A 57,086-nucleotide genomic window follows, 5' to 3' on the forward strand; every position below is an offset into this window, starting at 1 on the left:
CCTAAAATTTAAGAACGGAAGCTTTAAGGATAATGGTATTCGATATTTGTTCTTGATCGGGAGTTTGGTGTTATTGTTGACCCTACGTTTTTTGGCAATACCCTTGATTATCTTTATCTATATTTTGATGTCTCTCATCGATGGAGGAGGAAAAACAACATAAGGACGTATTTGATGGTTCCACAGAAGCTGTGGTGTATCCATCCAAAGTGGGGCTAGAGCTATTGATGCCTGTTCTATTGATTTTTGGTATCGGGATAGTTGGTTCTTTTGGGGAGAGTAGTCTGATCGGTGTGATAATTCAGTTTGCCATTATGCTGGTCTTTGTACTTCTTTTTTTCTCCATTTCCTATACAGTTTCGGATGAAATATTAACGGTGACCTCTTTATTTGTGGTCAAAAAGAATATACCGATCAAGGACATAACACGAATAGTGGAATCGAACAATCCGATCAGTGCCCCTGCGGCATCTTTGAGCCGGTTGGAAGTATACTACGGTAAATACAGCAGGACGGTAATCTCACCTAAGGATAAAATGCGATTTATTGAGCATTTAACGCGCCTTTCTCCAACCATTCAAGTGGAGCTTAAAAAGAGAAATAAAAAATAAGCTTAAAAGTCGAGCTTCTTTTTTCGAAGTTCAAAGTTTTGCCCCAGATACACTTTCCGGACCATTTCGTCAACGGCAAGTTCCTCGGGAACTCCGGCCTTTAGAATGCCGCCTTCGAACATTAAGTACGAGCGTTCGGTAATGGCCAAAGTTTCCTGCACATTATGGTCGGTGATCAGGATGCCAATGTTCTTGTTTTTTAATTGGGCCACGATGCGCTGAATATCTTCTACCGCAACGGGGTCAACCCCTGCAAAGGGCTCGTCCAATAAAATAAATTTAGGGTCTGTGGCCAGTGCGCGGGCTATCTCGGTACGGCGACGTTCGCCCCCGGACAGCAAATCCCCACGGTTTTTACGTATATGCCCCAGACCAAATTCATCGATCAGGGACTCCATCTTCATGTGTTGTTCTTTTTTGCTCAATTTGGTAAGCTGCAACACACTCAATATATTTTTTTCTATGCTGAGTTTTCGGAAGACCGATGCTTCTTGGGCTAAATAGCCAATTCCATGCTGTGCCCTTTTGTACATGGGGAAGCTAGTGATATCCGTACTGTCCAGGTAGATGTTTCCGCCATTCGGTTTAATAAGTCCCACGATCATGTAGAACGATGTGGTCTTACCTGCCCCATTGGGCCCCAATAGTCCAACAATTTCACCCTGATTGACCTCGAGCGATATGCCCTTGACAACTTTTCGGCCTCGATAGGCCTTCATAATATTTTCTGCGCGTAGCTTCATAGGAATTTGCCAAAACTAAACATATTCTTTTTTTAGTGAATGGTCTTTTGGATTTTTTTAAGCTTCGCTCTCCTCCAAATCTTCCCAAAACTCATACGCTCGTCGTAAATGCGGAATCACTATGGTTCCGCCTACCAAAGTGGCTATGCCCAACGTTTCCATAACTTCTTCTTTATTGGCCCCTGCATTTTTGGAGCTTTCGAGGTGATATTTCACGCAATCGTCACATCGCAGCACGGCCGAGGCGACCAGACCCAATAATTCTTTGGTCTTTACATCCAGTGCGCCTTCCATATAGGCGTTGGTGTCCAGGTTGAAGATACGCTTTATGAGCTTGTTGTTCTCTGCGAGCAGCTTATCGTTCATCTTGGCGCGATATGCATTGAACTCTTCTACTTTATTATTTGCCATTTTTTGTAGCTTTTACTTTTCTAGCTTCGCTTTTTACTACCATTTTTGATATAAATATGCTTACCTGGTACAAAATCAATACAGGAATACATACAATGATTTGGCTGGTTACATCGGGAGGGGTAATGATCGCCGATAAAATCAGAATGATCACCAAAGCTATTTTTCTATACTTTTTGAGGATTTCGGGGGTTACCAGTCCAACTTTGGTCAAGAAAAATATTACAATGGGCAACTCAAACATGATCCCGCAAGCGATCACGGAGGCCCTGACCGTTCCAATGTAAGAAGCCAGGTCGATTTCGTTCAATACTTCCTTACTGACCTGGTACGACCCCAAAAAGTTGATGGAAAGCGGGGCAACAATGTAGTATCCGAACAATACACCAAGGAAAAACAATCCCGAAGCCGTTATAATGAACCCTTTTGAATGTTTTCTTTCGTTTTCGTAGAGTCCGGGGCTGATAAATTTCCACAACTCCCATAAAATATATGGAAATCCGAGAATTACGCCCGCCCAGATAGAGGTCCAGATATGTGCGGAGAATTGACCGGCCATCAACCTACTTTGAATGGTAAACGGGATTTCGTCGCCACAAAATTCCGAATCTACCCCGAACAACTTTCCTATATTACAGAAAAATTGATAGGTTGGGAAGTCCATGTTCTTTGGGCCGAACAAGATAGTATCAAAAATAAAGCCTCTAAAAACAAAGGCGACACACGCTATTATGACCACGGCCAATGTGGATCGGACCAAGTGCCAGCGCAATTCTTCCAAATGGTCCAAAAAGGACATTTCGTCTGGGTTTTTTCTCTCTTTTTTAGCCATTATAGGATTCCCTCGTTTATAAGGTTATGGATATGGACTACGCCGGCATACGAATCACCGTCAAAGGCCAATAGTTGCGATATGCTCTGTTCTTGTAACATTTTAAGGGCCTTAACGGCCAAAGTATCCACATCTATTGTTTTGGGATTGGAGGTCATGATGTCCCTTGCGGTAAGTCCGCTTATATTGTCGTATTTGCTCAACATCCTCCTAACATCGCCATCGGTAACGATTCCTACCACTATGTCCTTGTCCATAACGGCGGTAACACCCAACATTTTTTCGGAGATTTCGACGATTACATCCTTTACTTTGGTATTTACGTCCACTTGCGGTTTTTGATTGTTGAGCACAATATCGGCCACCCGTAAATATAATTTTTTGCCCAAAGCCCCACCAGGATGGTACTTGGCAAAATCGGTGCTGCTGAATCCTTTAAGCTCCAATAAACAAATGGCCAGTGCGTCACCGACCGCCATTTGGGCCGAAGTACTGGTTGTGGGTGCTAAATTATTGGGGCATGCCTCTTTCTCCACGTAGGTGTTGAGCACAAAATCTGCTTGTTTGGCTAAAACGGAATCCATGTTTCCTGTAATTCCTATCAATTTGTGGTTGCCCGCCTTAATTAGGGGCAATAAGGCTTTAATTTCTGGTGTGTTCCCGCTCTGAGAAAGGCATATGACCACATCATTTTGTTGAATAGTGCCCAAATCCCCGTGTATGGCATCGGCGGCATGCATAAAAATTGCAGGTGTGCCAGTAGAATTTAAGGTTGCTACAATTTTTGATGCAATTATGGCGCTTTTACCAATGCCGGAAACTACGACTCTTCCATCGGATTCAAGTATATGCTGAACCGCTTGTTCAAAATGGTCGTCCAACAGACCTATTAAATTTGCAATGGCCTTGCTCTCTATTTCAAGGGTCCGCTTTGCTATGGATAAAATTGACTTTTTGTCGTTCAAAGTAATTAACGGATTAACTGATTGTATTCCTAAAAGAATGTGTTATATTTAAGTTTACAAAACTAATCAAACTATCTTATACAGACTATTTCGAAAATGATTTTGGATTTACCTGTATTGGAATTGTTTAATAAAAGCTTCAACTACCTTTTAGGTTGTTTGTAATAAATTGAAAAATGCGGAAATGAGCCTAACGAACACTGATTTGCATTCCTCGCTCAAAAAATATTTTGGTTTCTCAAAGTTTAAAGGATTACAAGAAGGTGTGATCCAAAACATTCTAAGTGACAACGATACTTTTGTGATTATGCCCACGGGAGGAGGCAAATCCCTCTGTTACCAATTACCGGCATTAATGAAAGAGGGGACCGCCATTGTGGTTTCCCCATTGATCGCCCTTATGAAAAACCAGGTCGATGCCATTCGCGGAATATCCGAACAACATGGAATAGCCCATGTGTTAAATTCTTCCCTGACCAAGACCGAGGTAAAACAAGTAAAGGAGGACATAGTAAATGGGGTTACCAAATTGCTCTATGTGGCTCCGGAATCACTGACCAAGGAGGAAAATGTGGAGTTTTTAAGAAAGGTCAAACTTTCTTTTGTGGCGGTGGATGAGGCTCATTGTATATCGGAGTGGGGCCACGACTTTAGGCCCGAATACCGAAATTTAAGAGGAATTATAAATCGATTGGGAGATAATATTCCCATAATCGGCCTAACCGCTACGGCAACACCAAAGGTGCAAGAGGATATTATTAAAAATTTGGGTATGACGGATGCCAGGGTATTCAAAGCATCGTTCAATAGGCCCAATCTATTTTACGAAGTACGTCCCAAAACCAAGAATGTGGATGCCGATATTATCCGTTTTGTTAAACAAAATCAGGGTAAATCTGGTATAATTTATTGTTTGAGCAGAAAACGTGTAGAAGAATTGGCACAAGTGCTTCAGGTAAATGGGGTAAGTGCGGTGCCCTACCATGCAGGCTTCGATGCCAAGACGCGTTCCAAGTATCAAGATATGTTCTTAATGGAGGAAGTGGATGTGGTTGTTGCTACGATTGCTTTTGGAATGGGAATCGACAAGCCGGATGTCCGATTTGTGATCCATCACGATATTCCAAAAAGTATAGAAAGTTATTATCAGGAAACTGGTCGTGCAGGTAGGGATGGGGGCGAAGGGCACTGTTTGGCCTATTACGCCTATAAAGATGTGGAAAAACTGGAAAAATTCATGTCCGGTAAACCTGTGGCGGAACAAGAGATCGGTAATGCCCTGCTTCAAGAAATTGTGGCTTATGCCGAAACCTCCATGTCCCGTAGAAAGTTTATACTACACTATTTCGGTGAGGATTTTGACGAAGTGAACGGTGAAGGCGCCGACATGGACGATAACTCCCGAAACCCAAAACCTAAAGAAGAGGCCAAAGCGGAAGTAACCAAATTGTTGCACGTGGTAAAGGAAACCAAGGAGAAATTCAAGACCAAAGAAATTGTCCGTATCCTGGTGGGCAAAACCAATGCGATGATCTCCTCCCATAAAACCGATGAGAAAGACTTTTTTGGAATAGGAAAAGAACAGGACAAAACATTTTGGATGGCTTTAACGCGCCAAGTTTTGGTGGCAGGTCTCTTAAAAAAGGAAATCGAGCAATACGGAATCCTGCATTTAACAGAAAACGGCAAAAAGTTTTTGGACAATCCAGAATCTTTTATGATGACCAAGGATCATGTGTATTCCAAGGATGATACAGGAAATATAGTCGTTCCTGAAAAATCCAATGGAGCCGTTGCAGACGAAAACTTGTTGAAATTGCTCAAAGATCTAAGGAAAAGGGAAGCTCAAAAAAGAGAAGTTCCTCCATTTGTGGTCTTTCAAGACCCCTCACTGGAAGATATGTCCCTTAAGTACCCAGTGACCATGCAGGAAATAATAAATATTCAGGGTGTTGGCGAGGGCAAGGCAAAAAAATATGGTAAACCGTTCGTAGACCTTATTTCCAAATATGTGGATGAGAACGAAATTACCAGGCCGGACGATCTTGTAGTGAAAAGCACGGGTGCCAATTCGGGTTTAAAACTGTACGTAATTCAGAGTGTGGATAGAAAATTGCCCTTGGATGATATTGCATCGGCAAAAGGGCTGGAGCTTCCCGAACTTATCAAAGAAATGGAGCAGATCGTGTTCAGTGGTACCAAGTTGAACATTGGTTACTGGATAGATGAAATTCTGGATGAAGACCAACAAGAAGAAATCCATGATTACTTTCTTGATGCGGATACCGATTCCATTTCGGCTGCCGTAGATGAGTTTGATGGTGATTACGAGGACGAGGAGCTGCGTTTGTACCGTCTAAAATTTATAAGTGAAGTGGCGAATTAAAATTCGCCACTAAATTCTCCTGTTGTGATCATGGCCACAATAAATCCAAAGTAAAGAATTGTGAGCACCAAATAGATCAAGGCGATCACCAACCCTATGTATGACAGTATTTTTCCTGTTTTTACATTACTGAAGTCGGTATAACTTTCTGGATTTTGGTGGTAAAGATTACTTGCGGATTTAGCTTTTGAAAGGCCAATAATACTAAATATGGCTCCCAGTGGGCCACAGCAGAACAAAGTGCCGACAATGGAGAGTATCCCCATTGTCAACACTGTACTTGCCCCGGGTAAGGGTTGTTGGTTCATATGTTGATTTTATTGATATTGTTCAAGAATTTCTTGCATTCTTTGCGGGTCCTGTAGGGCATCCCATCCAAAAGCAGATATGGCCCAAAGGGACATTAAGAGATAAAGCACATTTAGTACAATACCGATAATGGAGAGTATTCTACCGGTTTTAACGGATTGTACACCATCGTACATTTCTGGGTTTTCGGCATAAAGTTTCAATGCTTTGTTGGCCAATATTAAACCAATAACACCAAAAATTAGACCGATTACCCCGTAGCAGCAACAGGTAACTATCGATATAATACCGAATACCATGATCAGCGTTGCATTTGGAAGTTTTTGTTGTTCCATAATCTAAAGATTTTAATTAAAAAGGTTATTCATTTTTATGATGTAACTTACTATGATGGTACCCGCTGTAAACAACAACAAAAACCATTTTACCTGCTGTGCATGTTTAAAACTAAAAAATATGTTTGCCAGTAAAAAAACGAGTAGCGCAACAATGGGATAAATGGCCGGGTACATATAAAATGCAGCTATAAAATCACCATGTAGAAGCAGATCTACGGCACGTTGCATACCACAACCGGGACAATCCACGCCCAATAACTTTTTATTAAGGCAAGGTAACATGTAGTCCTTCAGGTCAATGGCGAATATGGTTGGTGTTAGGTACATCATAGACTGTGGTGGCCGAAAAATACTATTATTTTTGTATTCAGGTTTAATTTTTACATCATTTTTTACCACAGAAATTAAATATGGGCAAATTTTTAAAAGGAGACAGGGTGGAGGTTTTGGACGAAGCCATAGCGGGCATTGTTCAACAGGTTGAAGGTGATGAGGTTACCATACTTACGGATGATGGGTTCCCCATGCGATTTATGTCCCACGACCTTGTAAAGATCGAGGGGGACATTACTGTATCCAATTTTGAAGCTGCTCAAGTCAAAAAACAGAAAGAACTGCCCAAAAAAAGAACTTCACCTGTATTGAGGCCCAAAGAGCGAAGCGCACCGAAAATGGAAGTGGACCTGCATATTCATCAATTGGTAAAATCGAGCAAGGGCATGAGCAATTACGATATGCTAAATATCCAGTTGGAGACCGCGAAGAGTCAGTTGGATTTTGCCATTCGAAAACGTATTCAAAAAGTAGTTTTTATACATGGTGTGGGCGAGGGGGTGCTCAAGGAAGAACTGCATTACCTTTTTAATAGGTACGAAAATCTAAAATTTTACGATGCCGATTATCAAAAATATGGTTTGGGCGCAACCGAAGTTTACATTTACCAGAACGCTTAATCGGGAACATTGGTGGTTACCTCGCCAAATTCACTTATCGCAATATTGGTGATCCGTTCCCCGTTGTCGGTCACAAAAGAAATTCCACTAAGACTTATGGTGTGCAAAAATGACGAGGCATCATCGGGATCAACAATGGTTTCAATAATCACAGAGCCATCTTCTGCTTCGACCTCATCAATAACAGTGGGTTGTGCGGGCGGAATATCGCTGCAGAAATAATCGCTGTCCACATCATCGGAAAAAACTCGGTAAGTAATCTGGGATTGACCGGGCACAGTACTTTCGGTGGTAACCGTTTCCCCGGCAACGCCATTGTTCAAAACGCCACTTTGGAGTTCCAAAATCAAGGACTCACTTTCATTTATCTTAAAAAGAATGTTCTTGGCGTCGGTTGTTGGGTCGGAGCAGTAATCCAAAGTTACACTGTCAAAATCAATGGTCTCGATTTCAAGGTCGCCATCACTGCAAGAAAGTAGAGCTCCAAAACAAAGAAAGGGAAAGAAAATTTTTCTCATGCGCCAAATTTAATGCAATTCCATTTTAATACCCCAATTCCCGAGCTTACTTTAAAAGAAATTAACTTAATTCGTGTACTTTTACACCCGTTTAAAGTAAAATCAACCATGCAAAAAGTCTATCTGGATAATGCTGCTACCACGCAGGTTAGAAAAGAAGTAATCGAGCGAATGCAAGAGGCATTGGCACAGTTTTATGGAAACCCTTCTTCCACCCACAGTTTTGGGAGATCGGCCAAAACAGCTGTTGAACAGGCCAGAAAGACCATTGCAAAAACGTTGAATGCCCATCCCTCCGAAATTATTTTCACCTCTGGAGGAACGGAGGCGGACAATATGATTTTGAGATGTGCGGTGAGGGATCTGGATGTTGAGACCATAATCACATCTAAAATTGAGCACCATGCCGTCTTACATACAGTAGAAGAGCTCGAAAAAGAGTACGGTATCAATGTCTGGTACGTAGATCTGGACGAAAATGGCAACCCTAAAATGGATCATTTGGAGAGCCTGCTCAAAAAGAGCGATTCCAAAAAGTTGGTAAGCTTAATGCATGTAAACAACGAAATCGGCAATATATTGGATATTGGCACTGTTGGCGAACTTTGTAAGGCAAATAATGCTCTTTTTCATTCCGATACGGTGCAATCCATTGGGCATTACCCTTGGGATGTACAAAATGTAAATATTGATTTTATGACGGCGGCTGCCCACAAATTCCATGGGCCCAAAGGAATAGGGTTTGCCTTTATCCGAAAAAATTCCGGATTAAAGCCATTGATTTTTGGTGGTTCCCAAGAACGCGGTTTTAGGGCAGGGACCGAGCCTTTCCATAATATTGTTGGGTTGGAAGAGGCTTTTATTAAGGCATACGAGAACATAGAGGAAGAAACAGAGGCTATTAAATCGCTTAAACAATACTTTTTGGAAAAGCTTAAACAAGAGATTCCCGATGCGGTGTGCAATGGGCTTTCTGGAGATTTGGAGAAAAGTACCTACACCTTGGCCAACGTGCGCTTACCTTTTGATAAACAAAAAGGCCTAATGTTGCTTTTCCATTTGGATATGAAAGGTATTGCTTGTTCCAAGGGGAGTGCCTGTCAATCAGGTAGTAGTCAGGGATCCCATGTGCTCAACGAAATTCTTGAGTGGGAAGAACAGGAGAAGCCCAGTCTTCGTTTTTCTTTTTCCATGTACAATACCAGGGAAGAAATAGATTATACCGTTCAGGTCCTCAAAGAGTTTGCGAACAGTTAAAAAGGATAATTAATTACGGTTCTTGCGTTTTTCCCTGTCGTAAGGAAATTTTCGGGAGGCGGTCTTCATCATTTTATCGATGAGTTCGGTGGTGTTTTTACCTGTTTTTTTGGAAATGGCGTTTTCGTACTTCCAAAGGAGTTTGCCGGTTTCGCCATCGCTTATTTTTACACCGATTCTGCCATAGTTGGCATTTCCGCTAAAGTAGTCCAAAATGCTAAAATCCGTAGGTACGCCTTCGGATAATAAAATGTTCAGGTTTAGGTTGCCGCTGATAATGCCATCTACATCCAAAACTTCGCACAATTCCTTGGTGGTGTAGGTATCAATGTTGGTGTAATCGATATCGTTTTGGGCCAATATGGCATTGGTGTTGTTTATATTCTGAAAATCCACATTGAATTTTTTGCGCTTTTTGCGTTTGGAAAAATAGGTCTCCAATGCATTTTGTACCGCGTACCCTTCTTTTTCTGCCAAAATCTTGAGGTCTTCACTATCTACCGTTTCCTCCAATTCCAAATGGGCAATAAATGGAATTATGGCCAAAACCTCGTGGTTACTGGTAAGTTGGTCAAACCTGATGTTTTCATAAATGTTCTTTTGGGCGGACATAATGCCTGTGATCAAAAGAATAACTACGAAGACAATTTTTTTCATGGATCAATATTTAATTCAACACCTATGTAAAAGGTTTGGCATACTTTAAAAAATAATTCTGGTTGATTAGGTCTTTGAGCTTGAAAAAGGTCAACAAATAATTGTACTTGATTATTTTTCGAATGCAAAAATACGCCTATTTCCTGAAAAACTTGGTACTAAATATAGTGGAGTTGCCCACATTGTCCGTAACCGTAACTATGAGGTCGCATTCCGTGTCGTTGGTTATATTATCCTCAAAATTATAGGTAATGGTGTTTGTCTTTGGTTCGTATTCCATCAAAATCCATTTTCCGTTCAATGTGGCGGAATAACTATCTATTCCACTAAGGTCATCGGAAATAAGTAGACTCAAGTAATTGTAGTTGCTGAGCCATTGCTTTTCCTTGAAGTTCTTTGGTCTAATGGTAGGAGGAATACTGTCCTTGACAAGGGTGTATGTGCCCAAAGTCCGCGTTCGGGTGGTAAAAGAACCGTCTCTCTTGTAGGTTTTTGAATAAGATGGTCTCTTTTTGCTGTCCAGATGGGCAATGAACATTTGTTTTCGTTCTTCCTTGGTATATTTTGATGGGTCGAAACTGATAGTGAAATTTCGGTGTGCCGCAACGCTGTTGTTGTGTATGGTAATGGTGTCGGTTCCTTTTTGAAGGTCGATATAGAAATCTTCATAAAACGTGCTAGCGGGAAAAAATACTTTTGCAGCGCCCAAATCAAAGTTATTGGGCTTATTGGCTATCAAGAAATTATCTGTAGGGTCATTTTTCTTGGCAATTTTCTCCTCTTGCATTTTGCCTTCCACGGGAATTATGAGTTTAGTAGTGTTACCGGCCAGATCGGAAATAAGGATTTCCACAGTATAGGACAGACCTTCGATAATCTCAATTTTACCATCATTATAAAGGGACTTGTAGATACTTAAATGGTTATAGGGCTCTTTAAAGCACTTTTGAATGCGCTGTCTGTGGTTATAAAAGTGGGCGTAATCGATTAAAGTGTTGATGTACCGTGTTTCGCCGAACGAGAAAGTGTCAAAGTCGAATTCAGAATAAACCTTGCCGTTTACAGTTTGTTTTACGGCATATACGCCATTTTTATTGGCGGCCATATCCAAACGGTCAAAGCTATTGATGCCGAACCCGATTGTACCGACCGCGGTTACCTTATCGGCCAAAAAAGAACCGTCTGCTTGTTTTTTATAATTCAATTGAATTTTTTCTGCACTCTGATTTACCAATGCACCCTTGGCCAGTGGGTATGCAAAAAGTCCCAGCAAAGTCGGGTCTGTGGCATCCCTTACTTCGTAACCATAGAGCAGGGGATTGGTAGGTTTTCCGTTTACGCTGTTTCGAATCTCAAAATGTAGATGGGGCCCTGCGGACCCTCCCGTGTTACCGGAAAATGCGATAATATCTCCTTTCGCTACTTTTAACTCTCCATAATCGGGGAACATTTCAACCTCGAAAGACTGCTTTTGGTACTGCACTTTTTTTACGTACTTCTCTATTTCTGGCCCAAATTTTTGAAGGTGGGCATACACAGACGTATGCCCATTGGGATGCGCAACGTACAGGGCCTTACCGTAGCCCCAATGCGAGATTTTGATGCGGGTTACCGTGCCATCTTCGATAGCGTAAACCGGGAGGCCTTCCCTTTGTTGGGTCTTAAGGTCCATACCGGAGTGGAAATGGTTGGAACGTAGTTCACCAAAGGTGCCGGAAAGTACCAAGGGGATGTCCAATGGTGAACGAAATGTGTTTTGCGGATATTTTTCTTGTGCAGCTAGATAAATTGCAAATAAAAAGAAGGCTAAAAATAGTGTTCTACGCATAAAAGATCAGTAATTCTATTACGAAAGTAACCAATGTTTTGTTTTAAGAAAAGATTTAACGCAACAGCTCTAAAGCTTTGGTAAACGGAACAAGAATAAATGTAAAAAGTATTGCGAGGTTGTCCTAGGTTGGTTAACTTTGTGTAATACGTATTGTTGTTTGCATATATGAGCGAACTTGTTGAGATTGTGGATTCTTTGGAGAACAAGGTGAGCAAACTGCTGCACAAAATGGAGCTGTTGCACCAATTGAACGCTAATTTAAAGCTTGAATTGGAACATCTAAAGGATGAAAACAAACTCAAGGACGACGCTCTGAACCAATGGGAGGAGAAGTACGATTCCCTTAAAATGGCAAACACGATGCTGGGTAGTAATACGAGTAAAACAGAAGCTAAGCTCAAGATAAATACATTGATTCGCGAACTTGATGTTTGCATAGCCAAACTAGCGGATTGATTAGTTACAGAAATATGAACGAGAAGCTCAAAATAAAGCTTTCCATTGCCGATAGGGTATATCCATTGACCATAGACCCCAAGCAAGAAGAAGGATTGCGGAAGGCGGCCAAGAACATTGAAAACCTGGCCAAAAAGTTTGAGCAAAATTATGCAGTTCGGGACAAGCAAGATGTATTGGCCATGTGTGCCCTACAATTTGCATCCAAAATTGAGCAGAGTGGGATAGATCGTTCTGAAAATGCGGAAGCAGCCATGCAAAGGCTCAGGGCATTAGATGAACTGGTACATTCCAAACTGGGAGAATAAGTTCTTTTAAATAAAATAATGTTACTGCCCACATAGGTAATATTTTTTGACAAACTCAACACTATTATAATTCAAAAGGGTGAGTTTAGATTGTAAAAGCAGGCCCTACTTGCATAGGGATCCTTGATCAGTCTGTTAGCCCTAAACCTGTAATTTGGAGTTTGTACAAAACTTCAGCCTATGTGGGCTTTTTTTTTAACTAAACACAAACAAACATGGATAATATCGTAGTAATTGCTGTCGCAGCTGTTGTAGGGCTTGCCATTGGCTTTTCAATTGCAAAGATGATGGAGAAAGGCAAAGCGTCCAAGACCATTGCAGGGGCAAAAAAGGAAGCTGCCGATATCATAAAAGAAGCAAAGAAAGAAGGAGAGGGCATAAAAAAGGACAAAATTTTCCAGGCAAAGGAAAAATTTTTGGAACTGAAGGCCGAACATGAAAAAGTTATAATCAATAAGGACAAGAAAATTGCCGAGGCCGAAAAGAGAACTAGGGACAAAGAGTCCCAAGTGAGCAGTGAGTTGGCCAAAAATAAAAAGTTGAACGACCAACTTCAGGGCAAAATACAAGAAGTATCCCACAAGAGTGAAATTCTTGATAAAAAGCAGGCCGAAGTCGAAAAACTACACAAGAGCCAAGTACAACAGTTGGAAGTGATATCCGGGCTATCTGCAGAAGATGCTAAGGCCCAGTTATTGGAGTCATTAAAGGAAACCGCGAAGAGCGATGCCATGGCCTATCTTCAAAATACTATGGAAGAGGCCAAACTGACCGCACAGCAGGAGGCTCGAAAGATTGTAGTAAACACTATTCAACGAATCGGTACGGAGGAAGCAGTAGAAAATTGTGTGTCCGTGTTTAATTTGGAGTCCGACGATGTAAAAGGACGCATAATCGGTAGGGAAGGACGAAATATTCGTGCTTTGGAATCGGCGACCGGAGTGGAAATTATTGTGGACGATACTCCAGAAGCAATTATTTTATCCTGTTTTGATTCCGTTAGAAGGGAAGTGGCCCGTTTGTCCCTGCACAGATTGGTGACAGATGGACGAATTCACCCAGCACGTATAGAAGAGGTTGTGAAAAAAACCGAAAAGCAAATTAATGAAGAGATTGCTGAAATAGGGAAACGTACCGTAATAGATTTGGGTATCCATGGCCTTCATCCAGAACTGATCAAAGCGGTAGGACGTATGAAGTATAGATCTTCGTACGGTCAAAACTTGTTACAGCACTCCAGAGAAGTTGCCAAGCTCTGTGGGGTAATGGCCGCCGAACTTGGCCTAAACCCTAAATTGGCGAAAAGGGCCGGACTTTTGCACGATATAGGTAAAGTACCAATGGCCGAAGTGGAGGTGGAGACCCCTCACGCGATCTTAGGTATGCAATGGGCACAGAAATATGGTGAAAAAGAGGAAGTATGCAACGCTATCGGAGCTCACCACGACGAAGTTGAAATGACTACTTTAATATCTCCCATTGTTCAAGTTTGTGATGCGATCAGTGGTGCCCGACCAGGTGCAAGGAGACAGGTTTTGGACTCGTACATACAGCGACTAAAGGATTTGGAAGATATCGCCTTCGGTTTTCATGGGGTGCAAAAAGCATATGCCATACAAGCCGGTAGGGAACTTCGTGTAATCGTGGAAAGTGAGAAAGTGAACGACGATAAAGCCGCCGAGCTATCTTTCGAAATCTCACAAAAAATACAGACCGATATGACCTATCCGGGTCAAGTTAAGGTAACCGTGATCAGGGAAACCAGATCGGTAAACGTTGCCAAATAAGATTAACTGACAATTATCATACTTTTCAACCTCGTATTGGGGTAACTTGATTACATATAATTAAAACAATTGAAAAGATGAAAATTGGTGTGCCCGTTTCTCAAATAATGACCAAGAACCTGGTCACATTGAGCACCAAAGATGATTTGGTGACCGCTGAACGACTTTTTAAAAAACATAACATAAGACATATTCCTGTTGTGGATGGTGAAAATATAAAGGGCATGCTGAGCCTTACCGACTTAATGCGGATCAGTTTTGCCGACGCCATTGATGAACATGAGGAAGTGGTGGATACCATTGTGTACAATATGTTTACTATTCCTCAGGTAATGGTGAGCAATTTGGTGAGCGTAGACCCCAATGCGACCATTAAGGAAGTCGCACAGATATTGGCAAATAGGGAATTCCATGCATTGCCCGTAGTGGAGGGCGATAAACTAAAAGGAATTGTGACGACCACCGACTTGATCCAATACTTTTTAAGGGGATTGGATTAAAAGTGATCAAAAGTTTTGTGGATGGAATTGAGTAAGGGTCAATCCCTTACTCTTCCTCACCGCCATCGGATTCTTCCTCCGCTTCGGATTCTTTGTTGAGTTTGTGCTCCAGAATATTAAGATTCTTCATTTTTTCCTTCCAAGTCTGGAGTGCATCTTTTTGTTTGTTCAATTTTTGAACGACCTCCTTCACCAAGGGGTTGTCCTCAGAATCACCAGAGAAAAATTGAAGATTGTTCTCCAATTGTCGTATTTCCGATTTGACTTCATCTATTTTACGTTTCACAAAAACACGCTCGTTGCCAATGGCATGGTTATCTTCAGTTTTTGCAAGTTCTTGAACCTTGTTCCCATATTTAAGTAATTCGGATTCTTGTTTGCCAATGCCCAATTTCTTGAAGAGGGCATCGATTATTTTATTGAACTTGCTGTTGATGTGTTTCTTGTTGTATGGAATTCGGCCATATTGTTTCCATTCGGTCAAAAATGCCTTTAGATCTTCTAAATCCTTCTTTTTATCACCACTTAACTGGAATGCCTTAAGGCGGTCCAAACATGCGCTCTTCTTTTTAAAGTTCTCGAATTCCGCATTGTGTTCATCATTCTTTTCGGCGTGTAAACGATCAAAGTAATGATTACAGGCATCTTTAAACTCTTTCCAGATTTTATCGGAATACTTTCTGGGCACATGGCCTATTTTCTTCCAATCGCGCTGAATTCGTTTCATTTGCGGAGTAACCTCCGCCCAATCATCACTGTCTTTTAAAGAAATCGCCAAATCCAACAATTCTTTTTTCTTTTCTAGATTTACTTGCTGCTCTTTTTTCTGGTTCTTGTAAAAAGCATTTTTGTTCCTATTGAATTTGCGAACGGTTTCCTTAAAATAGCTCCAAGTTTCTTCGTTCACCTTTTGAGGGACCCTGCCAGCTTTAAAGAACGCGTCGCGTAAGGCCTCCACCTCTTTGATCTGTTGTTGGATTCCTCGATGGTTGTTCGCTACATTCTCAGCTATTTGAGCAATGGAAGCGATTATTTCGTGCTTTTTTTCTAGGTTTTTTTCATAGACTTTCTCCAGTTCTTGGAAATGTTCCTGCCTACGTTGGTGCATGGCTTTGGTGGCGTTGCTGAACTTTTCCCAAATTTCCTCCCTATGCTCTTTGGCCACCGGGCCAACATCTTCTTTCCAGATTTTGTGAAGTGTCTGCAATTCCCTGAACGCTTTGTTCAAATCCGGTTCGGCGACCAAAGCTTCGGCGCGTTCTACCAATTTTTGTTTTTCCTCAAGATTGTGTTTAAAGTCAAGATCACGTAGCTCACGGTTGAGGTGCAAAAAATCGTAAAAGATCTCCATATGGTGGTGATACGTTCGCCAAACATCGTTGTAGTTGGCACGTGGCACCGGCCCTGCATTTTTCCAGCGGTTTTGTAGGTCTTTAAAGTTATTGTAGGTCGTATTGATATCTTCTTCGATATCTATTAATCCCTTTAGTTCCTCAATGATGTTCAAACGCTTGTTAAGGTTGTCCTTCAGGGATTGGTCTAAATTTTTATAGTATTGATCGCGTTTTTCCCGGTAGTCGGAATATACTTCGTTGAATTGCCTTTTGGCAACAGAGTTGTACCTAAAATCAATTTCGTTGCCACCCTTGGCTATGAACTCTTCTTTCTTTTCATCCAGAAACTCCTGAAACTTTTGATCAAATTCATATTTAATGGAACTTACATGCTTGTGGATGGCCTGTACTTTTTCATTTTTTACCAAGCGTTGTAATTCGCCCACCAAATTTTCCATGGACATGGAGTGGTAGTCCAACATGGGAATGGTGTGCCGCTTTTCGTTTTCCGTATCTTCGGCATCCTCCGCATTGGATTCATCGATTTCATCTAAATGTTCATTGGAATCGTCCGTTTTGTCATCTTCGGTGGCCTGTTGGGATTCGTTATCCGGTTGTTCCTTGGCTTCACTTTCAGATGTAACTTCCCCGGTCGTTTTTGGTTCGGCTTGTGCGCTTTCTTCCAATTGACCATTTTTGTTTTCGGACGTTTCCTCTATTCCACCTTCAGCATGCTGAAGTTTACCATCGTTTTCCTGCATTAGTAGCGTATTTAGCTGTTGATTGATGAAAATTATAGCCAATTTAACAACTTAATCGTCTAATCCCAAAAGTATTGATTCTTCTTTTGGTGAATTTCAGGAATCTGTGGTTGGTAGTGAACTGTATATTGATGAATGTTTCTTAGGCATTGTTCCAGATTTCCCAAGCTTTTTCCGCTTGCCCTTCCAACATTTTTAATCCATTACAAATGGTGGCCCCTTGCGATTCTCCCTTGGATAAAAAAGCTGTTTTCTCCGGATTATAGATAAGATCGTACAGCAAATGTCCGGCCCCGATATGCTGATAGGGCAGTTTTGGTTTGTCTTCGATATCGGGGTAAGTGCCCAGCGGTGTACAATTAATTATAAGCTGATTATCTTTTATAACCTGTTCATTTAGCTCCTCGTAAGTATATTGATTTTGCTTTTTGTGCCGGGACACATAAGTGTTGGCAATACCAAGCTCGTTCAAAACAAAGCGGATAGCTTTGGATGCGCCACCTGTTCCCAAGATCAATGCATTTTTATGGTGCGGTCTAAGATAAGGCTCGAGCGATTTTTGAAAGCCATAGGCGTCCGTATTGAAACCTTTTAGTCCGCTGGGGGAAAATTGAATAGTGTTCACGGCACCTATTTTTTCGGCTTTTGGGTCCAATTCATCCAAAAATGGGATAACAGCTTCTTTATAAGGAATGGTAACATTTAGACCTGTAAGGTGATCTTGGGCCAATACGCTACTGAACTCTTCAATGTCCTGGAGGTCAAAGTTTTCGTAACTATGGTCTAAAAGCCCTAGTTCTTCGAATTTTTTTGTAAAATATCCTTCAGAAAAAGAATAGGATATATTTTTACCTAGCAGCCCGAATCTTTTCATTTTTCTCTCTGTTTTTGCCATACCAATCCAGTAGTAATAATACCAAAACACCCAATATTATAAAAAGTATGGCCCACCATGTTTCCGGAGAGCCTATCCGTGGTAAAAAGCGTTCGTAGTTCAAAATTATTTTATCTCCATTGGAGTCCAGTAAGGGCGTGCCTGTTCCGTCCAATTTAAAAATGGTTCTTTTCCATGGCCAAAGCACGCCCAAAGAGCCGGTTATAAAGCCGAGCAATACAGAAGTCGTGGTGGCCTTAAAATGTTTGAGGACATAACTGAGCAAATGCGAAAAAGTTACCAAACCCGCGGCTGAGCCCAGGGTGAAAACACCTAAGATCTTTAAGATCTTTATACGTTCTGGATTTTTTACAAAGCTAAAATCTCCCGAGAAAACCTCCGCAAAAGTATCATAGAGTGCATTCACCGAATCGACCAAAAGCAGCACATAATTGCCCAATAATATTAAGATAAAAGAACCGGATAGCCCGGGCAGGGTCATTCCGGAAACACTTATAATTCCGCAGATAAAGATAAATGCCAAATTATCGTTCTCTTTTGCCGGACTTAAAAAACTGATGGACAACCCGATAACCAAACCTATGGTTCCGGCTATTATGGTCCGTTTGTTCCATGGGGCAAAATCTTTACCTATATAGTAAATGGAACCGATTACCATTCCAAAAAATGTGGCCCAAACAAAGAGTTCGTTGTGGTCCAAGAGGTAATCCAAAACTCTGGAAACACTAAAATAACTGACCAGCATTCCGAATATCAGTAAACCTAAAAACCTTGCATTGGTATATTGGAAAAAGCTTTTGAACCTTCCATTAAAGAAAAGTTTGAGCGCTTTTGAATTTAGTTTTTGAAGGGAATAGATAAATTCCTCATAAAAACCGGCGACAAAAGCGACAATGCCTCCAGAAACCCCTGGGACCTTGTTGGCAGCACCCATGCAGAGACCTTTTACGACCAAGAAAAAGTTATCCAGAAATGTTCTAGGTTGATGCATTTGCCCCATCCGTTTTTACTTACTTTTTAGAAGCTGATCTTTCTAAGATAAAAATAAGCGAAAAACCTAGTACGGCCAGAATAATGGCAAGCATTAATTTATTGTCACCTTCAAAAGTTCCCGGAAGCACATTTACATCATCTACAACAATGATCTTTTCTCCAAAGGTTTTGGTCTCCAATACTTTTTTCCAGGGCCAAATTTTATTTAGGGAGCCCAAAATAAAACCGGTCAATAAGGCCAGTGTTATGTTTTTGTAGTGGTTGAACATCCATTTGAGCAAGCGTGCAAAGCTCAAAAGCCCAAAAATTGCCCCAACGCCCACGGTTAGTATTATTTTGATGTCCCTTTCGTGGACTGCGTCCAAAATGGTCTTGTAGGAGCCCAAGAGCACTAGAATAAAGGCTCCGGAAATCCCGGGCAAAATCATGGCGCAAATGGCCAATGCCCCAGATAGGAAAAGAAATGGGAGGCTGTCCACATTGTTGTTTACGGGCAATTCTGTGATAAAATAGGCCAATACCGAACCAGCACTAAAAACGAGTATGGATCCCAGGTTCCATTTGGTAATTTCTTTGGCCACCATAAAAATGGATGCGACCACCAGGCCAAAGAAAAACGACCAGAGCAAAATCGGTTCGTTCTCCAAGAGCCAGCTCAGAAATTTTGCTAAAGAGAGTACACTAATAAAGATCCCAAGAAAAAGTGACGCGAGAAAATTTCCGTTGATTTTGTTCCAGACTGCCTTTGCCCCTTCTTTATGGAACAAGGGTACAAGGGAAAGGTTTATATTGTTTATGGAAGTGATGAGTTCTTCATAAATCCCGGAAATAAAGGCAATGGTTCCTCCGGAAACTCCCGGGACCACATCTGCGGCACCCATGGCCATTCCTTTAAGCGTTATAAATACGTAGTCCAGTATACGACGTGCTTGCATATTATTGGTTAATATACGGGCTACTTGGTTGCTTTCTTTATTTTGGAAACCAATGCTTTCACCCAATCTACTTCAATGAATTCTGGGAATTCCTTCTCAAACTGCCGCAATTTACCAATATCAATTTTCATAGCCTTGGATAAGATGATTTTTGCTTCGCCCAAGTCGTTGTTTTTTAAATGAAGTCCCGCTAACTTATAAGTTAGCTCTGAGTTGTCCGGGTAAAATTCCAAACCTTGGATCAGTACTTGGATGGCCGAGTTGTAATCCCCGATTTTACTGAGCACCTCTGCCCAGTTTTTCCAAGTAAGTATCTCATAATTTCCCAGTTCTACAGCTTGTTTGTAGGCAAAATCGGCTTCGTCAAAATTGTTCATGGCGAAATAAATCTTGGCGGCCTTTTTCCAGTACTTTGGATTTTCACCATCTATATTTATTGCTTTGTTTATGTAGTGCAGTGCCTTTACGTAGTTTTTTTGGCCAAAATGGAAATCGGTAATGGCCAACCATCCCTTGTCCAATAAAGGGTCTTCGTGTACGGTGTGATAATAGTAATATTTGGCCAAATCAAAATTGCCCAATTTTTCATGGCATTTTCCCAAGCGTAAAAACGCATACGAGGTTGGGTCATCCATGGAAATGGTGGACTCGTAATTTTCGATCGCTTCGTTGTACCTGCCCAACTTTTCCAACACTTTGCCTTTTTCAAAATATGCGCCAATGAAGGAATCGTCCGAGATAACGGCAAAGTCAAAAGCGGTAAGGGCTTCCAAGTATAAATTTTTGGCCAAGTACATTTTTCCGAGTTGGTGCCAGGCGACTTCACAATAGGGATTGCGATCCAAATAATCGTTCAAATAATAAATGCAACCATCAAAATCTTCTAAGAATTCAAAACAATACACAACATTGTACAGGGACGAGTAATCTTGGTCGTCTATTTCTACACAGCGCATAAAGCTAAGTTTTGCCTGCTCGTAATTATCCATAAATAGATACTCCATTCCCAATAGGGAATGAATATCGAAGGAGTGCTCCGTTATGTGCAGTGCTTCAAGCAAGAGGTTTACAGCCTCTTGGTGCTTGTCTTGCTTGGACCTGATATTGGCCCGTTGGATGTAAATTTCCTCGTTGGCCACATTAATGGTCTGGATTTCGTCCAGAAGGGTTTCAGCGGCCTCGAATTTATCCTCAAAGGCCAATACTTCCACTCTTAAAAGTTTAAGTTCCATGGAATTGGGATGTTGTTCCAGCCCGATTTGGATGGCCTTCTTTCCCAAAGAGATTTTGCCATTGTTCAAGTAATGATGAATAATTTCCTCAAAGTCCTCCGCATCAAAGAAATAGACGTCATCCGTCTTGAGCATGGACTCAAATTTGTGTATGGATTTGTCTGGATATTCGTTAGATTCTAACGCCATAGGAACGTTTTTGGTTGAACTATGGACTTAAAATTAACCTTTTGTGGTTCTGCTCAAGTCCGATTTTGGGGTATGTTATCAACAAATTAGTTAACAGTATTGGGTCGGTAGCCATTTAAAATACTGATAATATGGTCGCAACCTTCTTCGATTTCTTTCATGGAAATGGTGAGCGGAGGCGATATTCTCACAGCTTTTGGCTCAAATAATAGCCAAAAGAGTATCAAACCTTTTTTGGCCGCTTCAAGAATTAGATAATCGGCAACATCCTCGTTTTGCATAATGGGGGCGAGCATAAGGCCCTTCCCTCGAATTTCTTTGATCAAAGGGTGCTTTAATAATTTACGGAACAGTTTTTCTTTGGCCAATGTTTGATGGATAAGGTCCGTTTCGGTAATTTCTTTTAAGGTGGCCAAACTGGCGGCGGCAATTACTGGATTGCCCCCAAAAGTGGTAATATGCCCCAACTTTGGATTGTCTTTAAGGTCTGCCATGATCTGTTTGGAGGCTACAAAGGCGCCAACGGGAAGACCCGATGCCATTCCTTTGCCGATGACCAAGATGTCCGGAGTACAATTGTAATGCTCAAAAGCGAACAATTTACCGGTTCGGCCAAACCCAGGCTGTATTTCGTCCAATATAAGTAATGCCCCAACCTTATTACAGCGGGCCCTTACTTTTTCTAAATAATCATTTTTCGGTACTATAAACCCTGCTCCTCCTTGAATGGTCTCCAATACCACTGCGGCAGTTTTTTCTGTAATTTTGATTAAATCTTCTTCATTGTTAAATTGAACAAACCTTATATCCGGAATCAAAGGTCGGAACGGACTTTTTCGTTCTTCGAGCCCCATTAGGCTTAAACTGCCCATGGTGTTCCCGTGATAGGCATTTTTGGCCGCAATTATTTCTGAACGACCGGTGTGCCTGCGTGCCAATTTTAGGGCTCCTTCCATAGCTTCTGTACCCGAGTTGACCAGATAAGTGGTGTTCAAATTACTTGGAAGGAGGGAAGAGAGCAGCTTGGAGAATTCCACGGCTGGTTTTTGTACATATTCGCCGTACACCATAACATGCATGTATTCGTCCAGTTGTGCCTTTATGGCACCAACCACTTTGGGGTGGCAATGCCCCAAACTACAGGCCGATACGCCTGCTACAAAATCCAAATGGGCATTGCCATCGGTATCGTAAACATAGCTCCCTTTGGCATGCGAAACTTCCAAGGCCAATGGATGCGGTGTGGTTTGGGCTTGGTATGTAAAGAAATCTTTTTTAGACATTATGGGGTTTGCGCTTTCTTTTTTAGCGTGGGCTGTTTGGGTTTTACCGCCTTGGTGTTAGGGGCGGTAATGGGATCGTTCTCGTTGTTTTGCCTTTCGTTTTCTTCGGCATCGATATCAATGGGATTTTCTATGCCCCGGATCTTTACCAATTCGATATTGTTATCGTCTTCATCAAAAATTTCCTCTTTGGACATGATCCGTTCATCGCCACGCCAAACAAAGCCTTTTAGTTTACGGCTCTCTACTGGCAAATCGGTCTCGGGGAATATATCCCCATCTGGATTTACAAAGAAGGTGATGTCCTCGATATCGTTATCGGCCATTAGGAGCCTAATTTTACTGCAAATCGTCTTGTCTATTCCAATTAGCTCTTCATCGTCGTTGTAGACATAATAGATTACCTCGGTATTTTGGACCAGGTCGATTATTTTAAGTTCGTTTTCTATGAACTTGCCATACAGATTTTTTCCTTTGGCCTGATTGTAACCCGTTCCACTTATAGTGTCCAGCGAAATAATGAAAGCGTTTTCGATCACCTTTAGAGAATCCAGTTTATCGGTCTCCATGTCGGATATCAAATGGATGCTGTCTCCGGTAATCTGGTTGTCCACATTCCATAAAATGGGGTCGGTGATCAGTTCGGTAATTCCTGTTCTTTCATCAAAATGGATGGAATCCGACTTACCGCTCAAATCGGTTTTATAAAACTTGGCATTTCTGAATGCCCTGATGATGCGCTCTTCCTCTTTGCCGGTTACCATTAAGGTGTCGCCATGCATGTAAAGTGAATCTTTTTGCACCAGATTGATGGAAACTGCCCTTTTGGTGGCAAAAACGGAATCCTTTGCTTTGTGCACTTCGGCATAGTGTGCTTTGATCACCCCATTGTTGATAGTGTCCGTGATCTTGATATTGTTGGTGGCCGAGGCAAATTCGGTAGCCTTATCAAAATAAATGCTGTCCCCCTCAATGATCTTGTTGTCGTACTCGATTTGGGTGTTCTTTATGCCGTAGCCCTGTTCAATTTTGGTGTCGTAGAAACCGCGCTCACAATAGATTTTATATTCCTCTCCCGTAATGGTGGAAGGCCCATACATATAGGCATTTTTGGAGGTGGTGTAGTAGTCCAGTTGCTCCGAATCGATAATGTATTCCGGATTGTCTATGTGTACCTTGCGCTGGAACTGGTATTTTTTGGGTGTCATGAAATACGTGCCGATTATGCTCGTGAGCACATTGGCGGAATCTACAACCTTGCCTCCGGCATTGTAGTAAGCCGTTTGTTTTTCCCTATCCAAATAAAGGGTATCCGTGGTCAACGTCATTTGGCCATTGGTAAGGTCTACTTTCTCCCAAGCTTTGGCCAGTTTGGTGTTGCCATCATAATCCATTTTGCCACTGTTCATTTCTATGGAATCCCCTTGTTGCAATCGAATATTTCCAATGGCTTTTAATCGATTCTCTTCTGCATAAAATATGGCAATATCGCACCAAAGGTCGGCACCTTGGTGTTCAAACTGTACTTGTCGCTCATCATCCTTGCTAAAAATCGATGCACCTGGAAACTGGGCCTCATCTTTGGTAAAGTTGGCCCCGTAAACAATGTTTATTTGTCTTCCTTCCTTGGGTTGGTTTTGTTGTGCGAAAACACCAAAAGTCAGAAGCGATAAAATGAAAAATAAAATACTTTTCAAATGCGTTTAATTTTGGTCAAAAGTAGGATTTTTAGCTGAAGTGGCACAAATCGTTTAGAAAGCTTTGGCAATTCACCACAAGCTGAACGTCACATCTTGTTGGTCTGAAGATTTGAACCATGGCAAAAAAGAAGGTGTTAAGGAAAATCCGAAGGAGGCTAATATAGACCATGAAGCAACTTAAATACTTCTGAAAAATAAAATCATCCAAGATTTCAGCAATACTTTAAGCTTATGTGCCAAAATCCTGAATGATCCTAAAATTGTCTTTGAGTGACAAAGCCAGATAACCTTTGGGAACAAAGGGCCCAACGGCAATTCTGTGAGCTGTGATCTATTTGTTTAAAAATGCGGAGTACATCCAAACCAATTTCTCCTGTTCTCTAATGTAATCGCTCATCAATGCCCCTGTGCCTTCGTCGTTGGATTCACCGGCCATTTCCAAAAGTTCTCTTTCCAATGGAAGCAATACTTTGTATCCATCCAATATGGCCTGAACGGCGTCTTTTCCACCGGATACATTTTTGGAGGCCTTTATCTTGGAGATTCCCGAATAATCTTCATAATTGTGCAGGGGTGTAAACCCTAAGGTCAAGATTCTTTCGGCTATTTCATCGATTTTTTCCAAAGAGTCGTTGTACAGGTCTTCGAATTTTACATGTAGTTCAAAGAATTTTTCGCCCTTGATGTTCCAATGGAAACCACGTGCGTTCATGTAAAATATCTGATAGTTTGCCAACAGTTCGTTCAGCTTGTCGGATAGCTCTTTGGAAGCTCTGTTGTCCAGTCCTATTTGATTTAATTTATCTGTCATAACTTCTTATTTTTATTTGGTACAAAGTTACGGATTTTGCCAAGTATCATCTGTGATTTAAGTCACATAGGCTACTCGTTTTCTTTTAGTAAACTAATGGCAAAGCCTCCCCCTTCGGCAAGTTTTATGTTGAGGATTGAATTTTTATTTACTTCTATATTTTCTATGTCGATTGCAGTAGGGTCGGTCCTAAAATTTGCACTTTCGGCATCCTTATAAATAATGGCTTTGTAACTACTGGTCTCGTCCAAAAAATCAAAATCAACAGTTAGTTCCCTAGCGTTTTCATCCGTAATACCGCCAACAAACCAATTTCCGGTTCCACGTTCTTTGCGTGCAATAGTAACGTAATCACCAACTTCTCCATTTAGCACTTCTGTTCGGTCCCAATCTACCCCGACGTCCCTAATAAATTGGAACGCTGGTTGATTTTCATAATTTTCGGGCAGATCGCATGCCATTTGCACGGGACTGTAGATTACCACATAAAGAGCCAACTGTTGGGCAATGGTGGTGCTGACCCTGTTATTTTCCTTTGTGGGGAGTTCAATATCAAAAACACCGGGTGTAAAATCTATAGGTCCTGCCAACATTCGTGTAAAAGCAACAATGGGCAAATGTTCTGCAGGATTGCCACCATCGGCAGACCAGGCATTAAATTCTTGGCCTCTTAATCCTTCCCTGGAAATGGCATTTGGGTATGTTCTTCGTATTCCTGTTGCTTTAATAGGTTCGTGGGCATTTATGGCTATGTTGTATTTGGCCGCTGTTTCCAATACTTTTCTATAATGATTAACCATCCATTGTCCGTGGTGGTACTCGCCTTTAGGAATTATTTTCCCTACATAGCCGGTTTTTACGGAATGTATGCCCAATTGGTTCATTAACTGATAGGCAGTGTCCAACTGCTGCTCATAGGTTCGGGGCGCTGCCGAAGTTTCGTGGTGCATTATCAATTCCACTCCTTTTTCTTTGGCGTATTTGTTAAGTCCCTCCAGATCATAATCGGGGTAGGGCGTTACAAAATCGAAGACCCCTTCGCGGTCTTCAAAACCTATCCAATGCTCCCATCCTGTATTCCAGCCTTCCACCAATATACCTTTAATGTTGTTTTTTGCAGCAAAGTCGATGTAGCGTTTTGTATTTTCGGTTGTTGCGCCATGTTTCCCGGTAGGTTTGGCATCTTCCGTAAATGTGTTCATGTCTTGCGAGCCTGCATAGTCCCAGGTGGATTTGCCCAGGTGCATCTCCCACCAGATACCGACGTATTTTTTTGGTTCAAACCAATCTACACTGCCCAATTTATTGGGTTCGTTGAGATTGACGATCAATTTGGATTCGATAAGTTCCGTGGCCTTGTCCGCAATTTGAACCGTTCGCCAAGGTGTTTTAAAGGGAAGCGCCCTTTTTACTTTGTGGCCGAGTCGATCGGAACCTACCAGCTCACTGGTCAATAGTAAAGATTTATTGTCCACTTTTAAGGTCATGCCGGCATAATTGGTCAGGTTGGCTTCGTGGAAACTCAGGTGCAGTCCATCTTTGTTTCGCAGGGTTACTGGTGTATTTACCGCATTTTCTGGAATATAGGTCTGTGCAAGGTCAGGGTGGTTTCTTTTGGAAATGGCATCTATCTCAGAAACCAGAGAGTTGTTATAACGGTGTTCGTAGATATCCCAATCCCCTGGAATCCACCATGACGTATAGTCCTCTGTGAGCTGAAATTGGGTGTTTTCGTCCATTATTGCCACACTGTCCACGCCTTGTTGTGGTAAAAACTCATACCGGAAACCTACACCATCATCATAAGCCCTAAAATAGATGTTGAATTTACGGTTTGGGGCTTGGGTCTCTTCGAGCTCAACTTTGAGTTCGTTGTATTGGTTCACAACCTCTTTTTGCTCCCCCCAGGGCATTTCCCAAGTCTCATCTACCGTGGTTGTGGTTGAATTGATAATGCCCAGATTTCTGTTCAAGGATTTTTGATTTTTGAAATCAAAACCGATAAAAGAGGAATCGATAACAGTTTTGTTGTTATGATTCACCACATACAATGGATTGCCGTTCTCCGATAGAAAAAACTCTATGGAGTTGGTTCCCTTTGGAGATGCAACGGAAAGTGATTTTGGCTCTTTCTTTTGGCAGGAAACAAGGCTTGCCAGTACTAATAGCAGGGTCAATATTTTGTTCATGGTATTGATATTTAGTCAATTGCGTTTGAGTAGGAGTATAATGTCCGTGAAGGAACAACCGGACTATTAAATTACTCAAAAATGAACAAAAAACCGAGTCTTACCTATGAATAGTTTGAAGCCTGTCCGGACCTACGGATACTATTTTAATGGGTACGTTCAACTGCTCTTCCAAGAACCCGATATATTCGTTCAGGGTATTAGGTATATCCTCTGCCTTGGACAATTTGGTAAGGTTCTGGGACCATCCTTTCAATTCCGTGTACACAGGAGTAACGTACTCTTTCTCTATGTTGTAGGGCAAATGCTGTATTTGCTCTCCTTTATAGGAGTAGGCCGTACATACTTTAATGGATTCAAAGCCACTAAGAACGTCTGCTTTCATCATCATTAGTTCTGTTACACCATTAATTTGAACAGCATATTTTAGGGCTACCAGATCCAACCATCCACAACGACGTGGTCTTCCTGTTGTTGCGCCGAATTCGTTGCCTATTTTGGCCATTTTGGCACCGTCCTCATCAAAAAGTTCAGTAGGGAACGGGCCGCTTCCCACACGGGTGGTGTAGGCTTTAAAAATCCCCAAAACACGCTTAATGTTGTTTGGGGCAACACCTAATCCTGTGCACGCTCCGGCGGCGGTAGTATTCGAGGATGTTACAAAAGGGTAGGTTCCAAAATCGATGTCCAAGAGGGAGCCTTGAGCACCTTCGGCCAAAATCTTTTTGCCTTCGGCCTGCGCTTTGAAAATGTATTCCTCGCTATCTATAAAGGTCAATTTTTTCAATGTTTCAACACCTTCACAGAATTCTGTCTCCAATTCTTCCAGATTATACTGGATATCTACATCGTAAAAATCGATCATGGCCTCGTGCTTGTCGGCAAGGGCTCGGTATTTTGTTTTCCAATCATCGAACTCCAAATCGCCAACACGCATTCCATTACGGCCTGTTTTGTCCATGTAGGTAGGGCCAATACCCTTTAAAGTGGAACCGATTTTTGCTTTTCCTTTGGATGCTTCGGAAGCGGCATCCAACAAACGATGGGTTGGAAGAATCAGGTGTGCTTTTCGAGAAATGAACAGTTTGGACTCGATATCGATATTGAATTTTTCGAGATTGTCCAGTTCTTTTTTAAAGATAACGGGGTCTATGACGACTCCGTTCCCCACTATATTGATCGCATTTTTATGAAAAATCCCAGAGGGAATCGTATGCAAAACGTGCTTAATACCATCAAACTCCAAGGTGTGGCCTGCATTGGGCCCTCCTTGAAAACGGGCTATAATATCGTATTCCTTGGTAAGTACATCAACAATTTTTCCTTTTCCTTCGTCTCCCCATTGGAGTCCAAGCAATAAATCTACCATGTAATATGTGGGTTATTCGGTTAGGTTTTCTTCTTTGTTTCGAGTTCCGTAGAAATATAATGAGTGATTATTGATCTTAATGTCAAAAACCTCCTCAATGGTTTTTTTGATGGATTGGATACGTGGGTCACAGAACTCCACTACCTCTCCTGTATCGGTTAGGATAACATGATCGTGCTGACGATCAAAATAAGACTTTTCGTATTGCGCCTGGTTTTTGCCGAATTGGTGCTTGCGAACCAGTTTGCTCTCCAACAAAAGTTCTATGGTGTTGTACAATGTGGCCCGGCTTACCCTATAGTTTTTTGTCTTCATTTTGATGTAAAGGGATTCTACGTCAAAATGGTCGTCGCTTTCATAAATTTCCTGTAAAATGGCGTAGCGCTCAGGAGTTTTGCGGTGTCCTTTCTCCTCTAGGAACGAGGTGAACACATTTTTTACAATTTCCTGATTTTTGTTGTTTCCCATGGCTTTCTGCATAGCTAATGCACAAAGGTACAGTTAAAAATTAAATTCTTGTTACTTTATCTATTCCTTCAACTTGCTTTAAACGGTTCATAAGTCGTTTAAGGATATTATTGTTTTTGACCACGAGCGTTATCTTTCCTTTAAAGGTGCCTCCGTCCGCACTAAAGTTGAGGTTTCGCATGTTTACATGCATGTTTTCCGATATGATCTTGGTAATATCCTGTACCAATCCCATGTTGTCGATACCGGTTATTTGAATATCCACAGAAAACTCTTCTTGGGAAGAATCTATCCACTTGGCACTTATAATTCTATAGGCATAATTGGATTGTAGCGATATGGCGTTCGGGCAATTTTTTTTGTGCACTTTAATGCCATCGTTAACACTTACAAATCCAAACACCTCATCTCCGGGAATTGGATTGCAGCATTGCGAGAGTTTATAGTTGAGCCTTTCCTCTTCCTTGCCGAATACTAGTAGGTCGTATTTGGTGGTGATCTCGTTTTTATCTACATCTTTTGGTGTAGGGGTTCTTCGGATTTTGTTTTTGAAGAAATTGATAAATGCATTATGGTAGGATGATGAAAAATCCTTGAGCTTTTCGTTGTCGATAACACCGATACCGACACGATAGAAAAGGTCCAAGCTTGTTTTTAGCTTGAAAAAGGTCACCAATTTGTTGACGGTGTCCTCGTTCAGGTTTATTTTTTGGGCCTTTAACTTTCGTCGCAATATTTCCTTTCCTTCTGCCGCGACCTCTTTTTTCTCTTCGCTCAACGACGATTTAATTTTGGAGCGAGCTCTTGCTGTTTGTGCATAATCCAACCAACTTTGAGTAGGTTTGGCACTTTCCGAGGTAATGATCTCCACTTGATCACCGCTCCTGAGTTTTGTGCCCAACGGGACCAGCTTTCCGTTTACACGGGCTCCACGGGTCTTTAATCCTACTTCGGTATGGATGTTAAACGCAAAGTCAAGGGCGGTGGCACCTTTGGGCATCGATTTTAAATCTCCTTTGGGAGTAAAAACAAAGATTTCCTTGGCATAAAGGTTCAGTTTAAATTCCTCGACAAAGTCGACAGCATTGCCATTGGCATTTTCAAGTGCTTCCTGTAGTTTGTTGAGCCATTCTTCTATGCCTTGTTCCTTTTGGTTGCCATGTTTGTACTTAAAGTGCGCAGCATAGCCTTTTTCTGCAATTTCGTGCATACGCTCACTACGAATCTGAACTTCTACCCATTTTCCTTTTGGCCCCATTACCGTTATATGCAGAGCTTCGTACCCTGTGGATTTGGGAGAGGTGATCCAATCCCTAAGTCGAATCGGGTTTGGGGTAAAGTGATCGGTAACTATGGAGTAGATTTTCCAAGCAAGGAATTTTTCGTTCTTGCGATTGGATTTGTAGATGATCCGAATTGCGAACTTATCGTAGACTTCATCAAAAGTTACATTTTGAGTCTTCATCTTTTTACGGATGGAGAAAATGGATTTCATTCTACCTTTGATGTAGTAATTAAGACCTTCTTTGTCCAGCGATGTCCGGATAACATTGGCAAAGTCTTCGATATAGGCCAAGCTTTCCTCTTCGGTGTCCTCTATTTTTGCTTGGATATCGTTGTAAACCTCTGGTTCGGTATACTTTAAAGAGAGGTCCTCAAGATGGGTTTTAATATTGTAAAGCCCAATTCTGTGGGCCAGGGGCGCATAAATATATAGTGTTTCGGAAGCAATCTTTACCTGTTTGTGTTCCGGCATGGAATCCATGGTGAGCATGTTGTGGTACCGGTCCGCAATTTTGATAATGATTACACGGACATCGTCATGAAGCGTCAACAGCATTTTTCTAAAGTTCTCTGCTTGTTGACTTATGTCCTTATCTTTTTTTAAGTGGGCGATCTTGGTGAGCCCATCCACGATCCGCGCCACTGTCTCGCCGAACATACGCTCAATATCGTCCAGCGTATAGGCCGTATCCTCTACAACATCGTGCAGTAGGGCAGAGGCGATGGAAACAGCATCCAGACCAATTTCCGAAGCTACAATTTTGGCAACGGCAATAGGGTGAAAAATATAGGCCTCACCGGATTTTCGTCGTTGATCCTTATGGGCATCTACGGCCACATCGAATGCAGATCGAATCAATTTCTTGTCCTCGTCCGTCAATGTTTGGTAGCTAATGCGAAGTAATTCTTTGTACTGCTTCGCAATTTGCTTGTTTTCTTTTTCAATCGCAGCCTCTGTCATAGTATATTAAATTTACTACAATCTTAAATTTTAAACAACAAAATCTATGCCTTTAGGTTTCGGATACGTTCAATTAAAGGTGGATGTGAGTAGTGGACAAAAACGTAGGCCGGATGTGGGGTGAGGTTGCTCAGACTTTTTTTGGACAACTTTTTTAATGATGAGATCAATGGGGATGCGGCAAATGTACGTTTTGCAAAATTATCTGCTTGGAATTCGAATCTCCTCGATAAATAGTTCATGATCAATCCGGTTATTTCGGAAATAGGGCTATATAATAAGGCAAACCCGACCAAAGCGGCATGAAAACTTGGTGTGGATACGCCAATGGCCAAGGATATTTCTGGATGGTTGATGAACAACGATAGGATAAAAAGCGTAACACCTGTAGTGAACAACGATGCAAAAAGATTTGCAATAATATGTTTTCGTTTGTAATGGCCAACCTCATGGGCCAAGACCGCCACGATTTCATCCTCGCTCAAATCGTTGATCAATGTATCGAACAGGGTAATGCGCTTTTCTTTTCCAAACCCCGAAAAATAGGCATTTGCTTTTGTGGAACGTTTGGAGCCATCTATTACAAATATATTTTGAAGCTCAAAACCCACCTTTTTTGCATAATCCTCAATGGATTTTTTTAGACTGCCCTCTTCAAGTGGGGTCTGTTTGTTGAACAGTGGTACGATCAACCGGCTGTAGAACAGATTAATGAACAAAATAAAGACCCCGACAGCTACCCACATATAGATCCAAAAATTTCGGCCTGTAGATATGTAGAAAAGTATAAATAATGCCAGCATACCTCCTCCCAAGACCAAAGTGAGCAGAGTCCCTTTTATTTTATCTGACAAAAAAGTGGATTTAGTGGTTTTGTTAAAGCCATATTCCCCTTCGATCACAAAAGTTTTGTAATACGAAAAAGGGAGTCCCAAAAGTGCGCTACCGAACATTATAATCCCAAAAAACAGCAATGCCATGGGAATAGTATCTTCGGTAATGGAACGGGTCAATCGATCTACCCATTCAAATCCACCAAGGACTAAAAAACATACGGTCAGTACAAGGGAAAAGCCATCGGAGATAAGACCAAATTTGTAGTTGGCCCGTTTATATTGTTGTGATTTTCGATACTCGGTTTCGTCAAAGACATCGGCCAGTTCGGGAGGTAATGTGGACTGGAAACGCTTGGCATTCAGATATTCCAGGAACTGGTGTGCCAGATATTGGGTTACGAGAATCGCAAGGATCGCATAAAAGAGTGTATTTTTTTCCATAGCTTAAAATCCGCGCTGGCGCTTCGCTTCAAATATAAGTATTGCAGCGGATACCGAAACATTCATGGAGTCTATTTCCCCTTGCATCGGAATAATTATGTTTTGGTCGGAATTTTGGAGCCATGTATCGGTGAGTCCAGTGGCCTCCGTACCCATAACTAGGGCAGAGGCTCCTGTAAAATCACAATCCACATAATTTTTGGAAGCGGTCAATGCGGCACAATAAATTTTGATTTGGTTGGTCTGTAAAAAAGTAATGATCTGGTCCGTTGTACCCAGACCCACTTGGTTGGTAAAAAGGCAGCCAACACTGGATCGGATTATGTTCGGACCATATAGGTCGGATTTGGGGTTTGCTATTAAAACGGCATCTACAGCAGCAGCATCGGCCGTGCGTAAAAGTGCGCCAATGTTTCCAGGTTTTTCTGGAGCTTCGGCCACGAGAACCAAAGGTGTGTTGTTCGTAAAGGTAATGTTCTGCAATGCATGGTCCTTTGCACTCATCAGGGCGATTACACCCTCGGTGGTACCACGGTGCGCAATTTTAGCGTAGACATTTTCGGATATTTCTATAATTTCCGGGCAAGCGCCCTTGGTGAGCGTATCAATAGAAGGGTTGTTCAAAATTTCAGGACAAAAAAGAAGGGTCTGCATGGTATAACCGCCCTTTAGGGCCAACGCTATTTCCCTTTGCCCTTCAACGATAAAAAGCCCGCTCTTTTTTCGTTCACGGGATTTTTCTTTGAGCTGCAGAATTCTTTTCACCAAAGAATTTTGGGTGCTGCTTATGAGTTTAACTTCCATAGATCGGTAAAAATAGATATTCCTGTAATTATAATAAGAGGTTTTCGACCAACTAGCTTAATTATAAACTGTAAACCATGAACAAATTAACCATCCTATTACTTTTACTGGCTCTATCTGCCTGTAAACAAAGCACAAAAACCAAAGAGATCCAAACACCGGTAAAGCAAGTGGTCTCAGAACCCGAAGCAAATTACCCAGAGGCCCTAGCAAAGGTTTTCGATGCGCATGGAGGACTAGAGCAGTGGAAAGCGCAACGTACATTGTCTTTTGTTCTTCCGAAACCAGAGCGACCAGAAACGCATACAGTAGATTTATGGACAAGAATGGATCGAATCGATACCGATGTTGTGATCATGGGCTTTGACGGAGAGCAAGCATGGTTGTTGGATAGTGATGAAAACTACAAGGGAGATGTAGGCTTCTATCATAATTTAATGTTCTATTTCTATGCGATGCCCTTTGTTTTGGCAGATGATGGTATCGTGTATTCGGAAACCGAGGATTTGCAATATGGGGGCAAAAGTTATCCTGGGGTTAAGATCGGGTATAAGAATGGGGTTGGTGCCTCATCTAAAGATGAGTATTTTATCCATTTTGATGCGGACACACATAAAATGACCTGGTTGGGCTATACGGTGACCTATCGTTCTGGGGAGAGCTCCGATAATGTGAGATGGATAAATTATAACGATTGGCAATCCGTAAATGGTTTGCAATTGCCCAGGGCAATTACCTGGCACAAACATGAGGGAGATACTATTTTAGAGCCTGCAAGTACCGTAAGTTTTGAGGAAGTTACATTAAGTGAGCAAGTAAAGCCTGCATCATTTTACTTCAAACCGGATGAAGGCCAATATGTGGATGTAAAATTAAATTAAAAAAAAGGCGCTCATTTGAGCGCCTTTTTTATTTGGTTTATTGTCCTGTTTTTTCCCTATCGTATTTATCCATATATCTTTTCCATAATTCAGTTTGGTGTGTTTCCAAGGAAACATCCCTACCATCAATATATGCTTTGGAAAGTTTATTGGTGCGCATGTCCAACGCATCCCCTTCGGAAATGAACAAAGTGGCGCTCTTGCCTTCCTCTAAGGTTCCGTACCTGTCATCGATCCCTAAGATCTTAGCTGTGTTGCCTGTAATCAATTGAAGTGCTGTTTCTTTGTCCAGGCCTTGCGCTACGGTTTGACCTGCATAAAATGCAAGATTCCTGGTTTGGAAATTGGCCGCGTCCTCATTTTGTAATCCCACCAGCAGTCCTGCATCCAGCAATAGTTTTGGCAATTTGTACGTGATATCGTAATCGTCGTCATCAAAATTGGGCAGGGAGTGGGTACGACCTACAAGCACAGGAATGTTGTGTGATTTTAACAGGTCGGCAATTTTATTGGCTCGGTATCCGCCAATGATCACCACATTCTTAACCCCCATGTCCTTGGACAACAAAACGGCATCTGTAATCTCCTTTTCACCATCGGCATGTATGTAAAGGCGTTGAGACCCATCAAATAGTCCTTGCATGGCTGCAAACGGTAGGTTTTTCTCTTTTCCGCCTGCTTTGCCATAAGCAATGGAGTTAAGAAAGAACATTTTTATGTCCTCCATCTCCTTGCCATACTCTTTATTGGGGATAAACCCTCTTTCTTCGCCCATCCACCATCGGCCTCTTCTAAAAAAGTTCGGCCAGTTCAAATGGATTCCATCATCTGTTTTAATGGAGGCGTCCTCCCAGTTCCATGCATCGAACTGAACAATGCTTGAAGTGCCGGAGATGGTCCCTCCCTGAGGGGTAACTTGTCCGATCAATACACCGTTTGGACGCATACTTTCCACTACTTGAGATTCTGCATTATAGGCAATTATGCTCCGTACGTGCGGAATCATTTCACCTATTTCATCTTGATCATCACTGGCCCTAACGGCATCGACCTCTACCAGTCCGAGTGATTTGGACGGAGCGATAAAGCCAGGGTATACGTGTTTGCCTTCGGCATTGATCATGGTGCCTATCGTGGGAACCATAAGATCGGAACCAATGGCGGTGATTTTACCATCTTTGAAAACTATGGTACAGTTTTCAATAACCTCTCCGTTGCCAATATGGGCCGTAGCACCGATTATGGCTATTTGTTCGGATTGAGGAGGAGCTGGGGTTTGCTGAGCGTTTAGCGACACTCCAAAAACAATTGCTATGATTAAAAATATTTTTTTCATGATTTACTTTTTAAAGGCTGTCACAGTGAAACTCTCTTTTCTTGTTCTGAACCGGAGTACGTGTTTTACCTCCATTATTTTTTTCGTTCAGCATCATTCCAATCAATTGGTTACGTTCCTTTTTGATGGAGTCCCTCATTTGCTTGTCTTTTTCAATATCAAAATAGACTTTACCTTGTATCAAGGTTTTTTCTGCCTTGGCATATACGGACAAGGGGTGGTCGCTCCAAAGTACAACATCAGCTTCTTTACCTTCGGCAATACTTCCTACACGATCATCCAAGTGAAGTAATTTTGCGGGGTTCAGGGTTACGGTTTTCCATGCTTCAATTTCGGACAACCCTCCATATTTTACTGCCTTTCCAGCTTCTTGGTTCAATCTTCTGGACATTTCGGCATCATCACTGTTTATGGCCACGGTAACACCTTGGCTCATCATTATGGCTGCATTGTGTGGTATGGCGTCTTTCACTTCGTACTTGTATGCCCACCAATCGCTGAACGTTCCGCCACCGGCACCGTGCTCTGCCATTTTATCAGCTACTTTGTAGCCTTCCAAAATGTGGGTGAAGGTGTTAACGCGGAAACCGAATTTCTCGGCCACTTTCATCATCATGTTGATTTCGCTCTGAACGTAGGAGTGGCAAGAGATGAATCGTTCCCCGTTCAAGATTTCTGCCAGGGTTTCCATTTCTTCATCATGGCGATAGGGTTGACCACTTTTTTTCTTTTCGTCATATTCTTTGGCGCGCTGAAAATAATCGGTGTACACCTGTTCAACTCCCATTCTGGTTTGTGGGAAACGGGAGTAACTGCCCCAATTGGATTGTTTTACGTTTTCCCCCAAGGCGAATTTTATGAACTTTGGTGAGTTTTCGAACACCATATTATCGGCACTTTCGCCCCATTTTAAACGTAGAATCGCAGATTGTCCGCCAATGGGGTTGGCAGAACCATGCAGCAATTGGGCAGTGGTCACTCCTCCGGCCAAATCGCGGTATATGGCTACATCTTTGGCATCGACTACATCTTCCATTCGGACTTCGGCAGAGGAATTTTGACCTCCTTCGTTTATGGCCAAGGCCGCAATATGGGTGTGTTCGTCGATAATACCGGCTGTAAGGTGCTTGCCTGTGGCATCCACAACGGTAGCTCCTCCGGCACGAAGCCCTTTACCTACCTTATCTATTTTACCATTTTTTACAAGTACATCGGTGTTTTCCAAAATTTCTTCCCCGGTCCAAACGGTTGCGTTTTGGAAAAGGATGTTCTCTTGCTTCGGTTTTTCTTTGTAACCATAACCTACATTTGGGGAGGTCATGGCTATCAATTGTGGTTTTTCTGCTGCTTCATTGCCCTTGGGTTTTTCTTCAAAGGGTGAAGTTTTTGTCAATGTGGCCATTGTTTCGTTCCCATTGGGATGTACAACGCTTCCTTTAATGGTTTGGGTGTTTGGCTCAATGTGGGCTACCATTCTGTAGGATCCCATATTGTCCTCACTAAAGGAAATGTTCACCCAATCCGAGGAATAATCAATTTTGGAATCTAAGGTTTCCTCCCCTTTTTTAATTTCCAAAGAAGGCTTGCTTGCACTACCGGTAATGGAAACCGTGTATGTGGTTCCTGAAACTGCGAGATTATAGTCTCCACGAATATCGACGATATCCATGTTTTCGATTACGTTTTTAGACCCTTGGACCCAGTTTTCGTAAAGGGTGGTTCCCTCGTCGAATATATCTCCGGAGGTAATCAGGAAATTGGCCTGACTACCGGCTTGCAATGAACCAATTTCGTTGGATTTGCCCAAAATCTGAGCGGGTACGGTGGTCAGCGCCTCGAGTGCCTTGGTCTTGGGTAGGCCGTAAGCAATGGCTTTCATTAGCTTCTCCTTTAATTCTTTTGGAGACTTAAGGCCATGCGTTGTAATGGAGAACTCTACACCCATATCGTTCAGAACCTTGGGGTTGGTAGGTGCTAAATTCCAATGTCTCATATCCTTTAGGGCAATGTACTTAGCTTCGAACGGGTCGGAAACATCAAAGGCATCCGGGAAATTTAGAGGAAGAATCAACTTGGCATTGGTAGCTTTGATTTCATCAATATATTCGTATTCGTCTCCACCGCCCAAGATAGTGTATTGAATTCCAAAGAGGTCCCCGATTTTGTCGGCCCGCAAAACGTTGCCCTGATCTCCGGCAGCATAGATTTGGGTCATTCCCTTATTGGCGATCAATGCTTCCAAGGAACGGTCTTTGGTATCTACATTTCCTTTGCTGTACCAATCCATGTCGTAATACAGTTGGCGCATCAATGCCATGGCTCCCATCAAAGAACCTGGGTAGGATTGTCTGGAGGCTTGACTTTTCTTAAAGGAGAAGTATTGTGCGGATCTATCGGAAAGAATTCGTTGCGCTTCGGACGCTTCGTCATTCAGTGCGACCAAAAGACCTGTGCCTCTTGCGATTCCATCTTCTATATGGGTGTTGATGGTTCCAAAACCAGCATCCCTCAATTCTTTGGCCTGTTTGGCATCGTACTTAAAGTTGTTTATGGCATCATTTTCTGGCATTATATGGTCGTTCCAGTAAAAACCTTCCCTGGACGGACCGTACTGTGCAGACCTGCCCCCACCGTTCGCCTTTTCTGGAAGCTTGACGCCAAATCCAGAAAATACATCGATAAATGACGGATAAATGGATTTTCCGCTCAAGTCCTCTATGACCGCATTTTTAGGAATCGTCACAGATTTTCCCACTTGTACTACTTTACCATTTTGAATCAGTAAAGTACCATTGTTGATGATTTGTGTGGGAGTAACGTAGATCTTGGCATTGGTAAATGCCATGTAATTGTTGTTTTTCTTTGCTTTAACACCGTCGTTAATTGGAAAGTAATCCTGTGCAAACAAAGAAACACTGCCCATGAAGAGAAACAGGGCTAAAATTTTAAGTTTCATAAGGTTAAAATTGAATTAGTCGGATTAAAGATAACCTTTGTAGGAGTACTCTACAAGTTTCAATCTTGCATGGAATGCTGTTTTTTATAATTGACCATAAGCCCAACGACCGAGTTGTAACTTTTTATACCCTCCTTTTGGTTGTTTACCTTTAAAAAAGTGTTGAACACGGATTTGAACAATGGCTCGAAGGGATTTTTATATTTTTCCCAGAATATGCGCAATTCATTAAAATTTTCCTTGACCCCAAGGTTAATGCTCGCCACAACTTCTTTGTATTTTTCTTCGTCTTTGTAATATAGATCGGATAAGCAGTAACCCAAAGCATGATTGTAAGCTGAATACTTGAAATAAGGGTCGTTACTGTGGGAAGTGACCAAAAAGCCTATAAAATTGGTGGCGTCCTCCGCTGAATATCCCAATTGGTGGCCAACTTCGTGACAACTAATTGTGGGCAGCCTAAATTTTGGGGTGGCTCCGTTCACTTGTGCCTCGTTGGTAAATGGATTTAAATATCCGCCGTAACCCATATATGTGAGGGGTATACTGTAAATGGACGATTTTAAACTCAAGTGTCTGTGTTTAAAATTGGGATACTGTTTTTCAAATTTGGTGTAAGCTTCTTCGGTTTTGGAAAAAATCTGTTTTTTGGTGTAGGGGATATGTACCGGTGAAATTGTATCCCCTGTTAACTCCATCTGGTAATGATTTGCTTTTTTTGCAATAAAATGGGTGAAATCGACCAATTCATCCACCGTATATTCGCGTTCTATTCCAAATTTATGGTCAATCGGTTGGCGATGATAGTTCATTCCCCATAAAAAATGAAAGGCAAAATAGACTATGGAAATCACCACCAAAATGTCCTTTAGAAAGAACAAAGGTTTCTTTTTGATGTGTTTCCAGTGTTTAAAAAGATATCTTACGGCCATAAATGTAAATACAGTGTACAGCAAATCTCCAAAAGAGAATGGAATCCAACCGAACAGCGTTCTCAGAGCAATGGAAATATACGGGTAGATTCCATTGCTGTAATATTCTTCAATAAACGACGGAAAGTTGCTCACCCATTTTACCAGCAGAATCTGTATCGGCAGGGCAATGGCAATTATGGTCTTTGTTTTTTGTCTCATCTAAAAATGAAGCAATATATGGCATAAAAAAGCCGCACGGAAAAGTACGGCTTTTTGATCAATATTTGAATGGTCTTATTTATTCTATACCGACCACCTCAATGTCGAAGACCAAAGTTGAGCCACCAGGGATGGGGCCATAGTCGTTGTCACCATATCCCAAATGTGGGGGGATGAACAAACGGAGCTTATCGCCGACCTTCATGGTCAACAATCCTTCACGGAAACCAGCGGCAAGCTGCGCGTCGGGACTGTAATCCATTGGGAAAGGTAGGTAGCCTCCCTGGTCTCTTCTGCCCGGGTTCAACTGGTTGAAATCCATTGCTATTTTTTCAATATTGGTATCGAACAATTCTCCATTGAACAACCACCCAGCATAATTGACCAATGCTTTTTGGCCTATTTTCGGTTGTTCCCCGTTACCTTCTACCAAGGTCAATATGCGCAGTCCGCTGGAGGTTTCTTCGGCTTCTTCGAATTGCTCCGCAAACTGAATGGCCAAATCTTCTTTCATTTTTATAAATGCAGCCTCGGCTTCTTTGGCTTCCTTGAAATAATCGGTCAAGACCTGAATGGCATCAAATTGTCTGGCTTCTTTCCCATTTCTAACAATTTCCACGTGGTTCATAACAACATCAGTGGTTGGTCTGTCACTTGCTCCGGTTTCCACATTGGCAATGCTGTCCACAACATCCATTCCTTTGACCACTTCGCCAAAAACGGTATGCTTGTTATCCAGCCATGGTGTTTCTTTATGGGTGATAAAAAACTGGCTACTGTTCGTTTTTGGCCCTCGGTTGGCCATGGATAGTATCCCTTTTTTGGAGTGGCGCAGGGAATCATTGAACTCATCTTTAAAAGTGTATCCAATATTTCCACTTCCGGTTCCGGTGGGATCACCACCTTGAATCATGAAATCTTTGATCACCCTGTGGAAAACTATACCGTCATAGAATTTTTTGTCCTTGTATTCATTATTGACATAGGGGTTTTTACCTTCTGCCAGGGATACAAAGTTGGCCACGGTTACCGGGGTTTTTTCAAACTCCAACTGAATAATAATATCTCCTTTGGTGGTTTGGATGTCGGCAAAGATACCATCGCCCAAATCGGCATATTTGCTCGATTTGCAACCTATGATCACTAGGAGGAACAGGGGGATGATGTAAATTAATTTCTTCATGGTCTATAAATTTAATTTAAACTGTCGTTAGCTATTATAATTGTGTGTAATTCCACTGATGATTTGAGGGGTGTTTTTGGACCTATAGCTTTATTGTCCCCCTGATACCCAAAGGCCATTGGTGATGGGAACAAGAACGTAACCTTTTCGTTGATCTTTAAAAGTTTTACCGCGTTTTGAAGTCCGGGAAACAATTGTTGCTTGTCTATTACATGGGAGGTTGGCCCAATATCGCTGGCCGAGTAAATGGTGTCGTTGTCGAGGGTCATTAAATTGTAGGAGAACAGAATCTGGTCTCCCGTTCTGGGTAAATAGGTGGCCGTATCGTTTTTGCTCTCATAATAATACCAAAACCCGTTGGGACTGGATACATACTCGTTGGCCGTGTCTTTGGCGATAATGGCCTGAATCGTTTTTTCTTCTTCTGCCAAGAGCTTTTTTGTACGCTCAATGGATTCTTTAAAGAAACTTCCGGATTTAACCTCGACCGGTCTTCTTGGTTCTGGGCCTTGGCACCCAACAAAGATGGCAACTACAAGTATGGTTAGGAAAATTCTCATGGGTTTAATTGGTCTTTATAACTTTTCAAAATTGTATTGAATTTGGATAAGGTTTCCTCCATGTTGGTTTCGCTCCTTCCGCCTGCGGCGTTGTTGTGGCCCCCTCCGTTAAAATGTTCTCTCGCAAATTCGTTTACGGAAAAGTCACCTACCGAACGGAAAGAAATTTTTATGATGCCCTCTTCCCGGTTTTCGATAAAAATCACGGCAAAAACAATACCTTCCAAAGTTAAGCCATAATTTACAAAGCCTTCGGTATCACCTTTTTTAAAATCGTGTTGGTCCAGTTCGTCTTGGGTCAAGGTAATGTAAGCGGTACGGTAATCGGGCAAAATCACCATATTGCTCAATGCAACGCCCAAAAGGTGCAAACGCGAAGGTGAATTGGTATCAAAAACTTCTTGGTGGATGGCCATATTGTCCGCCCCTTTATCTATAAGGTCAGCTACTACACGATGGGTTTTGCTGGATGTGGAACGGTACTTAAAAGAACCGGTGTCCGTCATTATGCCAGTATATAGATTAGTGGCTATATCTGCATCAATACCGTTGGTCTCCCCTAAAAAATCTATAAAGTTGTATACCATTTCGCAGGTAGAGCTCATGGTCACATCGGAATAGGTAACCTTGGCGTAATCGCTAGGTTGCTGGTGGTGATCGATCATAATAAAATCAGCAGTGGCCTCTTGCAGGGCCGATGCCATTTGTCCAACCCGGGAAAAGTCGTTAAAATCCAAGGTAAAAATTACGGAGGCATTTTCAATGGCTTCTTTGGCCTTTGGGTTTTCCCTTTCAAAATTGATGACTTCGTCGTTTCCCGGCATCCATTTTAAAAATTTTGGATAGTCGTTAGGGGAAACAACACGGACATTGTGTCCTTTGGTCTTTAAAAATCCGCTTAGCCCCAAGCACGATCCCATAGCGTCGCCATCTGGGTTTCTATGGGGTACGATTACGATGTTCTGAGGTTGGGAAAGAATGGATTTTACTGTCGTGATATCCGCTGAATTCATGCGGCCAAATATACAATAATATAATATAGAGGTAACTTGGTTAATGTGTATTTTTGATGGATTAAAATTACTTCATGAAACATTTTCAAATTTTAATGGCCGCGGTAATTCTTTTTGCATCCTGTAAAAAGAAGGAGGAAAAAAAGGTTGAAACCGAAGAAACCCCGACCATCGATTTTGTGGTTGCCTTTGGTTCTTGCAATATGTCACAAGAACCAAATCCTTTTTGGGACGATATTTTGGCAGAAAAACCAAATGTTTGGATCTGGGGCGGCGATATTGTGTACGCGGATACGGACGACGTAGACAGATTGAGAACTATATATGCCATGCAGGATACGGTTCCGGGATATGCAAAATTAAAAAAAGAGGTTCCTATAATCGGAACATGGGACGATCACGATTTTGGTCTAAACGATGGGGGTGCGGAGTTTGCCATAAAGGCAGAGAGTCAGCAAGTGTTTCTCGATTTTATGGGTGTGCCCAAAGAGAGTGAACGGAGAAACCGTGAGGGCGTATATGCGGCGCACGAATACGAGATAGAGGCTGGAAAAGTAAAAGTGATCGTATTGGATACCCGATATTTTAGAAGCGAACTGCTAAAAAGTGAAGATACCAATAAAAGGTACCGACCAACGATGGATTCCACGGCAACCGTACTGGGGAATGCACAATGGCAATGGCTGGAAAACGAGCTCAACGAATCCGATGCCGATTTTAACCTGATCATGTCCAGCATTCAGGTGCTTTCCGGCGAACATGGTTTCGAATCTTGGGGCAACTTTCCTTTGGAAGTTGAGAGATTGGAGAACATAATTGTACGGTCCGGCGCAAAGGGAGTTATCATTTTATCCGGAGATCGACATATTTCAGAATTCTCAAAAACCGCTGTTTCCGGACTTTCTTACCCATTGATAGATTTTACCAGTAGTGGACTTACACATTCCTATGCTAGCTTTGACGGAGAGCCGAACCAACATAGGGTAGGAGAGGTGGTTTCGGATAAAAGCTATGGAATCATCAACCTAAATATTAAAAAAATGGAGGCTGAGTTTAAGATTATGGGAGATAACGGGTCAGTGCTCCAAGAGTTAAAACAAAGCTATTGAGCCTTGTACCTTGGTCGAAAAAGTGTAAGTTTGCGCAAAATTTAAAAAATGACTGGAAATAGAACATTTACCATGATTAAGCCTGATGCCGTAGAAAATGGGTATATCGGGGCAATTTTGGATAAAATTACGGCTGCCGGATTTAAGATTGTGGCCATGAAGTACACACAATTGAGCAAAAGGGATGCCGAAATATTCTATGCCATCCACAAGGAGCGTCCATTTTTTGGAGAATTGGTGGAGTTTATGACAAGGGGTCCCATTGTGGCGGCCATTTTGGAAAAGGACAATGCGGTGGACGATTTCCGTGCTTTGATAGGGGTAACCAACCCAGAGGAAGCAGCGGAAGGAACCATCCGTAAACTGTACGCTGCCAGCATCGGAGAAAATGCTGTTCACGGTTCCGATAGTGATGAAAATGCCGCTATCGAAGGGGCTTTCCACTTTTCAGGAAGGGAAATCTACTAGTTTAAATACAACATTGATATAAAAAAAGCCACCTTTTTCAGGTGGCTTTTTTGTTTTTTCGTTGATTACCGTAAAACCAATTTTTTAACCAGCTCCTTTCCCATTTCCTCATTGATCATTTTAATGATCTTGCTCTTGCCCAAGCTCAATTCTTCCCGAAGTACGGAGGAGGAAAGAGAAACAAACAAAGTTTCATTTTTAAGCTCAACGGCAGTGGTGTAATTGTTTACCCCGTTTCCCATCAAGTTGGTCCATGCCTCCCTGGCGTTCACCTTATCCATTCCCTTTTGGAGCTTGTTCTCTTGGATAAACTCGTTCAGTGCTTCGCTGAGTGGAATATGTGAACTGTGTCTCTTGGCCATTATTGGGGAATTTTAATGGGTTCGAACCGTTTATATTTATAGGTAACGCCTTCTTGGTTGGTTACCGAAAACGAAAGGGAATCCAATTGTACCAGTTTTTCTTCCCACTCGCTCAAAGGGGTGGAATAGCGTAAAATTACTGATTCGTTGATGTTCGATATTTGAAAGCTTTCTACATCTTTTGTTGTGTCGTAGGTGCCATCAAATTGCGGTTTCATTTTTTTACGATATCCTTGGTCATCATTTACTTGGATGAAATCTATGTTCGGATTGATGCCATATTCCTTTACGGAACCATCGGGGAAAATTACTTCTGAAATTTCCCAATAGCCGTTCAAGTGGTGCAAATCCTCTTTGTTTATGGAAGAATCCGCACACGCCCAAAACATAATGATCAATACAATGGAAAGGATTCGTTTCATACTATCACAAGTTAAATATTTTATAGCTCTGATGAATATTTTTAACAATGCTTTCTGTTCTATCCGCATGGGTGTCGCTAATAAAAATCTGACCAAAATTGTCGTTTTTAACCAAGCCAACAATATGCGCTACGCGATTTTCGTCCAATTTGTCAAAAATATCATCCAATAATAGAATGGGGGTGGTGCCCGCCAATTGCTTTATAAAATGGAACTGTGCCAATTTTAAGGCGATCAAAAAAGACTTTTGTTGTCCCTGACTTCCAAATTTTTTGATGGGGTGACCGGCAATGGTGAAATTAAGATCGTCCTTGTGCACCCCGACCGAAGTGTATTGTAGTGCACGGTCTTTTTCAATATTACTTTCCAAAAGAGATAAAAGGGAGGTGTTGCTCAACTGACTTTCGTAGGCAAGATTTATTTGTTCGTCCTTTTCCGAGATATTTTGGTATTGCTCCTTAAAAATGGGCAGAAAAGAATTAATGAATTCAACCCTTTTTTGATGGATTTCCGTTCCCAAGGAATACAACTGTTCGTTGTAAATACTCAAGGTGTCCTGGTCGAACGTGCGGTTGGCAGCAAAGTATTTTAATAGCGAGTTTCGCTGTGATACAACTTTGTTGTACTTAATGAGGTTTTGCAGATACACTTTGTCCGATTGGGATATAACGCCATCCATAAACTTTCTTCTGGTGTCGCTCCCTTCTAAAATTAGGTCGCGATCCGATGGGGAAATTATTACAAGTGGTAAAAAACCTATATGTTCGGAGAACTTCTCATAAGGTTTGCCATTGCGCTTTATCACTTTTTTTGTGCCTTTTTTAAAGGAGCAGAGTATTTTTTCCGTTCTGCCGTTTTTCTCAAACTCACCTTCGACCACAAAAAAATCGGTATTGTGTTTTATGTTTTGGGTGGACACGGGATTAAAGTAGCTTTTCCCAAAACACAAGTGGTAAATTGCATCCAAAACATTGGTCTTTCCCACACCGTTATCGCCCACCAAACAATTGATCACAGGGTCGAAATCCAGTGTTTTGGAATCAAAATTTTTGTAATTGACTAAAGATAAATGTCTTAAAAACATAAAAAAATAGAGAAACAATTCGGAATTAAAAGGTGGCCCCTTAAAAAAGGGAATTCAAAAATAACGAATAAATTACCTTTTGGTTTTGGATAAAAACTTTATTTTTGCGCGACCAATTAAATGATGGATGGCAACATACAAGAAGAGAGGCTTTAAGCCAAAAAATAAGGAAGAGGAAGCTCAGATAGAAGAACACGACAGCACAACGGCCGAAGTTTTTAATACTTTGGACGAGAGCGCTTCCAAAACCGAAGCATGGGTTCAAAAGAACCAAAACTATATTTTGGGCGTAATTGGCGTAATTGCGGTGGGAGTTTTGGCCTACTTGGGTTACCATCAATTTATCCAGAACCCAAAAGAAGCGTCAGCAGCGAACGAGCTTTTTTATCCACAACAATATTTTGACCAGGCTTTGGCAAGTGAAACCGAGAAAGATTCGTTGTTCACCCTTGCACTGAACGGAGCACAAGGTAAATATGGTTTTTTGGATATTATCGAAGAGTATAGTGGTACCAAGGCCGCCAATCTTGCCAAATATTCGGCGGGCATGACCTACCTTAACCTTAAACAGTACGATCAAGCGGTTGCTCAATTGGAAGGTTTCTCTTCTGATGATGATATTATGGGCGCAATGGCCAAAGGGGGTATTGGAGATGCTTTTTCCCAGTTGAACCAGCAAGAAGACGCTTTGGATTATTACGAAAAAGCCATTGCACATAGCGATAACGAATTTACAGCACCAAGATTTTTGCACAAAGCGGGTATTGTTGCATTGGACTTGGGGGACAAAAGCAAAGCTTTGGAATATTTTGAGCGCATTAAAGAAGAATACCCGAACTCTCAAGAAGCCAATAACGTGGATGCCCTGATTGGATTGGCACAAAACTAAACCATGGCCACAGAGAACAAAAACTTGTCCGTTTACGATAAAAATAAAATCCCAAACGCGAAGGAACTTCGGTTTGGGATTGTTGTTTCTGAATGGAACGATGAAATTACCGAATCCCTTTACAAAGGGGCGGAAGAGGCTCTTTTGGATTGCGGTGCGCTTTCGGAAAATGTTATCCGTTGGAACGTACCCGGAAGTTTTGAGCTCACGTTCGGGTGCAAAAAAATGATCCAAACGGAAAAAGTGGATGCTATAGTTGCCATAGGTAGTGTTATCCGGGGGGAAACCAGTCATTTCGACTTTGTTTGCAGTGCTACCGCCCAAGGGATCAAAGATTTGAACGTAGCCTACGATGTTCCTGTAATTTTCTGCGTATTAACGGACGACAACATAGAGCAGTCCAGAGCTCGAAGTGGAGGAAAGCATGGGAACAAAGGGACCGAAGCTGCCATTGCCGCTATTCAGATGTCTGTTTTGGGCAAATAAATTCGCGCCGCTAGCACACTAATAACCTAAACATACAGGGTCTGTTAACATTTTTTGGGACTTACCGTCTACCCTTTTTTTCTAATTTGAGTACCTTTGAGATTACAGCGACAAGGATATCATGCGAAACCCTTTAAAACTTAGAAAAAACAAAAGCTTCGATTATACCCCTAGATATTACAAAGGGGAGGGGAATCCTTTTAAAATTGAGCACAGGTTGGATAAATTCCGGACTACGGCGCATTCCAACAAGGGTCTCAAGAATAAGTTTACCTCCGCAATGGACGATTTACAGAACGAAGGCGATAAGAATTTAAAGCTTCGATTTTGGGTCATTGTGGCCGTATTGGTGTTAGTGTTCCTGTTTATTATCGATTTTGACCTATCAATATTCCTAAACCCATAATGGCGGACATCATTAAACTTTTACCGGACCATGTTGCTAACCAAATAGCCGCAGGGGAGGTGGTTCAACGACCTGCCTCTGTTGTAAAGGAGCTTATGGAAAATGCCATTGATGCAGGGGCGACCGCGATAAAATTGATTATTAAGGACGGTGGTAAAACACTTATTCAAGTAGTGGATAACGGCGTGGGAATGACCGAAACCGACGCTCGATTGTCCTTTGAGCGGCATGCAACTTCCAAAATATCCTCGGCCCAGGACTTGTTCAATTTGCAGACCAAAGGGTTTCGGGGTGAAGCCTTGGCATCCATAGCGGCAATTGCACATGTGGATATGCAAACAAGGACCAATGTCAACGAAATCGGGACACAAATAAAAATTGAAGGCAGTAAAATAGTGTCCCAAGATGTGGTCGCAACTCCAAAGGGAACCTCTATTTCCGTTAAAAACCTGTTTTTTAATATTCCCGCCAGGCGTAATTTTTTAAAATCCAACCAGGTCGAACTCCGGCATATAACGGATGAATTCCAACGTGTGGCCATGGTTCATCCGAATATCGAGTTCCATTTTTATAATAATGGTTCTGAAATCTTTAATCTTCCCATTACAAAGCCCCGACAACGTATAGTACATATTTTTGGCAGTAAAATGGAAAATCGATTAGTGCCAGTAAACGAGGAGACCGAAGTGGTTAAAGTTTCCGGCTTTATCTGTAAGCCCGAATTTGCCAAAAAAAGTAGGGGGGAACAGTTCTTTTTTGCCAACAACCGATTTATTAAGAGCCCTTATTTGCACCATGCCGTAGTGGCAGCTTTCGAAGGTTTGATCAAATCCGACACTTATCCCGGCTACTTTTTGTATTTGGATGTTGATCCATCTTCTATCGACATCAACATACACCCCACTAAAACAGAGGTAAAGTTTGATGATGAGAATACGCTGTATGCCATTTTACGGTCTACCATAAAGCATAGCTTAGGGCAATTTAATGTGGCACCAGTTTTGGATTTTGATCACGACCCAAACTTGGATACCCCTTATTCCTACAAAGAAAAGGGCGCTATAATCCCAAAAGTAACCGTGGATGCCGCATTTAATCCTTTTGAAGAAACTGCGACACAAAGAAGTAATGGGGGCGGAAGTTTTCGAAAACAGAGTGCCAAAGGTTGGGAAGACCTCTACGAAGGGCTTGGTCATCAGAGCGATCAAAATACCTTTAGCAGTATTGTGATCGAATCCGAAAGTGAAGAACAGGGAACCTTATATTCCAGTGAAGAGGTTGAGGAGCATTTGGCCAGCACCTTTCAATTGAGAAGGAAATATGTAGTGAGCACGGTGAAATCGGGGATGCTGGTAATTCATCAAAATAGAGCGCACGAGCGTGTTCTTTTTGAAAAGTTTTTAGGCGAGATCACGGTAAAAGAAGGTGTAAGCCAACAATTGTTGTTTCCATTGGAACTAACGTTCAATCAACAAGAATTAACGGTGCTCAAAGAAATTCATGAAAGCCTGACAAACATTGGTTTTGCTTTTCAAAGTTTGGACGAGGAAACTGTAAAAGTGACAGGCGTGCCCATGATGGTTCCCGAAAGTGGAATTGGCACGGTATTGGACCGTTTGATTGCGGATTATACGGAAGGTTTTGCTGATGGTTCCATTTCGCAGGCAGAGATGTTGGCCAAGGCACTGAGCAGGAACTTGGCCGTTAAAACAGGGAATGTTTTGGACCAAGAATCGCAATTAATGTTGGTGAACAATCTTTTTGCATGCAAGGAACCAACTTTGAGTCCTTTTCAAAAAATAACATATACCATTATCTCCGAAGGGGATATTGATAAAAAATTCAATTAGATGGGTAGACTTACCGAAGCAGTAAAACATATTTTGATCATTAACGTGATCATGTTTTTTGCTACATCCTTATATGGGGACCAAATGTACCAATGGATGTCGCTCTGGTTTCCAAAAAATCCAAATTTTGAATGGTGGCAAGTGGTTACCCATATGTTTATGCACGGTAACCTAATGCATATTTTGTTCAATATGTATGCCCTGTGGGCCTTTGGAACGCCCCTGGAGCAGATATGGGGAAAAAACAAATTTCTCTTTTTCTACTTTTCGGCCGGTTTGGGATCGGCAGCATTGCATACAGGTGTCAATTACTACCTTTTTACCGAAGGAATGAATGCTTTGGAAGGTGCAGGTATTGCCAGAGCTCAGATTTTGGATATTTTGGCCAATGGTCAATATAGCCCTAGTTGGTACGATATTGCAGGGAAAAGTACCATTGATAGCATGTTAACGGCCTTTAACACCCCAGCAGTGGGTGCATCCGGGGCAATTTATGGTATTTTGGTGGCCTTTGCCTTTATGTATTCGGAAGCCAAACTGATGCTCATTTTTTTGCCCGTGCCGATAAAGGCAAAATATTTTGTTCCGATATTGATCGCTGTGGACTTGATTTTTGGTATTGGCAACGTGAACACTGGAGTGGCCCATTTCGCCCATATCGGTGGAGCATTGATAGGATTTTTAATGATGTGGTACTGGAAAAAGAACCAATTTAACAATAATCGTTGGGATTGATTTATGATGAACGGAGGACTTAGATATCAGTTCGCTAGACTGAACATAGCAGAAAAACTGATTGCCATCAACATACTTATTTTTATTGTTGATGGACTTTCGGGAGCATTGTTCGGCAAAACGTTTTCGCACTGGTTTCATTTGCCCAAGGATTTTTTTGAGTTTTTGGTGCAACCCTGGTCCTTGGTGACCTACTCTTTTTTTCATGCCGGCTTGGGACATATTTTTTGGAATATGATCGTGCTATATTTTGCCAGCAGAATATTTCTGAATCTTTTTGATGCACAAAGATTTATCAATGTGTATTTTTTAGGGTTAATGTTGGGCGGCATGCTATTTCTATTAAGCTACAACGTTTTTCCGACCTTGATCAACTCCAACACGGCTTTGATCGGTGCCTCCGCCGGTGTGAACGCTGTTTTGATCTTTGTGTGCGCCTATTTGCCCAACCAGGAGGTTCGTCTAATTTTCTTTAATATCAAATTATGGTATATCGGCGCGGCTTTGGTGATCAAGGATTTGGTGCTGATCGGAATGGGAGAGAATATTGGCGGGGGAATGGCCCACTTGGGCGGTGCATTTTTAGGCTATATGTATGCACGACAGTTATATAAAGGTAATGATATTGGTGCTGGTTTTTCCAAATTTAGACAGTCTATCATGGACCTTTTTAAGCCAAAAGAAAAAAAGGCTCCGTTAAAAACGGTCTACAAGAAAAAATCGGCGTCTCAGAATTCGGAGGCATACAATAAACAAGCTAAACAACGGAAAATTGATACGATTTTGGATAAAATCAGTAAATCGGGTTATGAGAGCCTATCCAAAGAAGAAAAGGATTTTTTATTTAAAGCCGGTAAAGAGGATTAAATTGTGAAAAAATCGGCCTCCATATTAGTCAAGGCGGTTTTTTCGGTCAACTTACTTGTTGCACTGTTGCTAATAATCACTGGAGTTATATCTTTTGTGCCTTTTAAGCTTGTCTCGCCAATTGCTGTATTAAGTTTGTTCGTACCCTTTCTTTTTATATTTAATACATTCTTCCTTTTTTTATGGCTGTTGAGGTTAAATAAGCGGTTTTGGCTTTCCGCAATAGCTATATTGGTGAGTTATGTTTTGCTAGGTCCCTTTTATGGTTTTGAAGACTCCGATCAAATTGAAGAAAAACCGTCTGACTTAAAGATCATGTCATATAATGCTTGGGGATTCAACAAGAATGGGTGGATAAAAAAGCCAGGGATAGGAGATAGTATTGTAGAGTTTATAACAACACAAAACCCTGATATTGTATGTATACAGGAGCACAATAGAATACGCCATCGACAATTAACGCAGTACGCCTATCGTAGTGAGACTCCTTACTCAGAACCAAGAACTATACAGGCTATATTTTCTAAATACCCGATCGTAAACAATGGCTCCTTAAATCTGCCTGGAACCATAAACAACATTATTTATGCAGATATTGCGTTGAACAACGATACTGTGAGGGTTTATAATGTGCATTTACAGTCTTTTAGTATAGTACCCAGCGCAGATAATTTTTCCGATGGGGAAAAGTCTGAGCGTACCTACCATAGATTGGTCGATACATTCTCAAAACAATTGGAACAAGCTAAAATATTTGAAGAACATTTGAGAAAAAGTCCTTACGCCAATATTTTATGCGGGGATTTTAATAATACACAGTTTTCCAACGTCTATAAAATAGTGAAAGGAAATCTTCAGGATTCTTTCTTGGAAAGCGGAAGTGGTTTTGGTCGGACCTACGATTTATGGAAACTCCCACTGCGTATCGATTATATATTGGCAGACCCTGATTTTGAGGTTGTTTCACATCAAAATTTTGATGTGAAATTATCCGATCACTATCCGGTTATGGCCACCTTGCGCTTAAAGCCTTCACATGAGTAGGCAATCTGTTATATCAGCAATAATATGAAGGAGCAGGGCAAGGCCCAAGAGTCTGGTCGTTTTAAAAAAAGGCAAAAGGCTGTACACTAAAACGGCCCAAACACTATGTAACGGGTGGAAACCTATGCTGCAACGATCGGGGTCAAAAAGAGGGGTGGCCAACAAGTGGTCCAAATCAATTACAATACCGGCCAAAAGTATTAAAGCAACCTTTATTTTGTTGTCTTTAAAAAAATAAAGAGCAATAAGGATTGGGACCAAAAAATGTATTCCGTAGTGGATAATGTGCCTAAGCATGTGGGTTAAGATCTAAAGGGAAACTTTTTAGATAACTCAGGGTATTGGTACCTTCGTTGAACAAAAGGTCCAGCACACTCAAATTGGGGATAAAATCATGGCGTTCCTCAAATACTTGTGTGTATGTTTCCATCTTCCATACCTGTTCTTTTTTGGCATTGACCAAAAAACGGGCATCTATTAGGTTTTTAGGCGCCGTTTGGTATCGATCTGTTGTTTCGTTCGGCACTTTGATTCCGATACAGTCCGCAATACAAGAAATCGTCTTTTGGTTGAAACGGAAAAGTGATTCGTCGGGTCCGGTAAAGAGTGTTTTTAGGTCATCTTCATAAAACTCGAAAAACGGAGAGGTGCGATAGGCTGTCTCCAAGGTGCGCCAATGCTCCTTTTTCCAATTGTAGCTGTTTTCCATAACAACATCGGCATATTTTTGACGCCCTTCTTTACCCCCAACGTGTTTAATTGGGATATTGAGCATGTGTTTGCCCTTGTCCGTGGAAATATAGCAGCGATTTCTATACGTCTGTTTTTGAAAATTGTCGTGCGCTTCCCAAACAACTTCATATTGAGCAATAGCTGCAAAGGTGGCAATACTCGGAAAATAAGAAGGGTGCAACAGAATTTTCAAGAACAACAATATTAAATATTAGCTATGCTTTTTTCTTCTTTTTCTTTCTAAAGAAATCAAATACGAACCAACCTGCCAAAAGGGCAATAAAGTACCAAAAATAGGATACGGGTTCTCCACTACCTCCAACTGTGGTAAATACTCGCTCCCAGCGAATCCTCCAATTGGAAATACCTTGCCTAAAGTTATCAAAGCTCATCCAAAGGAATACGGGTTTGCCAACAATATGGTCTTCGGGCACATACCCCCAAGTCCTGCTGTCTTCGGAGTGGTCGCGATTGTCGCCCATCATCCAATAATAATCTTGCTTAAAGGTGTAGCTATCGGCTTCCTCGCCATTGATCAATACTTTGTTGCCGGTAACCTTGACATCGTTGTGTTCATAATCGCGAATAATTTTTTTGTACAACGGAATGGTTTTGGAATTGATTTCTACCGTTGTACCGGCCTTGGGTATGTAAATTGGTCCAAAATTGTCGTTGTTCCAAGGATATAAATTAGGCTTTTGCGGAAATGTATTGCCACCGTACATGCCCTTAGGGTCGTTTGTTTGAACAACAGAATCAATGGCGGGATTGTTTCTTAACTCAGTAACCATGTCACTGGTTAAATTCGCCATACGTGAGCGTGGTTTTTGTTCCGACAGCGAAATCCTAAATTGCCGGATAACCTCTGTGGGTATCCCATTCTCGCTTGTGTAAAGTTCTATTTTTCCATCGTTACCTGTTTTTGCCCCGGATACGTATGGTACAAGTGCATTGTACTGTGCTTCGTTGAGGTTGGTGGCAATGTATGTTCGTAGGTAATCCGAGGCATCTACCTCTTCCAAATATCTACTGGACACCCCATTTTTGGCATAAACATCATAAACGTACATAGGTTTTGCCCTGTCCGATAACTGTAATTGCTCTCCGTTAATGTAAACATACCCGCCAATTACCTCTAACGAATCACCTGGTGTTCCAACACATCGTTTTACATAGTTGGATTTTTTATCGATGGGTTTTATAACTGCCTTTTGAGCTTTAAAGAATTGGTACAGGGTGTCCGCGGGCAAACTGAAAACCACAATATCGTTCTTCTTGACCTTTTCAAAACCGGGCAATCGCATGTAGGGCAATTGCAGTTTGTTTATCCAAGAGGTTTTGTGGGTTTCTGGATTTACATCCGCCAAATACGATCTGGTTTTTAGCACTGGCAGCGTATCGTGTACCATGGGTGCGGCCAGCGTGGTCATGGGTACTCTTGCGCCGTAATGAAACTTACTTACAAATAAGAAATCTCCCACTCGCAAAGTACGTTCCAAAGACCCTGTTGGAATTACGTATGGTTGTATAAAATAGGTGTGCACAAATGTGGCGGCAACTATGGCAAACACTATGGAGCTTACCCACTCGCCCAAACCTGTTTTAGGCTTTAAGCTACGGTCTTCGATATACTGTACATCTTCTGCATAGTTGATATAGTACGTATAAAAACCAAGGGTTAGAATCACCAACCAAGTATCTACAAGAGAGTTTTTGCCAAAACTTCTAATGGTTTCGACCCACACTACTGGGAACATCAATAAATTGATAATGGGTATGAACAGTAATAGAACCCACCACCAAGGTCTGTTTATTATTTTCATTAAAACTATACCATTGTAGATGGGAACGGCGGCTTCCCAAGGTTTTCTACCTGCTTTAACGTATAGTTTCCATGTTCCCAAAAAATGGATGACCTGAATAATCAAGATAAAAATGATCCACTGTGTACCGTCCATATAAAAATATTTCTTTGTTAGACCTTTGGTCTATATTTCTGTTACGTTTTTTAGCTTAGGTTTAACACATCCTTCATCGTAAATACGCCTTCTTTTCCTTGAATCCATTCCGATGCAATAACAGCACCCAGTGCAAAACCTTCCCTATTGTGCGCTTCGTGCTTTATTTGAATAGTATCCACCGCACTACCGTAGCTTATGGTGTGGGTGCCGGGAACCATGCCTTCTCGAATTGATTTTATGGGAACAATGTGGTCTCCGGATTCATTCAACTTCCATTTGTTGTAAGTTGAATTTGAAATAATCCCCTCTGCAAGAGTAATTGCCGTGCCACTGGGGGCATCCAACTTTTGGGTATGATGGATCTCTTCCATGGAAACCCTGTACTGATCTAATCCGGCCATCATTTGGGCCAGTTTCTTGTTAAGTTCAAAAAAAATATTAACTCCCAAACTAAAATTGGAAGCATAGATAAAGGCGCTCTGATTGGCATTGCAAATCTCGATGGCATCTTCGTATTTTTCCAACCAACCGGTTGTGCCACTAATTACGGGCACTTTGTGCTCAAAACAACGGGTTATGTTCTCAAAAGCTGTTTCCGGCGTGCTAAAATCTATAGCAACATCGAATGCGGAATAATCAACTTCCTGCGAGCTATCGTTTATTTTTGCGGTTATGGTATGACCTCTATCCTGAGCAATTTGCTCGATTTTTTTTCCCATTTTACCATATCCGAACAGACCAATATTCATCAAACTAAAATTTTATGACCATAGCCATTCCATAGTTTGGCTTATTGGTAAAAGGATTAATTTCTATGTAGGGGTTAAAATCCACTGCAAGGTCATCGCTTACATTGTATTGTTTAAGGTGGGAATCCACATTGGCATCGATAATATTAAGGGCGTATAGTGCAATGCTGATCACCAAGGCCAAATCCCTGTCTCTTTGGCTACTTTCCTGAGCTTCTTGCAATGCTTCGTCAGAAATGATGGGGGTTCCATCTTCTCTGGAGAACTCATCATCGGTGAAGCCGGCAAGTCTTCTTTTAAAGGCATTTCTTGCCCTGCGATATTCTGTATTATTGAAGGAATACACATAGATACTGGTTCCCAGAGCTCCCCAAACTATTGGAGCTTTCCAATACCGTTTGTTGTATATCTGCCCCAAACCTGGAAGAATGGCAGAATAGAATGCGGCTTTACTAGGTGCCAATGGGTTGATGTTCTCTTTTTTTGTAACTTCTTCAAAAGTAACACCCTCTCCCTCCATTTTTTGGGTAAGGGAATCGGTATCTTGAGTTTTTTTCGTCCGTTCAGTTTTTTCTTCTTCTTGAGAAAAGCTGGACTGAAACATCAAAAAGGCAAAGAGCAATAAAAGGAGGTTTTTATTCACCTGTCAATAATTTTTTGATGCGCTGGAATTCTTCTTCGGAATGAAATGGTATCACAATCTTTCCTTTTCCGTTCTTCGAGGCGGTGATATCCACTTTGGTGGCCAACCGGTTCTTGATGGAATCCAAACTTTCGGAAACAAACCCGGGTACGTTCTGCGAACTTTTTTTGCTCTCGGATGCAGCGGCTTTTGGGTTTTTGTGCGATTTAACCAATTGTTCCGTAGCTCTAACGGAAAGGCCGTCCGATACAATTTTTTCGTAGATCGCTATCTGTTCCTTTTTCTTGTCGATATTGATCAATGCCCTACCATGCCCCATGCTTATAAACCCATCTCTCATACCCGTTTGGATAATGGGGTCGAGTTTTAACAATCGTAGATAGTTGGTAATGGTGGAACGTTTTTTGCCCACACGATCGCTCAATTTTTCTTGGGTGATTTCTATTTCATCAATCAACCTTTGGTAGGAGAGCGCGATTTCGATAGGGTCAAGATCCTGTCTTTGGATGTTTTCCACCAAGGCCATCTCTAAGGATTCCTGATCGTTGGCGATGCGGATGTAGGCGGGAATAGTTTCCAATCCTACCAATTTTGAAGCACGGAACCTACGTTCCCCGGAAACCAGTTGGAACTTGTTAAAGTCCAGTTTTCTAACGGTTATGGGTTGTATAATGCCCAACTCACGTATGGAACTGGCCAGTTCTTCGAGTGCTTCGTCGTTAAAATTGGAACGAGGTTGAAAAGGATTTACTTCTATGGAATTTACATCCAGTTCCACTACATTGCCGATTACCTGATCCGCATTTTTGTCCGACACGGACTTAATATCGTTGTCCGGGTCTTTTAAAAGGGCGGACAGGCCTCTTCCCA

The 57,086-nt window shown here is 41.7% G+C and carries 58 protein-coding genes and 1 other RNA gene (2 of these 59 cut by a window edge); 20 read left to right on the plus strand and 39 right to left on the minus strand.

The genetic code is table 11. From position 1 onward, the window contains the following. A protein-coding gene (locus AB9K32_RS10110) for a phosphatidylcholine/phosphatidylserine synthase (RefSeq protein ID WP_224835144.1) crosses the window boundary here: on the plus strand, positions 1-163 show its end. The gene continues 569 nt to the left of window position 1, outside the view; the window shows 163 of its 732 coding nt (coding positions 570-732); its start codon lies beyond the left edge, outside the window; the stop codon is at positions 161-163. Beyond that, the gene (locus tag AB9K32_RS10115; RefSeq protein ID WP_369885099.1) at positions 141-611 is read left to right on the plus strand and encodes a PH domain-containing protein; all 471 of its coding nucleotides are present in this window, start codon (positions 141-143) and stop codon (positions 609-611) included. Before AB9K32_RS10110 ends, AB9K32_RS10115 begins: the two co-directional genes overlap by 23 nt. A 2-nt stretch (positions 612-613) precedes the next feature. Here AB9K32_RS10115 and lptB read toward each other — a convergent pair whose 3' ends face one another. The 4 genes from lptB to AB9K32_RS10135 are packed head-to-tail and all read right to left on the minus strand — an operon-like array spanning position 614 to position 3,562. Further along, a complete protein-coding gene (lptB, locus tag AB9K32_RS10120; RefSeq protein WP_127024769.1) occupies positions 614-1,354 on the minus strand; it encodes an LPS export ABC transporter ATP-binding protein in 741 nt (246 codons plus the stop codon). Between the two features lie 57 nt (positions 1,355-1,411). Beyond that, positions 1,412-1,765, minus strand: coding sequence for a carboxymuconolactone decarboxylase family protein (locus tag AB9K32_RS10125; protein ID WP_224835142.1), 354 nt, complete (start codon positions 1,763-1,765; stop codon positions 1,412-1,414). Next, positions 1,755-2,597, minus strand: coding sequence for a twin-arginine translocase subunit TatC (gene tatC, locus AB9K32_RS10130; RefSeq protein ID WP_224835141.1), 843 nt, complete (start codon positions 2,595-2,597; stop codon positions 1,755-1,757). The genes AB9K32_RS10125 and tatC overlap by 11 nt, the downstream gene beginning before the upstream one ends. After that, entirely contained in the window at positions 2,597-3,562 is a 966-nt protein-coding gene (locus tag AB9K32_RS10135) for an SIS domain-containing protein (RefSeq protein WP_338193586.1), read from the minus strand. The genes tatC and AB9K32_RS10135 overlap by 1 nt, the downstream gene beginning before the upstream one ends. A 184-nt stretch (positions 3,563-3,746) precedes the next feature. On the opposite strand from AB9K32_RS10135, the gene recQ reads away from it, so the two are divergent. Beyond that, positions 3,747-5,948: a DNA helicase RecQ gene (gene recQ / locus AB9K32_RS10140; protein WP_369885100.1), complete on the plus strand. Its 2,202-nt coding sequence runs from the start codon at positions 3,747-3,749 to the stop codon at positions 5,946-5,948. Here recQ and AB9K32_RS10145 read toward each other — a convergent pair. From AB9K32_RS10145 to AB9K32_RS10155, 3 genes are read right to left on the minus strand one after another with little or no spacing between them, the layout of a single operon-like run. Then, the gene (locus AB9K32_RS10145) at positions 5,945-6,256 is read right to left on the minus strand and encodes a CCC motif membrane protein (protein WP_224835138.1); all 312 of its coding nucleotides are present in this window, start codon (positions 6,254-6,256) and stop codon (positions 5,945-5,947) included. The two genes, recQ and AB9K32_RS10145, sit on opposite strands and share 4 nt — an antisense overlap. Before the next feature lie 9 nt (positions 6,257-6,265). After that, a complete protein-coding gene (locus AB9K32_RS10150) occupies positions 6,266-6,592 on the minus strand; it encodes a CCC motif membrane protein (RefSeq protein WP_224835137.1) in 327 nt (108 codons plus the stop codon). Between the two features lie 12 nt (positions 6,593-6,604). After that, on the minus strand, positions 6,605-6,925 hold the full coding sequence (locus AB9K32_RS10155; RefSeq protein WP_224835136.1) for a DUF2752 domain-containing protein: 321 nt from the start codon (positions 6,923-6,925) through the stop codon (positions 6,605-6,607). Between the two features lie 80 nt (positions 6,926-7,005). Here AB9K32_RS10155 and AB9K32_RS10160 point away from each other — a divergent pair, with 80 nt between their 5' ends. Beyond that, positions 7,006-7,548 carry a Smr/MutS family protein gene (locus AB9K32_RS10160; protein WP_338193589.1) on the plus strand — a complete coding sequence of 181 codons (543 nt, stop codon included), beginning with the start codon at positions 7,006-7,008 and terminating at the stop codon, positions 7,546-7,548. Here the strand turns inward: AB9K32_RS10160 and AB9K32_RS10165 are convergent. Next, positions 7,545-8,066 (minus strand): hypothetical protein, encoded by a 522-nt coding sequence (locus AB9K32_RS10165; RefSeq protein ID WP_293294363.1) that lies wholly within the window; start codon positions 8,064-8,066, stop codon positions 7,545-7,547. The genes AB9K32_RS10160 and AB9K32_RS10165 overlap by 4 nt on opposite strands. Before the next feature lie 108 nt (positions 8,067-8,174). On the opposite strand from AB9K32_RS10165, the gene AB9K32_RS10170 reads away from it, so the two are divergent. Continuing rightward, positions 8,175-9,323 (plus strand): cysteine desulfurase family protein, encoded by a 1,149-nt coding sequence (locus AB9K32_RS10170; RefSeq protein WP_338193591.1) that lies wholly within the window; start codon positions 8,175-8,177, stop codon positions 9,321-9,323. A 9-nt stretch (positions 9,324-9,332) separates the two neighbouring features. Here the strand turns inward: AB9K32_RS10170 and AB9K32_RS10175 are convergent, their stop codons facing one another. Both AB9K32_RS10175 and AB9K32_RS10180 read right to left on the minus strand, forming a co-directional pair. Then, entirely contained in the window at positions 9,333-9,980 is a 648-nt protein-coding gene (locus tag AB9K32_RS10175; RefSeq protein WP_252079210.1) for a hypothetical protein, read from the minus strand. Between the two features lie 136 nt (positions 9,981-10,116). Beyond that, positions 10,117-11,808 (minus strand): M23 family metallopeptidase, encoded by a 1,692-nt coding sequence (locus AB9K32_RS10180; RefSeq protein ID WP_369885101.1) that lies wholly within the window; start codon positions 11,806-11,808, stop codon positions 10,117-10,119. Between the two features lie 168 nt (positions 11,809-11,976). Here AB9K32_RS10180 and AB9K32_RS10185 point away from each other — a divergent pair, with 168 nt between their 5' ends. The 5 genes from AB9K32_RS10185 (at position 11,977) to AB9K32_RS10205 (ending at position 14,862) form a co-directional block, all read left to right on the plus strand. After that, positions 11,977-12,267 carry a hypothetical protein gene (locus tag AB9K32_RS10185; protein ID WP_224835130.1) on the plus strand — a complete coding sequence of 97 codons (291 nt, stop codon included), beginning with the start codon at positions 11,977-11,979 and terminating at the stop codon, positions 12,265-12,267. Between the two features lie 14 nt (positions 12,268-12,281). Further along, entirely contained in the window at positions 12,282-12,575 is a 294-nt protein-coding gene (locus AB9K32_RS10190) for a cell division protein ZapA (protein WP_224835129.1), read from the plus strand. Positions 12,576-12,628: 53 nt separating this feature from the next. After that, positions 12,629-12,738: non-coding RNA, 6S RNA (ssrS, locus tag AB9K32_RS10195), on the plus strand. 52 nt (positions 12,739-12,790) lie between these two features. Further along, positions 12,791-14,362: a ribonuclease Y gene (gene rny / locus AB9K32_RS10200; RefSeq protein WP_224835128.1), complete on the plus strand. Its 1,572-nt coding sequence runs from the start codon at positions 12,791-12,793 to the stop codon at positions 14,360-14,362. A 77-nt stretch (positions 14,363-14,439) separates the two neighbouring features. Beyond that, positions 14,440-14,862, plus strand: coding sequence for a CBS domain-containing protein (locus tag AB9K32_RS10205; protein WP_224835127.1), 423 nt, complete (start codon positions 14,440-14,442; stop codon positions 14,860-14,862). A 46-nt stretch (positions 14,863-14,908) separates the two neighbouring features. On the opposite strand, the gene AB9K32_RS10210 is transcribed toward AB9K32_RS10205, so the two are convergent. From AB9K32_RS10210 to AB9K32_RS10275, 14 genes are all read right to left on the minus strand, one after another. Beyond that, positions 14,909-16,957, minus strand: coding sequence for a DUF349 domain-containing protein (locus tag AB9K32_RS10210; protein WP_369885102.1), 2,049 nt, complete (start codon positions 16,955-16,957; stop codon positions 14,909-14,911). A gap of 142 nt (positions 16,958-17,099) precedes the next feature. Then, complete coding sequence (locus AB9K32_RS10215; protein ID WP_369885103.1) at positions 17,100-17,831, minus strand: shikimate dehydrogenase; 732 nt, start codon at positions 17,829-17,831, stop codon at positions 17,100-17,102. After that, positions 17,806-18,843, minus strand: coding sequence for a DUF368 domain-containing protein (locus AB9K32_RS10220; protein ID WP_369885104.1), 1,038 nt, complete (start codon positions 18,841-18,843; stop codon positions 17,806-17,808). The genes AB9K32_RS10215 and AB9K32_RS10220 overlap by 26 nt, the downstream gene beginning before the upstream one ends. Before the next feature lie 19 nt (positions 18,844-18,862). Continuing rightward, positions 18,863-19,780 (minus strand): DUF368 domain-containing protein, encoded by a 918-nt coding sequence (locus AB9K32_RS10225; protein ID WP_369885105.1) that lies wholly within the window; start codon positions 19,778-19,780, stop codon positions 18,863-18,865. 20 nt (positions 19,781-19,800) lie between these two features. After that, complete coding sequence (locus tag AB9K32_RS10230) at positions 19,801-21,201, minus strand: tetratricopeptide repeat protein (RefSeq protein WP_369885106.1); 1,401 nt, start codon at positions 21,199-21,201, stop codon at positions 19,801-19,803. Positions 21,202-21,287: 86 nt separating this feature from the next. Continuing rightward, positions 21,288-22,484, minus strand: coding sequence for an aspartate aminotransferase family protein (locus AB9K32_RS10235; protein ID WP_369885107.1), 1,197 nt, complete (start codon positions 22,482-22,484; stop codon positions 21,288-21,290). After that, positions 22,484-24,181 (minus strand): OstA-like protein, encoded by a 1,698-nt coding sequence (locus AB9K32_RS10240; protein ID WP_369885108.1) that lies wholly within the window; start codon positions 24,179-24,181, stop codon positions 22,484-22,486. The genes AB9K32_RS10235 and AB9K32_RS10240 overlap by 1 nt, the downstream gene beginning before the upstream one ends. 334 nt (positions 24,182-24,515) lie before the next feature. After that, positions 24,516-24,995, minus strand: coding sequence for a Dps family protein (locus tag AB9K32_RS10245; protein ID WP_369885109.1), 480 nt, complete (start codon positions 24,993-24,995; stop codon positions 24,516-24,518). Positions 24,996-25,066: 71 nt separating this feature from the next. Then, complete coding sequence (locus AB9K32_RS10250; RefSeq protein ID WP_369885110.1) at positions 25,067-27,184, minus strand: glycoside hydrolase family 97 protein; 2,118 nt, start codon at positions 27,182-27,184, stop codon at positions 25,067-25,069. A gap of 100 nt (positions 27,185-27,284) precedes the next feature. After that, positions 27,285-28,553: an adenylosuccinate synthase gene (locus tag AB9K32_RS10255; RefSeq protein WP_369885111.1), complete on the minus strand. Its 1,269-nt coding sequence runs from the start codon at positions 28,551-28,553 to the stop codon at positions 27,285-27,287. A gap of 12 nt (positions 28,554-28,565) precedes the next feature. Beyond that, complete coding sequence (locus AB9K32_RS10260; RefSeq protein WP_224835116.1) at positions 28,566-29,021, minus strand: Fur family transcriptional regulator; 456 nt, start codon at positions 29,019-29,021, stop codon at positions 28,566-28,568. A 40-nt stretch (positions 29,022-29,061) separates the two neighbouring features. Beyond that, positions 29,062-31,266 (minus strand): bifunctional (p)ppGpp synthetase/guanosine-3',5'-bis(diphosphate) 3'-pyrophosphohydrolase, encoded by a 2,205-nt coding sequence (locus AB9K32_RS10265; protein WP_369885112.1) that lies wholly within the window; start codon positions 31,264-31,266, stop codon positions 29,062-29,064. A gap of 44 nt (positions 31,267-31,310) precedes the next feature. Continuing rightward, positions 31,311-32,543 (minus strand): M48 family metallopeptidase, encoded by a 1,233-nt coding sequence (locus tag AB9K32_RS10270; protein WP_369885113.1) that lies wholly within the window; start codon positions 32,541-32,543, stop codon positions 31,311-31,313. Between the two features lie 3 nt (positions 32,544-32,546). Next, positions 32,547-33,347, minus strand: a complete 801-nt coding sequence (locus AB9K32_RS10275; protein ID WP_369885114.1) for a TrmH family RNA methyltransferase — start codon at positions 33,345-33,347, stop codon at positions 32,547-32,549. 77 nt (positions 33,348-33,424) lie between these two features. Here AB9K32_RS10275 and AB9K32_RS10280 point away from each other — a divergent pair, with 77 nt between their 5' ends. Further along, positions 33,425-34,228: a DUF6503 family protein gene (locus AB9K32_RS10280; protein ID WP_369885115.1), complete on the plus strand. Its 804-nt coding sequence runs from the start codon at positions 33,425-33,427 to the stop codon at positions 34,226-34,228. A gap of 37 nt (positions 34,229-34,265) precedes the next feature. On the opposite strand, the gene AB9K32_RS10285 is transcribed toward AB9K32_RS10280, so the two are convergent. From AB9K32_RS10285 to AB9K32_RS10310, 6 genes are all read right to left on the minus strand, one after another. Then, positions 34,266-35,564: an amidohydrolase family protein gene (locus AB9K32_RS10285; RefSeq protein ID WP_369885116.1), complete on the minus strand. Its 1,299-nt coding sequence runs from the start codon at positions 35,562-35,564 to the stop codon at positions 34,266-34,268. A 10-nt stretch (positions 35,565-35,574) separates the two neighbouring features. After that, positions 35,575-38,520 (minus strand): amidohydrolase family protein, encoded by a 2,946-nt coding sequence (locus AB9K32_RS10290; protein ID WP_338193612.1) that lies wholly within the window; start codon positions 38,518-38,520, stop codon positions 35,575-35,577. Between the two features lie 59 nt (positions 38,521-38,579). Beyond that, a complete protein-coding gene (locus AB9K32_RS10295; protein ID WP_369885117.1) occupies positions 38,580-39,653 on the minus strand; it encodes a DUF3810 domain-containing protein in 1,074 nt (357 codons plus the stop codon). 79 nt (positions 39,654-39,732) lie between these two features. Beyond that, on the minus strand, positions 39,733-40,836 hold the full coding sequence (locus AB9K32_RS10300; RefSeq protein WP_338193616.1) for a peptidylprolyl isomerase: 1,104 nt from the start codon (positions 40,834-40,836) through the stop codon (positions 39,733-39,735). Between the two features lie 11 nt (positions 40,837-40,847). After that, positions 40,848-41,396, minus strand: coding sequence for a gliding motility-associated peptidyl-prolyl isomerase GldI (gene gldI, locus AB9K32_RS10305; protein ID WP_224835107.1), 549 nt, complete (start codon positions 41,394-41,396; stop codon positions 40,848-40,850). Then, entirely contained in the window at positions 41,393-42,409 is a 1,017-nt protein-coding gene (locus AB9K32_RS10310; protein WP_252079229.1) for a bifunctional oligoribonuclease/PAP phosphatase NrnA, read from the minus strand. Before AB9K32_RS10310 ends, gldI begins: the two co-directional genes overlap by 4 nt. Before the next feature lie 74 nt (positions 42,410-42,483). Here AB9K32_RS10310 and AB9K32_RS10315 point away from each other — a divergent pair, with 74 nt between their 5' ends. Both AB9K32_RS10315 and AB9K32_RS10320 read left to right on the plus strand, forming a co-directional pair. Beyond that, on the plus strand, positions 42,484-43,518 hold the full coding sequence (locus AB9K32_RS10315) for an alkaline phosphatase D family protein (protein ID WP_369885118.1): 1,035 nt from the start codon (positions 42,484-42,486) through the stop codon (positions 43,516-43,518). 48 nt (positions 43,519-43,566) lie between these two features. After that, positions 43,567-43,986, plus strand: coding sequence for a nucleoside-diphosphate kinase (locus AB9K32_RS10320; RefSeq protein WP_369885119.1), 420 nt, complete (start codon positions 43,567-43,569; stop codon positions 43,984-43,986). A gap of 65 nt (positions 43,987-44,051) precedes the next feature. Here the strand turns inward: AB9K32_RS10320 and AB9K32_RS10325 are convergent, their stop codons facing one another. Genes AB9K32_RS10325 through AB9K32_RS10335 form a run of 3 tightly spaced genes read right to left on the minus strand, consistent with a single transcriptional unit; the run spans position 44,052 to position 45,854 of the window. Then, entirely contained in the window at positions 44,052-44,348 is a 297-nt protein-coding gene (locus AB9K32_RS10325; RefSeq protein ID WP_224835104.1) for a DUF721 domain-containing protein, read from the minus strand. Further along, entirely contained in the window at positions 44,348-44,770 is a 423-nt protein-coding gene (locus tag AB9K32_RS10330) for a hypothetical protein (RefSeq protein WP_369885120.1), read from the minus strand. The genes AB9K32_RS10325 and AB9K32_RS10330 overlap by 1 nt, the downstream gene beginning before the upstream one ends. A gap of 4 nt (positions 44,771-44,774) precedes the next feature. Continuing rightward, positions 44,775-45,854 carry a DNA replication/repair protein RecF gene (locus AB9K32_RS10335; protein WP_369885121.1) on the minus strand — a complete coding sequence of 360 codons (1,080 nt, stop codon included), beginning with the start codon at positions 45,852-45,854 and terminating at the stop codon, positions 44,775-44,777. Positions 45,855-45,981: 127 nt separating this feature from the next. On the opposite strand from AB9K32_RS10335, the gene AB9K32_RS10340 reads away from it, so the two are divergent. From AB9K32_RS10340 to AB9K32_RS10370, 7 genes are all read left to right on the plus strand, one after another. After that, positions 45,982-46,743, plus strand: coding sequence for a tol-pal system YbgF family protein (locus AB9K32_RS10340; protein ID WP_224835101.1), 762 nt, complete (start codon positions 45,982-45,984; stop codon positions 46,741-46,743). A 3-nt stretch (positions 46,744-46,746) separates the two neighbouring features. Beyond that, entirely contained in the window at positions 46,747-47,229 is a 483-nt protein-coding gene (gene ribH, locus AB9K32_RS10345) for a 6,7-dimethyl-8-ribityllumazine synthase (RefSeq protein ID WP_293294420.1), read from the plus strand. Positions 47,230-47,350: 121 nt separating this feature from the next. Next, the gene (locus AB9K32_RS10350; RefSeq protein ID WP_224835099.1) at positions 47,351-47,635 is read left to right on the plus strand and encodes a riboflavin synthase subunit beta; all 285 of its coding nucleotides are present in this window, start codon (positions 47,351-47,353) and stop codon (positions 47,633-47,635) included. Beyond that, complete coding sequence (gene mutL / locus AB9K32_RS10355; protein ID WP_369885122.1) at positions 47,635-49,485, plus strand: DNA mismatch repair endonuclease MutL; 1,851 nt, start codon at positions 47,635-47,637, stop codon at positions 49,483-49,485. Before AB9K32_RS10350 ends, mutL begins: the two co-directional genes overlap by 1 nt. Then, the gene (locus AB9K32_RS10360; RefSeq protein ID WP_224835097.1) at positions 49,486-50,220 is read left to right on the plus strand and encodes a rhomboid family intramembrane serine protease; all 735 of its coding nucleotides are present in this window, start codon (positions 49,486-49,488) and stop codon (positions 50,218-50,220) included. 3 nt (positions 50,221-50,223) lie between these two features. Then, the gene (locus AB9K32_RS10365; RefSeq protein WP_224835096.1) at positions 50,224-51,087 is read left to right on the plus strand and encodes a rhomboid family intramembrane serine protease; all 864 of its coding nucleotides are present in this window, start codon (positions 50,224-50,226) and stop codon (positions 51,085-51,087) included. 234 nt (positions 51,088-51,321) lie between these two features. After that, positions 51,322-52,131 carry an endonuclease/exonuclease/phosphatase family protein gene (locus tag AB9K32_RS10370; RefSeq protein WP_252079237.1) on the plus strand — a complete coding sequence of 270 codons (810 nt, stop codon included), beginning with the start codon at positions 51,322-51,324 and terminating at the stop codon, positions 52,129-52,131. On the opposite strand, the gene AB9K32_RS10375 is transcribed toward AB9K32_RS10370, so the two are convergent. The 6 genes in view from AB9K32_RS10375 to AB9K32_RS10400 are tightly spaced (at most 50 nt apart) and all read right to left on the minus strand, a layout consistent with a single transcriptional unit that may run on beyond the window. Further along, entirely contained in the window at positions 52,120-52,428 is a 309-nt protein-coding gene (locus AB9K32_RS10375) for a DUF6122 family protein (RefSeq protein ID WP_369885123.1), read from the minus strand. The two genes, AB9K32_RS10370 and AB9K32_RS10375, sit on opposite strands and share 12 nt — an antisense overlap. Beyond that, on the minus strand, positions 52,421-53,056 hold the full coding sequence (locus AB9K32_RS10380) for a WbqC family protein (RefSeq protein WP_369885124.1): 636 nt from the start codon (positions 53,054-53,056) through the stop codon (positions 52,421-52,423). Before AB9K32_RS10380 ends, AB9K32_RS10375 begins: the two co-directional genes overlap by 8 nt. 22 nt (positions 53,057-53,078) lie before the next feature. After that, positions 53,079-54,821, minus strand: coding sequence for a signal peptidase I (gene lepB / locus AB9K32_RS10385; RefSeq protein WP_224835092.1), 1,743 nt, complete (start codon positions 54,819-54,821; stop codon positions 53,079-53,081). A gap of 50 nt (positions 54,822-54,871) precedes the next feature. Continuing rightward, positions 54,872-55,573 carry a 4-hydroxy-tetrahydrodipicolinate reductase gene (gene dapB, locus AB9K32_RS10390; RefSeq protein WP_369885125.1) on the minus strand — a complete coding sequence of 234 codons (702 nt, stop codon included), beginning with the start codon at positions 55,571-55,573 and terminating at the stop codon, positions 54,872-54,874. 4 nt (positions 55,574-55,577) lie between these two features. Continuing rightward, entirely contained in the window at positions 55,578-56,216 is a 639-nt protein-coding gene (locus AB9K32_RS10395; protein ID WP_224835090.1) for a DUF5683 domain-containing protein, read from the minus strand. After that, a protein-coding gene (locus AB9K32_RS10400; RefSeq protein WP_252079243.1) for a ParB/RepB/Spo0J family partition protein crosses the window boundary here: on the minus strand, positions 56,209-57,086 show its 3' portion. It continues 28 nt past the right edge of the window; the window shows 878 of its 906 coding nt (coding positions 29-906); the start codon falls outside the window, past its right edge; it ends in the stop codon at positions 56,209-56,211. Before AB9K32_RS10400 ends, AB9K32_RS10395 begins: the two co-directional genes overlap by 8 nt.

This window comes from Allomuricauda sp. XS_ASV26 (genome assembly GCF_041224615.1).
Classification (GTDB): Bacteria; Bacteroidota; Bacteroidia; order Flavobacteriales; family Flavobacteriaceae; genus Flagellimonas; species Flagellimonas alginolytica.

Excerpts from the sequence above, each read along its gene's own strand:
- AB9K32_RS10340 (WP_224835101.1), top strand. The coding sequence starts at position 45,982 with ATGGCAACATACAAGAAGAGAGGCTTTAAGCCAAAAAATAAGGAAGAG.
- AB9K32_RS10315 (WP_369885118.1), top strand. The coding sequence starts at position 42,484 with ATGAAACATTTTCAAATTTTAATGGCCGCGGTAATTCTTTTTGCATCC.
- AB9K32_RS10165 (WP_293294363.1), bottom strand. The coding sequence starts at position 8,066 with ATGAGAAAAATTTTCTTTCCCTTTCTTTGTTTTGGAGCTCTACTTTCT.
- rny (WP_224835128.1), top strand. The coding sequence starts at position 12,791 with ATGGATAATATCGTAGTAATTGCTGTCGCAGCTGTTGTAGGGCTTGCC.
- AB9K32_RS10365 (WP_224835096.1), top strand. The coding sequence starts at position 50,224 with ATGATGAACGGAGGACTTAGATATCAGTTCGCTAGACTGAACATAGCA.
- AB9K32_RS10250 (WP_369885110.1), bottom strand. The coding sequence starts at position 27,184 with ATGAACAAAATATTGACCCTGCTATTAGTACTGGCAAGCCTTGTTTCC.
- AB9K32_RS10330 (WP_369885120.1), bottom strand. The coding sequence starts at position 44,770 with ATGAAACGAATCCTTTCCATTGTATTGATCATTATGTTTTGGGCGTGT.
- AB9K32_RS10160 (WP_338193589.1), top strand. The coding sequence starts at position 7,006 with ATGGGCAAATTTTTAAAAGGAGACAGGGTGGAGGTTTTGGACGAAGCC.
- AB9K32_RS10260 (WP_224835116.1), bottom strand. The coding sequence starts at position 29,021 with ATGGGAAACAACAAAAATCAGGAAATTGTAAAAAATGTGTTCACCTCG.
- AB9K32_RS10320 (WP_369885119.1), top strand. The coding sequence starts at position 43,567 with ATGACTGGAAATAGAACATTTACCATGATTAAGCCTGATGCCGTAGAA.
- AB9K32_RS10270 (WP_369885113.1), bottom strand. The coding sequence starts at position 32,543 with ATGGAAAAAAATACACTCTTTTATGCGATCCTTGCGATTCTCGTAACC.
- recQ (WP_369885100.1), top strand. The coding sequence starts at position 3,747 with ATGAGCCTAACGAACACTGATTTGCATTCCTCGCTCAAAAAATATTTT.
- ribH (WP_293294420.1), top strand. The coding sequence starts at position 46,747 with ATGGCCACAGAGAACAAAAACTTGTCCGTTTACGATAAAAATAAAATC.
- AB9K32_RS10350 (WP_224835099.1), top strand. The coding sequence starts at position 47,351 with ATGCGAAACCCTTTAAAACTTAGAAAAAACAAAAGCTTCGATTATACC.
- AB9K32_RS10215 (WP_369885103.1), bottom strand. The coding sequence starts at position 17,831 with ATGAAAAGATTCGGGCTGCTAGGTAAAAATATATCCTATTCTTTTTCT.
- dapB (WP_369885125.1), bottom strand. The coding sequence starts at position 55,573 with ATGAATATTGGTCTGTTCGGATATGGTAAAATGGGAAAAAAAATCGAG.
- AB9K32_RS10225 (WP_369885105.1), bottom strand. The coding sequence starts at position 19,780 with ATGCAAGCACGTCGTATACTGGACTACGTATTTATAACGCTTAAAGGA.
- AB9K32_RS10255 (WP_369885111.1), bottom strand. The coding sequence starts at position 28,553 with ATGGTAGATTTATTGCTTGGACTCCAATGGGGAGACGAAGGAAAAGGA.
- lptB (WP_127024769.1), bottom strand. The coding sequence starts at position 1,354 with ATGAAGCTACGCGCAGAAAATATTATGAAGGCCTATCGAGGCCGAAAA.
- AB9K32_RS10150 (WP_224835137.1), bottom strand. The coding sequence starts at position 6,592 with ATGGAACAACAAAAACTTCCAAATGCAACGCTGATCATGGTATTCGGT.
- AB9K32_RS10185 (WP_224835130.1), top strand. The coding sequence starts at position 11,977 with ATGAGCGAACTTGTTGAGATTGTGGATTCTTTGGAGAACAAGGTGAGC.
- AB9K32_RS10325 (WP_224835104.1), bottom strand. The coding sequence starts at position 44,348 with ATGGCCAAGAGACACAGTTCACATATTCCACTCAGCGAAGCACTGAAC.
- AB9K32_RS10295 (WP_369885117.1), bottom strand. The coding sequence starts at position 39,653 with ATGAGACAAAAAACAAAGACCATAATTGCCATTGCCCTGCCGATACAG.
- AB9K32_RS10170 (WP_338193591.1), top strand. The coding sequence starts at position 8,175 with ATGCAAAAAGTCTATCTGGATAATGCTGCTACCACGCAGGTTAGAAAA.
- AB9K32_RS10275 (WP_369885114.1), bottom strand. The coding sequence starts at position 33,347 with ATGGAAGTTAAACTCATAAGCAGCACCCAAAATTCTTTGGTGAAAAGA.
- AB9K32_RS10335 (WP_369885121.1), bottom strand. The coding sequence starts at position 45,854 with ATGTTTTTAAGACATTTATCTTTAGTCAATTACAAAAATTTTGATTCC.
- AB9K32_RS10245 (WP_369885109.1), bottom strand. The coding sequence starts at position 24,995 with ATGACAGATAAATTAAATCAAATAGGACTGGACAACAGAGCTTCCAAA.
- AB9K32_RS10115 (WP_369885099.1), top strand. The coding sequence starts at position 141 with ATGGAGGAGGAAAAACAACATAAGGACGTATTTGATGGTTCCACAGAA.
- mutL (WP_369885122.1), top strand. The coding sequence starts at position 47,635 with ATGGCGGACATCATTAAACTTTTACCGGACCATGTTGCTAACCAAATA.
- AB9K32_RS10155 (WP_224835136.1), bottom strand. The coding sequence starts at position 6,925 with ATGATGTACCTAACACCAACCATATTCGCCATTGACCTGAAGGACTAC.
- AB9K32_RS10190 (WP_224835129.1), top strand. The coding sequence starts at position 12,282 with ATGAACGAGAAGCTCAAAATAAAGCTTTCCATTGCCGATAGGGTATAT.
- AB9K32_RS10210 (WP_369885102.1), bottom strand. The coding sequence starts at position 16,957 with ATGCAGGAAAACGATGGTAAACTTCAGCATGCTGAAGGTGGAATAGAG.
- gldI (WP_224835107.1), bottom strand. The coding sequence starts at position 41,396 with ATGAGAATTTTCCTAACCATACTTGTAGTTGCCATCTTTGTTGGGTGC.
- AB9K32_RS10265 (WP_369885112.1), bottom strand. The coding sequence starts at position 31,266 with ATGACAGAGGCTGCGATTGAAAAAGAAAACAAGCAAATTGCGAAGCAG.
- AB9K32_RS10180 (WP_369885101.1), bottom strand. The coding sequence starts at position 11,808 with ATGCGTAGAACACTATTTTTAGCCTTCTTTTTATTTGCAATTTATCTA.
- AB9K32_RS10145 (WP_224835138.1), bottom strand. The coding sequence starts at position 6,256 with ATGAACCAACAACCCTTACCCGGGGCAAGTACAGTGTTGACAATGGGG.
- AB9K32_RS10290 (WP_338193612.1), bottom strand. The coding sequence starts at position 38,520 with ATGAAACTTAAAATTTTAGCCCTGTTTCTCTTCATGGGCAGTGTTTCT.
- AB9K32_RS10205 (WP_224835127.1), top strand. The coding sequence starts at position 14,440 with ATGAAAATTGGTGTGCCCGTTTCTCAAATAATGACCAAGAACCTGGTC.
- AB9K32_RS10280 (WP_369885115.1), top strand. The coding sequence starts at position 33,425 with ATGAACAAATTAACCATCCTATTACTTTTACTGGCTCTATCTGCCTGT.
- AB9K32_RS10285 (WP_369885116.1), bottom strand. The coding sequence starts at position 35,564 with ATGAAAAAAATATTTTTAATCATAGCAATTGTTTTTGGAGTGTCGCTA.
- AB9K32_RS10360 (WP_224835097.1), top strand. The coding sequence starts at position 49,486 with ATGGGTAGACTTACCGAAGCAGTAAAACATATTTTGATCATTAACGTG.
- lepB (WP_224835092.1), bottom strand. The coding sequence starts at position 54,821 with ATGGACGGTACACAGTGGATCATTTTTATCTTGATTATTCAGGTCATC.
- AB9K32_RS10175 (WP_252079210.1), bottom strand. The coding sequence starts at position 9,980 with ATGAAAAAAATTGTCTTCGTAGTTATTCTTTTGATCACAGGCATTATG.
- AB9K32_RS10125 (WP_224835142.1), bottom strand. The coding sequence starts at position 1,765 with ATGGCAAATAATAAAGTAGAAGAGTTCAATGCATATCGCGCCAAGATG.
- AB9K32_RS10230 (WP_369885106.1), bottom strand. The coding sequence starts at position 21,201 with ATGGCGTTAGAATCTAACGAATATCCAGACAAATCCATACACAAATTT.
- AB9K32_RS10375 (WP_369885123.1), bottom strand. The coding sequence starts at position 52,428 with ATGCTTAGGCACATTATCCACTACGGAATACATTTTTTGGTCCCAATC.
- AB9K32_RS10220 (WP_369885104.1), bottom strand. The coding sequence starts at position 18,843 with ATGCATCAACCTAGAACATTTCTGGATAACTTTTTCTTGGTCGTAAAA.
- AB9K32_RS10235 (WP_369885107.1), bottom strand. The coding sequence starts at position 22,484 with ATGTCTAAAAAAGATTTCTTTACATACCAAGCCCAAACCACACCGCAT.
- tatC (WP_224835141.1), bottom strand. The coding sequence starts at position 2,597 with ATGGCTAAAAAAGAGAGAAAAAACCCAGACGAAATGTCCTTTTTGGAC.
- AB9K32_RS10300 (WP_338193616.1), bottom strand. The coding sequence starts at position 40,836 with ATGAAGAAATTAATTTACATCATCCCCCTGTTCCTCCTAGTGATCATA.
- AB9K32_RS10310 (WP_252079229.1), bottom strand. The coding sequence starts at position 42,409 with ATGAATTCAGCGGATATCACGACAGTAAAATCCATTCTTTCCCAACCT.